Annotated in this window: 49 protein-coding genes, 5 tRNA genes and 1 pseudogene; 7 read left to right on the forward strand and 48 right to left on the reverse strand. The window is 61.8% G+C overall.

Going from position 1 to position 55666, the window contains the following annotated elements; all coding sequences use genetic code 11:
* The 8 genes from rseP to rpsB all read right to left on the reverse strand — a co-directional run.
* Positions 1-884, reverse strand: an 884-nt coding sequence (rseP, locus tag ACIQ3Q_RS11930; RefSeq protein ID WP_396269302.1) for an RIP metalloprotease RseP, incomplete at its 3' end; no start/stop codon positions are given.
* Between the two features lie 20 nt (positions 885-904).
* Positions 905-2098, reverse strand: coding sequence for a 1-deoxy-D-xylulose-5-phosphate reductoisomerase (gene ispC / locus ACIQ3Q_RS11935; protein WP_396269303.1), 1194 nt, complete (start codon positions 2096-2098; stop codon positions 905-907).
* Between the two features lie 7 nt (positions 2099-2105).
* Complete coding sequence (locus ACIQ3Q_RS11940; RefSeq protein ID WP_396269304.1) at positions 2106-2954, reverse strand: phosphatidate cytidylyltransferase; 849 nt, start codon at positions 2952-2954, stop codon at positions 2106-2108.
* A 19-nt stretch (positions 2955-2973) separates the two neighbouring features.
* Positions 2974-3738 (reverse strand): isoprenyl transferase, encoded by a 765-nt coding sequence (locus ACIQ3Q_RS11945; protein ID WP_396269305.1) that lies wholly within the window; start codon positions 3736-3738, stop codon positions 2974-2976.
* Positions 3739-3746: 8 nt separating this feature from the next.
* Complete coding sequence (gene frr / locus ACIQ3Q_RS11950; RefSeq protein ID WP_396269306.1) at positions 3747-4310, reverse strand: ribosome recycling factor; 564 nt, start codon at positions 4308-4310, stop codon at positions 3747-3749.
* 11 nt (positions 4311-4321) lie between these two features.
* On the reverse strand, positions 4322-5032 hold the full coding sequence (pyrH, locus tag ACIQ3Q_RS11955; RefSeq protein WP_396269307.1) for a UMP kinase: 711 nt from the start codon (positions 5030-5032) through the stop codon (positions 4322-4324).
* A gap of 93 nt (positions 5033-5125) precedes the next feature.
* Positions 5126-6022, reverse strand: coding sequence for a translation elongation factor Ts (tsf, locus tag ACIQ3Q_RS11960; RefSeq protein WP_396269308.1), 897 nt, complete (start codon positions 6020-6022; stop codon positions 5126-5128).
* 120 nt (positions 6023-6142) lie between these two features.
* Entirely contained in the window at positions 6143-6889 is a 747-nt protein-coding gene (gene rpsB / locus ACIQ3Q_RS11965; RefSeq protein WP_396269309.1) for a 30S ribosomal protein S2, read from the reverse strand.
* Positions 6890-7421: 532 nt separating this feature from the next.
* Here rpsB and ACIQ3Q_RS11970 point away from each other — a divergent pair.
* Together ACIQ3Q_RS11970 and ACIQ3Q_RS11975 are read left to right on the forward strand one after the other, a co-directional pair.
* Entirely contained in the window at positions 7422-8732 is a 1311-nt protein-coding gene (locus ACIQ3Q_RS11970) for an FAD-dependent oxidoreductase (RefSeq protein ID WP_396269310.1), read from the forward strand.
* A gap of 63 nt (positions 8733-8795) precedes the next feature.
* Complete coding sequence (locus ACIQ3Q_RS11975) at positions 8796-10394, forward strand: NAD(P)H-hydrate dehydratase (RefSeq protein WP_396269311.1); 1599 nt, start codon at positions 8796-8798, stop codon at positions 10392-10394.
* On the opposite strand, the gene rnr is transcribed toward ACIQ3Q_RS11975, so the two are convergent.
* Positions 10377-12602, reverse strand: coding sequence for a ribonuclease R (gene rnr, locus ACIQ3Q_RS11980; RefSeq protein ID WP_396269348.1), 2226 nt, complete (start codon positions 12600-12602; stop codon positions 10377-10379). The genes ACIQ3Q_RS11975 and rnr overlap by 18 nt on opposite strands.
* A 130-nt stretch (positions 12603-12732) precedes the next feature.
* Here rnr and ACIQ3Q_RS11985 point away from each other — a divergent pair.
* Positions 12733-12817 (forward strand) — tRNA-Leu (locus ACIQ3Q_RS11985).
* A gap of 221 nt (positions 12818-13038) precedes the next feature.
* On the opposite strand, the gene ACIQ3Q_RS11990 is transcribed toward ACIQ3Q_RS11985, so the two are convergent.
* From ACIQ3Q_RS11990 to ACIQ3Q_RS12090, 21 genes and pseudogenes are all read right to left on the reverse strand, one after another.
* Entirely contained in the window at positions 13039-13560 is a 522-nt protein-coding gene (locus ACIQ3Q_RS11990; protein WP_210807303.1) for a phosphoribosyltransferase, read from the reverse strand.
* A 51-nt stretch (positions 13561-13611) separates the two neighbouring features.
* Positions 13612-15012 (reverse strand): adenylosuccinate synthase, encoded by a 1401-nt coding sequence (locus tag ACIQ3Q_RS11995; RefSeq protein ID WP_396269312.1) that lies wholly within the window; start codon positions 15010-15012, stop codon positions 13612-13614.
* Between the two features lie 51 nt (positions 15013-15063).
* Complete coding sequence (locus tag ACIQ3Q_RS12000) at positions 15064-16227, reverse strand: ATP phosphoribosyltransferase regulatory subunit (protein ID WP_396269313.1); 1164 nt, start codon at positions 16225-16227, stop codon at positions 15064-15066.
* A gap of 94 nt (positions 16228-16321) precedes the next feature.
* Positions 16322-16510, reverse strand: a complete 189-nt coding sequence (locus tag ACIQ3Q_RS12005; protein WP_396269314.1) for a DUF2065 domain-containing protein — start codon at positions 16508-16510, stop codon at positions 16322-16324.
* A gap of 22 nt (positions 16511-16532) precedes the next feature.
* Positions 16533-17435, reverse strand: coding sequence for a protease modulator HflC (gene hflC, locus ACIQ3Q_RS12010; protein WP_396269315.1), 903 nt, complete (start codon positions 17433-17435; stop codon positions 16533-16535).
* 27 nt (positions 17436-17462) lie between these two features.
* Positions 17463-18713, reverse strand: coding sequence for an FtsH protease activity modulator HflK (gene hflK / locus ACIQ3Q_RS12015; RefSeq protein ID WP_396269316.1), 1251 nt, complete (start codon positions 18711-18713; stop codon positions 17463-17465).
* A 93-nt stretch (positions 18714-18806) separates the two neighbouring features.
* Positions 18807-19994: a GTPase HflX gene (gene hflX / locus ACIQ3Q_RS12020; protein WP_396269349.1), complete on the reverse strand. Its 1188-nt coding sequence runs from the start codon at positions 19992-19994 to the stop codon at positions 18807-18809.
* Positions 19995-20085: 91 nt separating this feature from the next.
* A complete protein-coding gene (gene hfq / locus ACIQ3Q_RS12025) occupies positions 20086-20328 on the reverse strand; it encodes an RNA chaperone Hfq (protein ID WP_210807314.1) in 243 nt (80 codons plus the stop codon).
* Positions 20329-20415: 87 nt separating this feature from the next.
* On the reverse strand, positions 20416-21747 hold the full coding sequence (gene der, locus ACIQ3Q_RS12030; RefSeq protein ID WP_396269317.1) for a ribosome biogenesis GTPase Der: 1332 nt from the start codon (positions 21745-21747) through the stop codon (positions 20416-20418).
* 19 nt (positions 21748-21766) lie between these two features.
* Complete coding sequence (gene bamB, locus ACIQ3Q_RS12035) at positions 21767-22891, reverse strand: outer membrane protein assembly factor BamB (protein WP_396269318.1); 1125 nt, start codon at positions 22889-22891, stop codon at positions 21767-21769.
* Positions 22888-23556: a YfgM family protein gene (locus ACIQ3Q_RS12040; RefSeq protein ID WP_396269319.1), complete on the reverse strand. Its 669-nt coding sequence runs from the start codon at positions 23554-23556 to the stop codon at positions 22888-22890. The genes bamB and ACIQ3Q_RS12040 overlap by 4 nt, the downstream gene beginning before the upstream one ends.
* A gap of 72 nt (positions 23557-23628) precedes the next feature.
* Positions 23629-24948 (reverse strand): histidine--tRNA ligase, encoded by a 1320-nt coding sequence (gene hisS / locus ACIQ3Q_RS12045; RefSeq protein WP_396269320.1) that lies wholly within the window; start codon positions 24946-24948, stop codon positions 23629-23631.
* Positions 24949-24998: 50 nt separating this feature from the next.
* Entirely contained in the window at positions 24999-26279 is a 1281-nt protein-coding gene (gene ispG / locus ACIQ3Q_RS12050; RefSeq protein WP_396269321.1) for a flavodoxin-dependent (E)-4-hydroxy-3-methylbut-2-enyl-diphosphate synthase, read from the reverse strand.
* An 8-nt stretch (positions 26280-26287) separates the two neighbouring features.
* Complete coding sequence (locus tag ACIQ3Q_RS12055; RefSeq protein WP_396269322.1) at positions 26288-26650, reverse strand: DUF4115 domain-containing protein; 363 nt, start codon at positions 26648-26650, stop codon at positions 26288-26290.
* A 350-nt stretch (positions 26651-27000) separates the two neighbouring features.
* Positions 27001-27225 (reverse strand): annotated as a pseudogene (locus tag ACIQ3Q_RS12060) (helix-turn-helix domain-containing protein); the annotation flags it as partial.
* Positions 27218-28057: a type IV pilus biogenesis/stability protein PilW gene (gene pilW / locus ACIQ3Q_RS12065; protein WP_396269323.1), complete on the reverse strand. Its 840-nt coding sequence runs from the start codon at positions 28055-28057 to the stop codon at positions 27218-27220. The pseudogene ACIQ3Q_RS12060 and the gene pilW, both read right to left, overlap by 8 nt.
* A gap of 26 nt (positions 28058-28083) precedes the next feature.
* Positions 28084-29238 (reverse strand): 23S rRNA (adenine(2503)-C(2))-methyltransferase RlmN, encoded by a 1155-nt coding sequence (gene rlmN / locus ACIQ3Q_RS12070; protein ID WP_396269350.1) that lies wholly within the window; start codon positions 29236-29238, stop codon positions 28084-28086.
* A 36-nt stretch (positions 29239-29274) separates the two neighbouring features.
* Entirely contained in the window at positions 29275-29700 is a 426-nt protein-coding gene (gene ndk, locus ACIQ3Q_RS12075) for a nucleoside-diphosphate kinase (protein ID WP_396269324.1), read from the reverse strand.
* Positions 29701-29849: 149 nt separating this feature from the next.
* On the reverse strand, positions 29850-31916 hold the full coding sequence (locus ACIQ3Q_RS12080; protein WP_396269325.1) for a pseudouridine synthase: 2067 nt from the start codon (positions 31914-31916) through the stop codon (positions 29850-29852).
* Positions 31906-32709, reverse strand: a complete 804-nt coding sequence (scpB, locus tag ACIQ3Q_RS12085) for an SMC-Scp complex subunit ScpB (protein WP_396269326.1) — start codon at positions 32707-32709, stop codon at positions 31906-31908. Before scpB ends, ACIQ3Q_RS12080 begins: the two co-directional genes overlap by 11 nt.
* 293 nt (positions 32710-33002) lie before the next feature.
* Positions 33003-33971 carry an RluA family pseudouridine synthase gene (locus ACIQ3Q_RS12090; RefSeq protein ID WP_396269327.1) on the reverse strand — a complete coding sequence of 323 codons (969 nt, stop codon included), beginning with the start codon at positions 33969-33971 and terminating at the stop codon, positions 33003-33005.
* A gap of 68 nt (positions 33972-34039) precedes the next feature.
* On the opposite strand from ACIQ3Q_RS12090, the gene ACIQ3Q_RS12095 reads away from it, so the two are divergent.
* Positions 34040-34849 carry an outer membrane protein assembly factor BamD gene (locus ACIQ3Q_RS12095; protein ID WP_396269328.1) on the forward strand — a complete coding sequence of 270 codons (810 nt, stop codon included), beginning with the start codon at positions 34040-34042 and terminating at the stop codon, positions 34847-34849.
* A gap of 63 nt (positions 34850-34912) precedes the next feature.
* Here the strand turns inward: ACIQ3Q_RS12095 and ACIQ3Q_RS12100 are convergent, their stop codons facing one another.
* Together ACIQ3Q_RS12100 and ACIQ3Q_RS12105 are read right to left on the reverse strand one after the other, a co-directional pair.
* Entirely contained in the window at positions 34913-36895 is a 1983-nt protein-coding gene (locus ACIQ3Q_RS12100) for an ATP-dependent DNA helicase (protein WP_396269329.1), read from the reverse strand.
* Positions 36895-37098, reverse strand: a complete 204-nt coding sequence (locus ACIQ3Q_RS12105; protein WP_396269330.1) for a YdcH family protein — start codon at positions 37096-37098, stop codon at positions 36895-36897. The genes ACIQ3Q_RS12100 and ACIQ3Q_RS12105 overlap by 1 nt, the downstream gene beginning before the upstream one ends.
* Positions 37099-37142: 44 nt before the next feature.
* Here ACIQ3Q_RS12105 and ACIQ3Q_RS12110 point away from each other — a divergent pair, with 44 nt between their 5' ends.
* On the forward strand, positions 37143-37919 hold the full coding sequence (locus tag ACIQ3Q_RS12110) for a PP2C family protein-serine/threonine phosphatase (protein WP_396269332.1): 777 nt from the start codon (positions 37143-37145) through the stop codon (positions 37917-37919).
* Between the two features lie 84 nt (positions 37920-38003).
* Here ACIQ3Q_RS12110 and zapE read toward each other — a convergent pair whose 3' ends face one another.
* From zapE to ACIQ3Q_RS12145, 7 genes are all read right to left on the reverse strand, one after another.
* Positions 38004-39104 (reverse strand): cell division protein ZapE, encoded by a 1101-nt coding sequence (gene zapE / locus ACIQ3Q_RS12115; protein WP_396269333.1) that lies wholly within the window; start codon positions 39102-39104, stop codon positions 38004-38006.
* The gene (locus tag ACIQ3Q_RS12120; protein WP_396269334.1) at positions 39101-41545 is read right to left on the reverse strand and encodes an ATP-binding protein; all 2445 of its coding nucleotides are present in this window, start codon (positions 41543-41545) and stop codon (positions 39101-39103) included. The genes zapE and ACIQ3Q_RS12120 overlap by 4 nt, the downstream gene beginning before the upstream one ends.
* 109 nt (positions 41546-41654) lie before the next feature.
* Entirely contained in the window at positions 41655-41873 is a 219-nt protein-coding gene (locus ACIQ3Q_RS12125) for a type II toxin-antitoxin system Phd/YefM family antitoxin (RefSeq protein WP_396269335.1), read from the reverse strand.
* Entirely contained in the window at positions 41870-42262 is a 393-nt protein-coding gene (locus ACIQ3Q_RS12130; RefSeq protein WP_396269336.1) for a type II toxin-antitoxin system VapC family toxin, read from the reverse strand. The genes ACIQ3Q_RS12125 and ACIQ3Q_RS12130 overlap by 4 nt, the downstream gene beginning before the upstream one ends.
* A gap of 93 nt (positions 42263-42355) precedes the next feature.
* Positions 42356-43783 carry a dihydrolipoyl dehydrogenase gene (lpdA, locus tag ACIQ3Q_RS12135; protein ID WP_396269337.1) on the reverse strand — a complete coding sequence of 476 codons (1428 nt, stop codon included), beginning with the start codon at positions 43781-43783 and terminating at the stop codon, positions 42356-42358.
* A 147-nt stretch (positions 43784-43930) separates the two neighbouring features.
* The gene (odhB, locus tag ACIQ3Q_RS12140; RefSeq protein WP_396269338.1) at positions 43931-45181 is read right to left on the reverse strand and encodes a 2-oxoglutarate dehydrogenase complex dihydrolipoyllysine-residue succinyltransferase; all 1251 of its coding nucleotides are present in this window, start codon (positions 45179-45181) and stop codon (positions 43931-43933) included.
* Between the two features lie 109 nt (positions 45182-45290).
* Positions 45291-48146, reverse strand: a complete 2856-nt coding sequence (locus ACIQ3Q_RS12145; protein ID WP_396269339.1) for a 2-oxoglutarate dehydrogenase E1 component — start codon at positions 48144-48146, stop codon at positions 45291-45293.
* A gap of 258 nt (positions 48147-48404) precedes the next feature.
* On the opposite strand from ACIQ3Q_RS12145, the gene ACIQ3Q_RS12150 reads away from it, so the two are divergent.
* The gene (locus ACIQ3Q_RS12150) at positions 48405-48767 is read left to right on the forward strand and encodes a hypothetical protein (RefSeq protein ID WP_396269340.1); all 363 of its coding nucleotides are present in this window, start codon (positions 48405-48407) and stop codon (positions 48765-48767) included.
* A gap of 6 nt (positions 48768-48773) precedes the next feature.
* Here the strand turns inward: ACIQ3Q_RS12150 and ACIQ3Q_RS12155 are convergent, their stop codons facing one another.
* From ACIQ3Q_RS12155 to ACIQ3Q_RS12170, 4 genes are all read right to left on the reverse strand, one after another.
* Positions 48774-49724, reverse strand: a complete 951-nt coding sequence (locus ACIQ3Q_RS12155; protein WP_396269341.1) for an NAD(P)H-dependent flavin oxidoreductase — start codon at positions 49722-49724, stop codon at positions 48774-48776.
* Entirely contained in the window at positions 49724-51514 is a 1791-nt protein-coding gene (locus tag ACIQ3Q_RS12160; protein WP_396269343.1) for an acyl-CoA dehydrogenase, read from the reverse strand. The genes ACIQ3Q_RS12155 and ACIQ3Q_RS12160 overlap by 1 nt, the downstream gene beginning before the upstream one ends.
* 88 nt (positions 51515-51602) lie before the next feature.
* The gene (locus ACIQ3Q_RS12165) at positions 51603-52532 is read right to left on the reverse strand and encodes an electron transfer flavoprotein subunit alpha/FixB family protein (RefSeq protein ID WP_396269344.1); all 930 of its coding nucleotides are present in this window, start codon (positions 52530-52532) and stop codon (positions 51603-51605) included.
* A 2-nt stretch (positions 52533-52534) separates the two neighbouring features.
* Positions 52535-53284, reverse strand: a complete 750-nt coding sequence (locus tag ACIQ3Q_RS12170) for an electron transfer flavoprotein subunit beta/FixA family protein (protein WP_396269345.1) — start codon at positions 53282-53284, stop codon at positions 52535-52537.
* Positions 53285-53530: 246 nt separating this feature from the next.
* On the opposite strand from ACIQ3Q_RS12170, the gene murI reads away from it, so the two are divergent.
* The gene (gene murI / locus ACIQ3Q_RS12175; RefSeq protein ID WP_396269346.1) at positions 53531-54358 is read left to right on the forward strand and encodes a glutamate racemase; all 828 of its coding nucleotides are present in this window, start codon (positions 53531-53533) and stop codon (positions 54356-54358) included.
* 33 nt (positions 54359-54391) lie between these two features.
* Here the strand turns inward: murI and ACIQ3Q_RS12180 are convergent.
* The 5 genes from ACIQ3Q_RS12180 to ACIQ3Q_RS12200 all read right to left on the reverse strand — a co-directional run.
* Positions 54392-54480 (reverse strand) — tRNA-Leu (locus tag ACIQ3Q_RS12180).
* Between the two features lie 111 nt (positions 54481-54591).
* Positions 54592-54667: transfer RNA gene (locus ACIQ3Q_RS12185), tRNA-Gly, on the reverse strand.
* A 5-nt stretch (positions 54668-54672) separates the two neighbouring features.
* Positions 54673-54746 (reverse strand) — tRNA-Cys (locus tag ACIQ3Q_RS12190).
* Between the two features lie 67 nt (positions 54747-54813).
* Positions 54814-54889 (reverse strand) — tRNA-Gly (locus ACIQ3Q_RS12195).
* 112 nt (positions 54890-55001) lie between these two features.
* A partial coding sequence (locus tag ACIQ3Q_RS12200) for a S16 family serine protease (RefSeq protein ID WP_396269347.1) occupies positions 55002-55666 on the reverse strand: 665 nt, incomplete at its 5' end.

Below are 55666 nucleotides of genomic sequence, written 5' to 3' on the forward strand. Positions count from 1 at the left end.
ACCACCAGCCGTTGACCGGCACGCTCGATCGTCCAGCGCATCGGGGCGGGGGCGTCAACATGAGCACGAATGCGATCTCTCAACCATGCAGCGTCGAGTACCATCTGATCGTCCACCAAGAGAACACGATCACCTTTTTGCAAACCTGCGGCGTGTGCTGCGCCGCCGTCCTTAACATCACCCATCACCGGCTCAGCATAGCCGCCACGCAATCCGATTCGGGTGATGGTCTTCAAGTCGAGTTGGGCACCCTCACCCAGGTGGGACAACTCCAGCAACACTTCTTGGCCTTGGCGACCATCTTCTTTACTCACGAGCAGGTGTAAAGACTGCCCTTGCAGAGCCGCTTGTCCCAAGGTTTGGAACAGATCCGCAAAAGAGGCTACATCGCGCCAGTCTTCTGTGTCAGCAGAACGGCTGGCCTTCACCTTATCACCAGCCTTCAGGCCTGCTTCCGCCGCCAAGCTGGCTTGCGGTGGCGTGGCAAGCACCGCCTCAGGCTCTTTCTTGCCACTCCAGGCCACAACCGAATAAAGCAGGACCGCCAGCAGCAAGTTCAGCAGGGGCCCGGCGGCCACAATGGCTGCCCGCTTGCGCAAGGGTTGGGCATCAAAGGTAGAGGCGCGCTCGGATGGCAGCACCACACTTTCCCGGCTGTCCAAAAAGCGCACATAGCCGCCCAGTGGCAAGGCCGACAAGGTGAATTCAGTAGCACCGGCATGGCGCTGGCGGCGCCAGAGCACCGTGCCAAAACCTAACGAAAAGCGCAACACACGGACCCCACACCAGCGCGCCACTTGGTAGTGGCCCCACTCGTGCACGATGACCAGCAGGCCCAGCGTGATGATGAAGCCGAAGGTGCTGAAAAAAAAGGTATTGAGCATGGTGGAGAGACTTCAGCCTCTCAGGGTTTGGGCAAGGTCGCCATGATGACCTTGGCCGCTTGCCGGGCACGCTGATCCAGGCTCAACAAGCCGTCAATGCTCTGTGACTCCTCGGACTGAGGCAACACCGCCGCAAGCACATCAGCATTGACCCGATGAATCGCATCAAAGCGAATCTGGCGATCCAAGAAGGCAGCTACGGCCTCTTCATTGGCCGCATTCAGCACCGTGGTGCTGCCCTCAGGCCCGCGCAGGGCGTCCCAGGCCAAAAAGAAACCGGGGAAGCGCGCGCGCTCCGGCGCCTCGAAGGTCAATGTCTTGAGACTAAGAAAATCCAAGGTGCTGGCGCCGGATTCGATGCGCTCAGGAAAGGACAAGCCGTAAGCAATGGGCACGCGCATATCAGGCGTCCCCAATTGTGCTAGCACCGAGTTGTCTTTGCAGACCACCATGGAGTGGATGATGCTCTGCGGATGGATGACAACCTTGATCTGCTCAGGTGTAAGGCCGAACAGCCAGCGCGCTTCAATGACCTCCAGCGCCTTGTTCATCATGGTGGCGGAATCCACCGAGATCTTTCGGCCCATCACCCAATTCGGGTGGGCACAAGCTTGCTCCGGCGTGATGTCGGACAGAGTGGCCGGATCACGTTGGCGGAAGGGGCCGCCGGAGGCCGTCAGCACGATGTGGTCGATCCGATCAACCCAGGTATGGCGATCCTCGGGCAAGCACTGGAAGATGGCGGAGTGTTCGCTGTCGATGGGCAGCAGGGTCGCGCCGCCCTCTTCGACCGCCCGCATGAACAGTGCACCGCCAACCACCAGGGCCTCTTTGTTGGCCAGCAGCAAGCGCTTGCCCGCCCGAGCCGCAGCGATGCAAGGTGCCAAACCCGCCGCACCAACGATGGACGCCATGACGGTGGTCACCTCGGAATGAGCCGCCAAGTCATTCAGGGCCTGTTCGCCGGACAGCACTTCGGTGGGGCAACCCTCCGCCTTGAGTCGCTGCGCTAAGGCCAAAGCAGCTTCTGGCTGCACCATCGCGGCATAGCGTGGGCGCCACTGCAGGCACTGCAGGGCCAGTTCCTCCACACGCTGGGCGCCAGTCAGGGCGAAGACCTCATAGCGGTCTGGGTGGCGCGTCACCACATCCAGCGTGTTCGAGCCCACGGAGCCCGTTGAGCCCAGGATGCACAAAGATTGCCGTTTGCTCATCGTCACCTCAAGAAGCGGCCGCCAGCGAGGCTAAGGCCATCACAGCAGGCAAGACGGGCAACAGCGCGTCCACTCGGTCGAGCACGCCGCCGTGCCCGGGCAAAAGTGCGCTGGAGTCTTTGGCGCCCACCGCTCGCTTGACTAAGGACTCCACCAGGTCGCCCATCACGCTGAGCATGCACAAGAAGGCAAGCGAGACCAGCAAGCCCATCGGCCCCAAGCGGCTCCATAGCAGAGCGAACACGCTGGTGCTATCACCGAAGACAGCCACTTCGACATTGAGCCACACCAAGGCCAGCAGCATCACGCCTGCCACACCGCCCATCACACCTTCCCAACTCTTGCCGGGGCTAATGGCGGGGGCCAGCTTGCGGCGCCCAAACAGCCGCCCGGCTGCGTAGGCAGCAATGTCCGCCATCCAGACCAAGCACAGCGCCGACAAAATGAAATCCAGGCCACGCAACTTGGCGCTGGCCAGTGCCAACCAAGCCACCACCAAGATGAAGGTGCCCAGCAGCAAGCGCAAAGCCTGAGACAGACGCGGCCAGCCTTGCGGCCCGGCCTTGAGAGCCAAAGCACCACCCAGAACCCAGCAGCCTGTGGTCAACCACCACAGCCAGGCCGGCACTTTGCCCACCCAACCTAGATCCCACAGCATCACGCAGGCCAAAAAGACCACGCCGCCTACAGCGAGCGCAGACACCAGCGACAGGCCGTTCAATCGCCCCCACTCCCAGCCCGCTGCGGCAATCATGACCAAGGTGATGGCCAAAAAGGGCATGGCATTGCCCGTGATGAGGGCCGGCAGCAGTGCTGCCAACAACACCAGCGCCGTCAAAATTCGAGGCAAAAGCATGTGGGGGACCTGTGTAAGGTCAAGCCGCTGGCCCGGAAGCCTCGGTTTTGACACCACCAAAACGCCGATCGCGGCGCGCAAAGGCCGTCAGGGCCTTATCCATCTCAGCCGCATCGAAATCGGGCCAGAGACAATCTGTAAAGTGAAACTCAGAATAGGCGATCTGCCACAACAAGAAGTTGCTGATGCGAATCTCGCCGCCCGTCCGAATGAAAAGGTCGGGGTCCGGTGCATGGCTCGATGCCATGCGGGCAGACAGCGCCTCTTCGGTGATCTGCTCAGGTGCTAGGCCATCGGACATGGCCTGGCGGCAGGCCTGGACCACGTCCCAGCGGCCACCATAGTTGAAGGCCACGGTTAAGGTCAGACCGGTGTTGTTGGCAGTGACGCGCTCCGCCTCGTTCCAGGCCTCGCGAACCTTGGGAGAGACCGCAGAGCGCTCGCCCATGACCTTGATGCGGACACCTTGCTCGGCCAAGCGCATCAGGTACTTGGAGACGCCCACCAGAACCAGGTTCATGAGACCAGAGACTTCTTCCTCCGGCCGCTTCCAGTTCTCGGATGAGAACGCGTAGAGCGTGAGAAAGCCGATGCCGCGGCGCTGGCAGTCGGCGATGACACTCATCACCGTCTCCATGCCCGCTTTATGGCCGAAAACCCGAGGCATAAAGCGCTTGCGGGCCCAGCGGCCATTGCCGTCCATCACGATAGCCACATGGCGTGGCACTTCTGCCCCTTCAGAAGCAGGCGCAGCAGGAGCGGGACTGCTGGAAAAGAAAGCCATACGAGGCGTCAGACCGCCAGGATCTCGGCTTCTTTACCCGACACCAGCCTGTCGATCTCGCCAATGACGCGATCAGTTAGCTTTTGAACGTCGTCGTGGGTGCGACGCTCATCGTCTTCGGTGGCCAGCTTGTCCTTGACCAGTTTCTTGACGTGTTCATTGGCGTCACGACGCAGGTTGCGCACGGCCACCTTAGCGTCTTCACCGGCATTGCGAACCACTTTGGTCAGCTCTTTGCGGCGCTCTTCGGTCAGCGCAGGCATGGGCACGCGCAGCAGATCGCCTTGGGCTGAGGGGTTCAAGCCCAGATCGGACTCGCGAATGGCCTTTTCAATCTTGGCACCCATGCCCTTTTCCCAGGGCTGAACGCTGATGGTGCGCGCGTCCATCAAGGTGACGTTGGCCACCTGGCTGATGGGCACCATGGAGCCGTAGTACTCCACCTGCACCTGGTCAAGGATGCCAGGGTGGGCACGGCCAGTGCGAATCTTGTGCAGTTCGTTCTTAAAGGCCTCGATGGACTTGGCCATCTTGGCTTCAGCGTTGTTCTTGATGTCAGCAGTCGTCGTCATGCATCAGCTCCTCAGACATGCACCAAGGTGCCTTCGTCTTCACCCATCACCACGCGCTTGAGCGCGCCGGGCTTGAAGATTGAGAACACTTTGATGGGCAACTTTTGGTCGCGGCACAAGGCAAAGGCGGTGGCGTCCAGCACCTGCAGGTTCTTTGCGATGGCCTCATCAAACGAGATGTTGGTGTAGCGCGTCGCGGTCGGATCCTTCTTAGGGTCCGCCGAGTAGACGCCGTCCACTTTGGTGGCCTTCAAGACCACCTGTGCACCGATTTCAGCCCCGCGTAATGCGGCGGCGGTGTCGGTGGTGAAGAAGGGGTTGCCCGTGCCCGCCGCAAAGACCACGACCTTGCCCTCTTCGAGGTACTGCAAGGCCTTGGGACGCACATAGGGCTCGACCACTTGGTCAATGGCAATGGCGGACATCACACGGGCCGTCATGCCTTCTTGGCGCATGGTGTCTGCCAAAGCCAGGGAGTTCATCACCGTGGCCAGCATGCCCATGTAGTCGGCCGTCGCGCGGTCCATGCCGACGGAGCCGCCAGCGACACCGCGGAAGATGTTGCCGCCGCCAATCACCACCGCCACTTCACAACCCAGCTGAGTCACTTCCTGCACTTCGCGCACCATGCGCACGATGGTGGCTCGGTTGATGCCGTAGGCATCTTCGCCCATCAGGGCTTCACCGGACAATTTCAGGAGGATGCGCTTGTACGCTGGCATGCGGTGGACCTTTGCGAAGTGGGATCTTGCGAATCAAATGCAGTGTACGCGTGGCACCCGGCTTGCAGGCACCAACGCGTACAGCGCGAGGGCTTATTGGCCCTTGGCAGCAGCGACCTGAGCGGCCACTTCAGCGGCGAAGTCGTCCACCTTCTTCTCAATGCCTTCGCCCACCACGTAAAGGGTGAAACCCTTGACGACGGTGTTGGCGGCCTTGAGCATCTGCTCCACGGTTTGCTTGCCGTCAGCGGCCTTCACAAACACTTGGTTGGACAGCGAGACTTCCTTCAGGTACTTCTGAACCGAGCCTTCGACCATCTTGGCGACGATGTCGGCAGGCTTGCCAGACTCAGCAGCCTTCTCAGCGGCGATCTTGCGCTCTTTTTCGACCAGGTCTGCGGGCACGTCGGATTGCGACAGCGACACAGGCTTCATGGCCGCCACGTGCATGGCCACGTCCTTAGCGGCCACATCAGAGCCGGTGTACTCCACAACCACGCCGATGCGGGTGCCGTGCAGGTAGCTGGCCAAGTTGCCGCCGTTGGTCCAGCGCTGGAAGCGACGGACAGACATGTTCTCGCCGATCTTGCCGATCAGGCCCTTGCGCACGTCTTCCACGGTGGGGCCGAAGCCGTCTTGGCTCAGCGGCAGTGCCGACAGTGCAGCGACATCGGCCGGGCCGTGCGCAGCCACCAACTCAGCGCAAGCCTTGGAGAAGGCCAGGAAGGAGTCGTTCTTGGTGACGAAGTCAGTTTCGCAATTGACTTCGATCATGGCGCCGGTGGTGCCCGACACGGAGGCGGCGATCACGCCTTCTGCGGTCACGCGCGAGGCGGCCTTGCCGGCCTTGGAGCCCAGCTTAACGCGCAGGATTTCTTCAGCGCGGGCCATGTCGCCCTCAGCTTCCGTCAAAGCCTTCTTGCACTCCATCATCGGGGCGTCGGTCTTGGCGCGCAGTTCTGCGACCATGCTGGCGGTAATCGCTGCCATGTGTATTCTCCGGTTCTATCGAGCCCGTGCATCACGGCTCGGATTGATGAATGAACTTCTCAAAGTTGTGAAAAAGGGGCCTTGAAGCCCCTCATTCACTGGCGCTCAAGCGCGCGAAACTCAGGCTTGCTCGTTGACTTCAACGAACTCGTCGCCTTCAGCGGCAACGGCTTGCACCAACTCGGTGGTGGCGTTGGCCTTGCCTTCGAGGACGGCGTCCGCAACAGCCTTGGCGTACAACGCGACAGCCTTGGCCGAGTCGTCGTTGCCAGGGATGATGTAGTCCACGCCTTCGGGCGAGTGGTTGGTATCGACCACGCCGATGACGGGAATGCCCAGCTTGCGAGCTTCAGCCACAGCAATCTTGTGGTAACCCACGTCGATCACGAACAGCGCGTCAGGCAGTGCAGCCATGTCTTGGATGCCGCCGATGTCTTTTTCCAGCTTGGCCAATTCGCGGTCGAACAGCAGGGCTTCCTTCTTGATACGCAGCTCAGCGCCGGTATCTTTCTGGGCTTGCATGTCCTTGAGCTTCTTCAGCGAACCCTTGACGGTCTTGAAGTTGGTCAGCATGCCGCCGAGCCAACGCTGGTCGACGTAAGGCATGCCGGCGCGCTGGGCTTCCAGGGCGATGAAATCGCGTGCTTGACGCTTGGTGCCCACCATCAGGATGGAGCCGCGCTTGGCCGACAGCTGGCGCACGAACTTCAGGGCTTCTTCAAACTTGGGGAGTGTCTTCTCCAAGTTGATGATGTGGATCTTGTTGCGATGGCCGTAGATGTACGGGGCCATCTTGGGGTTCCAGAAGCGAGTTTGGTGACCAAAGTGGACACCGGCTTCCAGCATTTCGCGCATTGAAACGGACATAATTTCTCCGAAGGTTGGGTCTAGAACTCCGGCCTTCATCGCCTTGTGCGCTGGATATCCAAACGCGCAAAGCAACACCTTGTAAGCCGGGTTCGCGAGTGAGATGCGCTTGAACCACTCGCTCTGTCACCAGAGCGCCAGTGCCAAGCTGCACCATTTGTTTTGCCGCGCGCTTGCCCCGTGGAGGGCCAAGTTCATTCAGCAAAGCCTGCGGATTGTAGCAGTAAGTTGCCCCCTCTTTGACACCGCTCCAGCGAGTCACCCGAGGCACCAGGGTGGCGCGGGGGCGACAATTCTGCAAAAGAGCCCCCCCTCGCTTCCAGCAAATAGGCGCACAAGCACCTATGATCGACGCCCACGCCGCCCCTCCCCCACTCTTTGTGAAGCGCCCCTGCGCGCATTTGTGTCGCTGTGCCCCTTCGAATTGTCGCTGCTTGCCTGAGCGCCCACCCTGTTGCCACACCGGCTCATCACTGCCTGACCGCGGCGCCTTGGGCGCGCTCGACGGCACTGCCCCCGCGAGACTGACGCCATGCGAATTGCAGTGATTGGCGCCGGTATCGTCGGCGTGGCGAGCGCACATGCCCTGGCGCGCGCCGGGCATGAAGTGACCGTGATTGAGCGCCGCGGCAGCGTGGCCACCGAAGGCAGCTTTGCGAATGCAGGTCTGCTCTCTCCCTCACTGGTGGCCGGCTGGGGCGCTGATGTCTTGCTGGAGCCCCAACGTGGCCGGGCAGGCCAAACCTTCAACACCCTGGCCCGCAGCCTTCGCCACCCGAGCATGACGGGCTGGTGGTGGCGGTCTTGGCTGGCGCAGCGGCCACATCTGGAGGCGGCGCGCCGCCCGCATGTCAAGGCCTTGGCCTTGCAGACCCTGGAAGAGCTCCAGGGCTTGAGCCTGAGCTTGGACCTTGGGCACGAACAGCGCCAAGGCTGCATGGTGCTGCTGCGCAGCAAGCGCGAGGCCGCCGCCGCCAAACTGGTGTGTGACCGCTTGACAGAAGCCGGCGACGCGGCGCGCTGGCTCTCTCCGGACGAAGCGCTAGAGATAGAGCCTGGCCTCAACCCGAAAGCAGGGCTGCAAGCGGCCGTGCATTTGCCCAGCGACGCGGTTGCCAACAGCCGACAAGTGGCGCATTTGCTCAAGGCCGATGCCCAGCGCATGGGCGCCGTCTTCCGCTTCGAGCACACCGTGGTCGACATCCAAAGCGGCCCACCGCTCACCGTGCTGCTACGCGATGAAGGCCAAGCACCCCAGTTGGGCAAAGAGTTGCCGACTGAGTCATCCCATTCTGTGACCGACACACTGAAAGCGGACGCCGTGGTGCTGTGTACCGGTCTGGGCTCGCCAAAGCTGCTGCAGTCACTCGGGCTGAATCTGCCCCTGCTGCCCATTCACGGCCACTCCGTCACCGCCCCCTTACCTCTGTTCGAAGCCATGCCCGACCCAGGCCCCCGCGCTGCTTTGGTGGACTTGGCGCAGCAGGTCTCCATCAGCCGCCTGGGCGACCGTATCCGCGTCAGCGGCGGCTTGCGACGCGGCGGCCAACTCCAGCAAGCCGAGGCCAGTGAGCTCAAGCGCCTTTACCGCGCGTTGGACCTCTGGTTTGAAGGCGTGGCGCGCACGTCCAAAGCGCAAGAATGGCATGGCGCACGGCCGTGCTTGCCGGACAGCCTGCCGGTGATTGGCCCCAGCGCCAAACCGGGTATCTGGCTGAATCTGGGCCACGGCAATTTAGGCTGGACATTGGGACTGGGCGGGGCCAAGATGCTGGCAGCCCAGATCTCGGGCCAAAGTGTGGCGCCTGAGGCGGCCGCATTCTCTACCGATCGATTCCGCTGATGGAGGGTGAAGGCCACCAAGTCGTGGCCTTACCTGATCACAGCCCAGCTCCATCGCCCTCTTATGCCCTCTTTGCGTCTGGTGCCGTTTTCTGAGATGACACCCGCAGGGGCGCTTTGGCTGCACGACACAGCGGCCTCGCGTGCCCTGGAGGCGCAAGCGCTGGCCGCTCACCCGCCCTATACCCTGATGGCCCGCGCCGGTTTGGCCGTGGCGCGCTGGACGCGCGCCCTCGCACCGCATGCCCGACAGGTCTGGGTGGCCGTAGGCCCTGGCAACAACGGCGGCGACGGCCTGGCTGCTGCCGCCCACTGGGCCGCCGCAGGCTGTCAGGTCACTGCATTCTTGTGGGGCCTGGCCAAGGAACTGCCGGCCGATGCGCAAAAGGCCTTGACCCTGGCCTGCCAAGCAGGCGTTCAGATCCGAGAAGCTGCGGCCCACTTTCCTAGGCCAGATGCCACCGACGTCAAACCCGATGTAGTGGTCGATGCGCTGCTGGGCTTGGGCCACAACCGTCCGCCAGACGAGCGCCTGCTCGGCTGGATCACTGCGCTTAACGCGTGGCGCACCCACTGCCCGCTCTTGGCCATTGATGTGCCGACCGGCCTGAGCAGCGACCACGGCACGCTCCTCGGTGCGCAAGCAGTAGAGGCGCATGCCACATTGAGCCTGCTCACACTCAAGCCGGGCTTGTTCACCCACAGCGGCCGCCAGCACAGCGGAGAGATTTGGTTCGATGGCTTAACTGCCCATGACCAGCCGCTACCCCCAGCCACCGGCGCGAGTGCCAGACTGACCAGCCCCGCACTCGCACGCAGCCTGCAAGCCTCGCGCCCCCACCAAAGCCACAAAGGCAGCTTTGGCGATGTATGGGTGGTGGGCGGCGCCACAGGCATGGAGGGCGCCGCCACGCTGGCGGCCAGCGCCGCCCTGCAGGCCGGTGCCGGCCGCGTGCTGGTGGCCCCACTGTCCGGCCAGCGTGAGTGGTCCGCGCGCCCAGAGTTGATGTGGCGGAACATGAGTGAATTGCTCAGCCCCGATGTATTGGAGCGCGCCACCGTGGTGTGTGGCTGCGGTGGCGGGAACGCGGTGGCCAGCGTCCTGCCCGAGCTGCTGCTGCGCGCGCAACGCTTGGTGTTGGATGCCGACGCACTCAATGCCATCGGCGCGGACCGCGCCTTGCGCCAGGCGCTGTCACATCGCGCCGAGCGACAACAACGCACCATCCTGACGCCCCACCCCCTGGAGGCCGCACGCCTGGCCCATGGCGACACTGCGCAAATCCAAAATCAAAGGCTGCACAGCGCCCAACGCCTCGCTGCCCAAACCCAAGCCTGTGTGGTGCTGAAAGGTTCGGGCACCGTGGTCGCACAGGTCGACCACCTGCCGTGGATCAACAGCACCGGTAATGCGCGCCTGTCCACGCCCGGCAGTGGCGATGTGCTCGCAGGGTGGCTGGGCGGGCTGTGGTCTCAATGGCCCCACCTACTGCGTGACGAGCTGTGCGACTTGGCGGCCTCGGTGGTGTGGCTGCACGGGTGCGCTGCGGAGTTGGCAGAGGACGCTTCGGAAAGCGGTGCGTCTGCCCTGCCCTTGCTGGCGAGCCAACTGCCCGGCGCGATGACCAGGGCGGTCGACGCCCTCTCAGCGGCGCGACCGTGAACCCGCCTTAGGCGCGCCCTTGGCATCGCGGCCACTCTTCTTGGCCGCAGAGGTGGAGCGTGACGCACCACCCGAACTGGACTTGCCACCGGCGCGCCCAGCCTTCGCCAGCACTTTGGTCGAACGCTTCATGGCGCGGTCTGCGTCCTCCACCGCGGCCAAAGACTCCACGGCCGAGGCGGGCTTCTTGCCTGACACCGTCGCGGGCCGCCCCTTGGAAAGCAAGCGCTCCGCATCGCCCTCTCGAACCAAGCGGAAGTCAATGCGTCGGCCATCGAGATCGACTCGGCTGACCTGCACACGGACCTTGGTGCCAACGACATAGCGCATGCCGGAGCGCTCTCCGCGCAGCTCTTGCCGCAACTCGTCGAAATGGTAGTACTCGCCGCCCAACTCGGTGATGTGGATCAGGCCTTCCACAAACAGGCTCTCCAAGGTCACGAACAAACCGAAGCTGGTGACGGCACTGACGGTGCCGACAAATTCCTCGCCCAAGCGCTCGCGCATATAGCGGCACTTGAGCCAGGCCTCGACATCGCGTGAGGCCTCATCGGCACGCCGCTCATTGGTGCTGCACTGCAGACCGGCAGCTTCCCAATGGCTCACCTCGGTGGCCTGCGATTTGCCTGCGCGCGCCTTACCTTTAGGGGCAGCAGCCAGCTCACCAGTTTCTAGGCGATAGCGCTTGCTCAGCAAGATGGCCTTGATGACCCGATGAACCAAGAGGTCGGGGTAGCGACGAATTGGGCTGGTGAAGTGGGTGTAGGCCGGATAGGCCAAACCAAAGTGACCGCTGTTGATGGGGGTGTAGATGGCCTGCTGCATGGAGCGCAGCAGCATGGTGTGGATCTGTTGATGGTCAGGCCTGTCCTTAGTGGCCTGCGCAATGGCCTGGAACTCTGCCGGCTTGGGATCGTCGCTCAAACTCAAGCCCAGCCCCAAGGCTTTGAGGTAGTTCTGCAGCGTCAAGCGCTTTTCGGGGGTGGGCCCCTCGTGAACGCGGTAGAGGCCCGGGTGCTCCGCCTGGGCGATGAACTCCGCCGCACAGACGTTGGCCGCCAACATGGCCTCTTCGATCAGGCGATGGGCATCATTGCGCATGCGGGGCACGATGCGCTCAATCCGACCGTTATCGTCGCAGATGATCTGGGTCTCTGGGGTGTCGAAGTCGACCGCACCACGCCGACCCCGCGCCTTCAGCAAAGCGCGATAGACCTCATGCAAGTGCAGCAGGTGCGGCAAGATAGCCTGACGCTTGGCCGCCTCAGGTCCGCGGGTGTTGCTGAGGGCCGCCGCCACCTCGGTATAGGTCAGCCGAGCATGCGACGAAATAACGGCTGGGTAGAACTGATAGGCCTGGACCTCCCCCGTGTCGTCCACCAGCATGTCGCACACCAGGGTCAAACGGTCGACCTCGGGATTCAGCGAACACAGGCCGTTAGAGAGCTTCTCCGGCAGCATGGGAATGACACGGCGCGGAAAGTACACCGAGGTGGCGCGCTCGATCGCGTCGTCGTCAATGGCCGAGCCCGGGGTGACATAGTGGCTCACATCGGCAATGGCCACCAGCAAGCGCCAGCCCTTGACGGCGCTGCGGCCACGCCCAGCAGCATAGGGTTCGCAATAGACCGCGTCGTCAAAGTCCCGCGCATCCTCACCATCAATCGTCACCAGCGGCACATCGCGCAAGTCCACTCGCTGCTTCATGTCGGCTGCACGCACCCGATCTGGCAGGGCCTCAGCCTGGGCCAATGTCTCCGTGGAAAACAGATGCGGCACTTCGTACTTACGGACCGCAATCTCGATCTCCATGCCCGGGTCATCGATATCGCCCAAAACCTCTTTGACGCGACCCACGGGCTGGGAGTGCATGGACGGCGCTTCGGTCAACTCGACCACCACCACCTGCCCGGCCTGCGCCTGGGCAATCGCGTTCTTGGGAATGAGGACATCTTGACCGTAACGTCGATCTTCAGGCGCAACCAGCCAGACACCGTTCTCTTGCAGCAAGCGACCAATGATGGGCGCCTTGCGGCGCTCCACGATCTCCAAGATGCGGCATTCGGGCCGACCCTTGCGGTCGTAACGCACGATACGAGCCCGCACCAAGTCCTTGTGCAACACCGCTCGCATCTCGTCAGGCGACACGTAGACATCAGGCTCGCCGTCATCACGTTTCACGAAGCCGTGACCATCCCGGTGGCCCATGACCACGCCTTCAAATTCGCTCAGCAAGGCCAAATTTTTTGGCGCCCCACTTGCACTGTGTTTTGTTTTGATGATATAGTCCTATCTTTCGTTGAGCAGCGCATTAAACAAATGTGCTGCAAGACAAAAAGCCCAGGTGGCGGAATTGGTAGACGCACTAGTTTCAGGTACTAGCGGGTAACTCCGTGGAGGTTCGAGTCCTCTCCTGGGCACCAAATATTGTGACAGGGCCGACGTGAAAACGTCGGCCCTTTTGCATTGCGCCGTCCCTTTGCGTGGCACGCGGGCCAGCAGGTTGAGCGCACCAAAAAAAACGCCGTCTCGTGACGGCGTTTTTTCGTTCGGCACCATGCACTGCCCCGCCGCAAATACGGCCAAAGCGGCAGGCACCAACATGAAGCTCAAGTCTTGAAGACTCACTCAAGCGCTTAGCGTTTCAGACTGCAAACTTCTTGGCCAAGCCATCAGGACGCAGATCGTCGTACTCTTCAAACGGCTGGTGAATCCAAGGGCTGGTGGCCAGCATCTCGACATAGTAGTCAGGGGTGTAGCTCGACACCGCCTTAGACCAGATCACGGCCGAACGCAATTCGCTGATCGAAGGCACCCCACGCAGGCGCTCCACCACCGCCTTCAGGGTCACGCCTGAATCCGCCAGGTCATCCACCAGCAGCACGCGGCCTGCCAGTTCGCCCTTGGGCATGGTGATGTACTTGGCCATGTCCAAACGGCCTTGGATGGTGCCGGCCTCAGCCCTGTAGGAGCTGGTCGACATGATGGCCAGCGGCTTGTCAAAGACACGCGACAGGACATCACCAGGGCGCATACCGCCACGGGCCAAGCACAAGATTTGGTCGAATTCCCAACCCGAGGCGTGCACCTTCAGCGCCAAGCGCTCAATCAGCAGGTGGTACTCGTCCCAGGAGACATAAAGATGCTTGCCGTCGTCAGTGAGCATAGGGGCTCCAGCGGTGGGTGTTGAATGAAGTGAGTAGGAAAGTCGAGTTGATCAAGCCTGGAAGGGATGATGCAACAAGATGGTGTGATCGCGGTCAGGGCTGGTGGAAATCACATGAATGGGCACGCCCGTCACCTGCTCAATGCGGCTCAGATAACGCCGCGCGGCCTCAGGCAGCTTGTCGACCTGGGTCACACCCACGGTACTGTCGCTCCAGCCGGGCAAGGTTTCATAAATGGGCTCACAGCGTGCGATCTCATCTGCACCCATGGGCAAAATGTCGATGGTCTCGCCATCCAAGGTGTAGCCCACGCAGAGCTTCAACTCGCTCAAGCCATCCAGCACATCGAGCTTGGTCAGGCACAGGCCCGACAAACCGTTGACCTGGGCTGAGCGTTTGAGCAGCGCGGCATCAAACCAGCCACAACGGCGCGAGCGACCGGTGGTCACGCCCTTTTCGGCGCCCACGGTGCTCATGTGGTAGCCCGGCGTGCCCGGCACTTCCCAATCCAACTCGGTGGGGAACGGGCCGCCGCCCACCCGCGTGCAGTAAGCCTTGGTGATGCCCAGCACATAGTGCAGCAAACCCGGACCCACGCCCGCGCCTGCTGCGGCATTGCCGGCCACGCAGTTGCTGGAGGTCACGTAAGGGTAGGTGCCGTGGTCCACATCCAGCAAAGTGCCTTGAGCACCTTCAAACAAGAGGTTCGCCCCAGCGGCGTGGGCTTCATTGAGCTCACGCGAGACATCGGCCATCATGGGTGTCAGCAGCTTGGCGTGGCGCATGGCTTCGTCATAGACGGCGTCGAACTGCACTTCACCGTTGACGATGTAGGGCTTGAGCGCGTCTCCAAAGGTGAAGTTGCGCGAGCCCAAGAAGGTGGTCAGCACGTGGTTGTGCAGGGCCAGCAGTTCGCGCAGCTTGCCGGCGAAGCGTTCTGGGTAGCGCAGGTCTTGCACACGCAGGGCGCGGCGTGCAATCTTGTCTTCATAGGCCGGGCCAATGCCGCGCCCTGTCGTGCCGATCTTTTCAGTGCCGCCTTGTTCACGGGCCGCTTCGCGGGCCACATCAAGTGCTGCATGGAAGGGCAAGATCAAGGGGCAGGCCTCGCTGATGCGCAGGCGCGAGCGCACCTCGACACCGGCCTTCTCCAAGCCCTCGATTTCTTCGAACAGCTTGGCGGCAGACAAGACTACGCCGTTGCCGATATAGCACTTGACGCCAGGGCGCATGATGCCGCTGGGGATCAGGTGCAGCGCCGTCTTGACGCCATTGATGACCAGGGTGTGCCCCGCGTTGTGGCCGCCTTGGAAACGGACAACGCCTTGGGCGCTCTCCGTCAGCCAATCCACCAACTTGCCTTTGCCTTCGTCACCCCATTGGGTGCCGACGACGACGACGTTGCGGCCGCGCAGAGTAGAAGGAGCAGCAGAAGTAAGGCCTTGTTGCATGGCTTGGAGGGGATGAACGAAAAGAGTTATCGGAAGAACTGGCGGCTCGCCTTAGCGCGAGCGCAGCAACCACTGACCATTGACCTCGACCAACTCGCGGTCGCAGTCGAATTCTTGGGCCTCGTGCTCATGGCCCGGCAGGATGCACAGAACAGTTTCGCCCCGTGCACGCAGTTCGCGCACGGCGGCACGCAGGCCTGCGGCCTCGCCCCAAGGTGCGGTGATGGCCGCACGCGCAGGTGGCACGGCGGCGGAAGATCCCAGGTCTTTGAGGTCCAGGCTGAAGCCGACCGCTGGGCGGTTGCGACCAAAAATGGCGCCTACTTCGTCATAGCGCCCACCGCGCGCCAGGGCGTTGGCTGCCCCTTGGGCATAGACCGCAAACCGCACGCCACTGTAATAGGCATAGCCGCTCATGTCGGAGAGGTCAAAGCCCAGGCAAACATCGGGATAGGCCTGCGCCACATGGCCGCTGATCCAGCGTAGATCAGCCAGGGCAGCCTTGAGCGCCGGCCGGTCGGGCAACACTCTTGCCGCTTCGTCGAGCACTTCGGCACCACCGTAGAGGTCCAGCAAGGCCAGCAAGGCCTCGCGCGTGGCTGAGGGACAGGCGCTGGAGAGTTCTTTGACCAGGCTCCGGTCTTTGGTGGTCAGGGCCGACACCAATCCGGTTAAGGCCTCCGCATGGAGGGGCAAGCCCGCCAAAACAGCACGCACAATGCGCGCGTCACCCAGGTCAATGGTCAAGGCTTTAGCACCGGCAGCCTGCAAGGCCCCCACAGCCAGTTCTTGAATCTCAAGGTCGGCTTCGAGGCCTGCGTGGCCAAAAATCTCGGCACCAAACTGCAAGGGCTCACGCGTCGCATGAGAGCCCTGAGGCTTGGTGTGTAGAACGGGGCCGCAATAGCAAAGCCGCGTGACGCCCTGGCGATTGAGCAAATGGGCATCAATGCGTGCCACTTGAGGCGTGGTGTCAGCGCGCAAGCCCAGGGTGCGGCCACTGAGTTGATCCACCAGCTTGAAGGTCTTGAGGTCGAGCTCACGGCCTGTGCCAGAGAGCAATGACTCCAAATGCTCCAGCATCGGAGGCATGACCAGCTCAAAACCGTAGGTGCGCGCCAAATCTAAGCATTGACGCCTAAGCTCTTCGATACGCCTCGCCTCAGAGGGCAAGACATCGGCGATGTACTCCGGCAACAGCCAAGCAGAGGACATGAAAATTGGACCGGGTTAAAACCGGCATTGTACTCGTGCCCTGAGCCCGAGATGGCATGAAGTCACAGCAGACTCCCGGGCCGCCAGCCCCCTGTCAGCTTTGCAAGAGCGCAAGCAAGGCCAAGCCGAGCAGCAGGCTGGCCAGCCCGAAGAATCGGAGCTGGCCGTCTGTCAAACTCAGCGCTTTCTCGAAGGCCGCGCGCCAAGCGCCAGGTGCCATCAAGGGCATCAAGCCTTCAAACACCAAGACCAGCGCCAAGGCGCTCCAGAGCACATCGCTCATGGCCTAGAGCAAGCCGACCTCGTCACCGCTTAGGTGCCGCAGCGGCGGCGGGTGCGCCACCTCCCGTGCCGCGCATGGCCTTGAAGAAGTCACCCGTTGGCTCAACCACCATCACATCAGACTTGCTGCGCCAGGTCGAGCGATAGGCTTCCAGGCTGCGATAGAACTGCGCAAACTGGGGGTCACGCCCAAAGGCTGCGGCATAGGTGGCCGAGGCTTCAGCATCGCCCTCACCCATCACCTTCTGGGCGTCACGGTAGGCTTCAGCCACGATCACTTCGCGCTGACGGTCTGCATCGGCACGGATCTTTTCACTCTCGGCTTGACCCTTAGAACGAAGCTCATTAGCCACCTGCTTGCGCTCAGATTCCATGCGTCGATACACCGATTCGGTGATGCTGGCCACGAAGTCGACCCGCTTGATGCGCACATCCAAGATTTCGATACCGAAGGACTTGGCTTCGTCGGCCAAGCGGGCTTGCACGCCCTGCATAACCTTCTCACGCTCAGTCGCCAACACCCCATCCACGGTGCGCTTGGTAACCTCTTCGTTAAAGGCCGCCTGCACCACAGGGCTCAGGCGATTCTCCAGGTTGCGGATGTCGGCACCGTTGTTACGGATGAACTGACGCGGCTCCTTGATGCGCCACTTCACCAGCCAGTCAATCACCAAGCTCTTTTTCTCAGCGGTGAAGATGGGGCGAGTCTCAGGACTGTCCAAGGTCTGGATACGGCGATCCAGAAAGACCACGTTTTGGAAGGGCGGCGGCAGCTTGACCTTCAGGCCAGGCTCGGTGATGACTTCCTTGATTTCACCCAAGGAATACACCACCGCGACTTGGCGCTGGTCCACCACAAACAAGGTGGCAGCCGCCAACATCAACAGGGCCAACAGTGCGCTGGCGAACATTGCAATGCGATTCATGATGTCACTCGTGTGCAACAGGGGGGATCAGCGGCTATCGCGGTCGCGACTACGGAGGCCTTCGCGGCCTTCGCGGGCTCGGGGGTCCGCTGCAGCGGGCTCAGCGTTGCCTGCGGGCGTAGCGGCTGGCGCCGTCGCCGCAGGCGTCACGGGCATAGCGCCCACACCACCCTGTCCCGCTTGTTGCATGATCTTGTCGAGGGGAAGATACAGGAGATTGGAGCCGCTACGGCTATACACCATCACCTTGGTCACGTTGTTGTAGATCTCGCGCATGGTGTCAATGTAGAGGCGGTCTCGCATCACACCCGGCGCCTTTTGGTACTCGGCATACACGGACAAGAAGCGCTGTGCATCACCTTCTGCGCGTGCCACGACACGAGACTTGTAGCCCTGCGCCTCTTCGGCCAAACGCGAAGCAGTACCCTGGGCTTTAGGGATCACATCGCTGGCGTAAGCCTGACCTTCGTTCTTGTAGCGATCGCGATCCGCACCGGCCTTAAAGGCATCATCAAATGCGGCCTGGACTTGCTCCGGCACTTCCACGTTCTTCAGGTTGACGTTCTTGATCGTCACGCCCGCGTTCAGCTTGTCGAGCTGGGCTTGGATCGACTTGACCAAATCTGCGGCAATGGCATCTCGGCGCTCGTAGAGCACGGAATCCACCTTGCTGCGGCCCACAATCTCGCGCACCGCCGACTCACTGGCCTGCGTGACCGCCTCATCCGTGCCTCGATTCTCAAACAAGAAAGCGCGGGCATCCTTCAGGGTGTACTGAACGGTGAAGCGAATATCGACAATGTTCTCGTCTTGGGTCAGCATGGACGAATCACGCAGACCCGTGGAGGCCGCCACCGATTGGCGGCCGACATCGACCGAGCGCAACTGGGTGACTTTGACGGTTTCATGCTGCTGGATCGGGTAAGGCAGGCGCCATTGCAGGCCAGCGTCCACCGTGCGGCTGTAGCTGCCGAAGGTGGTGATGACCGACTGCTCGCCTTCCTGCACGATGAATACACCGCTTCCGGCCCAGATCAGGGCCACAACACCAGCGATGAGGCCCACACCGACTCCCGCGCTTTTCATGTCGGGCTCGAAATTTGGGCTACCACCGCCGGAAGGCTGGTTGCCACCACCCCCACCGCCGCCGCCAAAGATGCCGCCCAGCTTGCGCCGGAAATCGCGCCAGAGCTCATCGAGGTCTGGAGGTCCGTCTTGCCGGCCGTTGTTCAGCATCCGCCACCCTGCACGGCTGCCTCGCTGAAAGGCACGGGTCATGGCTTGAGACAAAGCACTGAGGCGTGCCGTCCCGGAGGTGGTTGTCGTGGAATCGCGCATAGGTGATGCCGATGGTCTTTAGAAAAGGGTTGATCAGGCCGGATCTACAGGCGTCGAGTGCTCGCACTCTACCGCGCTGCCATCAGGCAAGATGGTGACAGTGTCTTGGGAATTCAAGTCCGCGGCACGCGCAACGTGCTGAGAAATCAACTGGCGAAGGGCATCCAATCCGTCGCCGTCTCGGGCACTGACGAACACCCGTGAAACCCGACCGGCTGCGCCGCGATCGACTTCATCCACGGCCTGACGAGGCCGCTGGGTTTCGTCCAATTGGTCCACCTTGTTGCAGACCCAAACTTGAGGAATATCCTGGGCGCCAATTTCAGCCAGCACGCGGTCCACCTCCTCGCACTGCTCTTGCAAATTGGGGCTCGATGCATCCATCACATGCAAGAGCAAATCTGCGTCGCAGGCTTCTTGCAAGGTGGCCTGAAAAGCCTCGACCAATTTGTGCGGCAAATCGCGAATAAAGCCGACGGTGTCAGAGAGCGACACAGAGCGGCCGACTTCGCCCAGGTAGAGCGAGCGTGTGGTCGTGTCTAGGGTCGCAAAAAGCTGATCAGCGGCATACGCCTTGGCCTTGACAAGCGTATTGAACAAGGTGGATTTGCCGGCATTGGTATAGCCGACGATAGACACCCTGAAGGTTCCGCTGCGTTCGCGAGCGCGTCGCTGGGTATTGCGCTGGCGTTTCACCTTGTGCAGACGCTCTTTGACCGACTTGATGCGATCGCCGATCATGCGTCGGTCCAGCTCAATCTGCGCCTCACCCGGACCACCACGGTGGCCCACGCCCCCACGCTGACGCTCTAGGTGGCTCCAGCGTCTGACCAAGCGGGTTGAAAGGTATTGCAGACGAGCCAGCTCGACCTGCAGCTTGCCCTCATGGCTTTGGGCCCGTGCCGCGAAGATCTCCAAGATCAATGCGGTGCGGTCCGCCACAGGCACGCCCAGATGACGCTCCAGGTTGCGCTGCTGCGCTGGGCTCAAAGCTTGATCAAAGATCACGCCATGCGCGCCATGCGCCTGAACCAAGAACTTGATCTCGTCAGCCTTGCCCGAGCCCACAAAGAGCGCAGGATCGGGCGACTTGCGTTTGGCGGTAATGCGTGCGACAGCCACATCGCCTGCGGACTCGGCCAACAAGGCCAACTCGTCGAGGCTGGGGTCGAAAGACGAACCCGGGCCGAAATCGACACCGACCAACACCGCTTTCGCGATGTCGGAATCGGACGCCGTGGCCTGCGTGGAAGATGCACTCAAGATGCAGCAGGCCTCTTCAGCCCGGTCCGTACGAGAGAGCGGGGGGCGCTCAGGGGGCGTCGCCCGGTTCAGCGGTGTGGAAGCTCACGGCACGGCCGGGCACCACGGTAGAGATAGCGTGCTTGTACACCATTTGGGTCACGGTGTTGCGCAGCAGGACGACATATTGGTCGAAAGACTCGATGTGCCCTTGAAGCTTGATGCCGTTGACGAGGTAAATCGACACCGGGACATGCTCCTTGCGCAGCAGGTTGAGGAACGGGTCTTGCAGGAGTTGTCCTTTGTTGCTCACGATATGCTCCGTGTTGGAAGAGAGTGTGGAAATCTCACGTTAACACAGGCCGCTCAGTTTCAAGCGACCAAGGTCATCGATAAAGGGTCAACCATCCACAAATGGGTTGTGGGAGCTCTTAAACTCGATGCGCAAAGGCGTGCCCACCAGCTTGAAATACTCGCGAAAGCGGCCTTCCAGATAGCGCTTGTAGGTATCGGCCACGTGCTCCAGCGAGTTGCCGTGGATGATGATGATGGGAGGGTTCATGCCCCCTTGGTGGGCATAACGCATCTTGGGCCGGAAGGCCCCTGAGCGCTTAGGCGCCAAGTGTTGCACCGCCTCCAGCAGCAGCCGAGTCAGGACTGGCGTTGGCATTTTGCGGCTGGCCGACGCATGGGCATCGATGATGGCCTGCCACAGCGGCCCCAAACCCTGGCGCTTGAGCGCCGAGATATGGACGATGGGCGCAAACTTGAGGAAAGCCAAGCGCTGCTCAATCGAGCGCTCCAGCATTTGGCGCTGGTAGCTGTCGATGGCATCCCACTTGTTGATGGCGATCACTACAGCACGACCAGAATCGAGGACATAGCCCGCGATGTGCGCATCTTGGTCGCTGACACCCTGGGTCGCATCGACCATCAACACCACCACATTGGCGTCGGCAATAGCCTGAAGCGTCTTGACCACCGAGAACTTCTCGATGGCCTCGAAGACTTTGCCCTTGCGGCGCAGGCCTGCAGTGTCGATCAGCTCAAATCGTTGGCCATTGCGCTCCAGCGGCACCTTGATGGCGTCTCGCGTGGTACCTGGCATGTCAAAGGCAATCAGCCGCTCTTCACCCAACCAGGTGTTGATGAGCGTGGACTTGCCCACATTGGGCCGGCCGGCAACAGCCAAGCGAATAGGAGCGTCGGGGTCTTCTCCACCGTCGTCTTCTTCGTCCTCGGGAAAATCGGCCAAAGCAGCTTCCAAGAGGCTGCGAATGCCCTGCCCGTGGGCCGCCGAGATGGGATGAGGCTCGCCCATGCCCAACTCATGAAACTCTGCCAGCAAGGGCGAGTCCACCATGCCTTCGGCCTTGTTGACGGTGAGCAGCACACGCTTATTGGCCTGCCGCAGGTAGCGCGCAATGTCCTGATCCTGCCCCGACAAGCCGGTTCGGACGTCCGTCACGAAGATGACGACATCGGCCTCAGCCACGGCCTGCCGGGTCTGCTTGGCCATTTCCTTGACGATGCCGGTCGTGCTGTCAGGCTCAAAACCGCCGGTATCCACCACGATGAATTCGCGCTGACCCAAGCGGCCGTCTCCATAGTGACGGTCACGTGTCAAACCCGCATAGTCCGCAACGATGGCGTCGCGGCTCTTGGTCATACGGTTAAAAAGGGTGGACTTGCCCACATTGGGGCGTCCTACCAGCGCGATGACGGGTTTCAAGCGAGATCAACCAAGTTATTCATTCCGGACGGAAGGCATAGATGCCCCCGTTACGAGTCACGGCCATCAGCGTGTTATCCCAGAGTGCCGGCGCAGCAACAATCGGGGAGCCGTCAGTGGGCAGGCGCAGCACCATCTCGCCGCTGTCGCGGGCTAAGAAGTGCATCCAACCTTCGCTGTCGCCAAAGACCACCGTCTTGCCCATGGCCGCGGGGGCAGAAAGGCCACGATGCAGCAAGGCCTCACTCGTCCACGCGGCTTCACCGCCTGCACGTTTGCGGGCCGTGATGCGGTCGCTGCCATCGGCACTGAATACAAAATCAGCATCGCCGGCCACGGCCGCAATGCCACCACCGTTTTGGCTCCAGCGCAGCGCGCCGCGCTCAGCGTCTACACAGCCGACAGCCGCCTGGAAGGCTCGCACGCAAAAGTTGCTGCCCTCACGTGCGGCTGGGCCGACCAAATCTGCCAAGCGCTCGACCTCATTGGTGCCGCGGGGGGTGGTCACAGCAACCTCCCAACGGACCGAGCCCTTCAGCGGGTCGACACCGAGAAGACGAGGACCCTGCCCTACTAACAATGTGTCCCGATAGACGGACAGCACACCGGCTTGCGACAAGGTCAACGAGTCGCCGGGGCGCTTCAGCACCCACAGGCGTCGACCGTCCAAGGCATCAAAGGCATGCACCACGCGGTCGACACCCACCACAAAGACTCGCTCACCAGCCACCAAAGGTGGCGTCGCCACCCGAGCGGGTACGCTGGCCCGCCAGAGCACGTTGCCACCTTCCATCACTACAACTTCATTGTCGCGAGTGACCACGGCGGCAAATCGGCCATCACTGCCCACACCAGCCGACAAGCGAGCACCGGCATTGCCCTGCCAGACCAAGGCGCCAGTTTGAGCGTCAAGCGCCTGAACGATGCCATCACTTCCTGCCACGTGGGCGCGGCCTGCCCGCACACTGATGCCCAAGGGGAAGTCCACCCCGTTGACCTTGGCCGACCAGACTTGGCGGCCTGCAATCTTGGGGCTCAACTCCACCAGGGGCGTGGGCTTGGGCTTGTCGCCACCAGCGCAGCCCGCCAGAACGGCAAGAGCGAGGCCCCCCAGCAGCACAGCGGACCGTCGGGCAATCGTCATGGTTTGGCTCCTGAAGCCGCCGCGGCCACGGGGGCTGCTCCGGCAGAGGTCAACTTAGCTTCCACAATGCGGCGGTACTCTGAGGTGTCGTCTAGCTTGTCCCATGCTGCACGCCAGGCCGTGATGGCTTCCGCCGTCTTACCTTGTGCCTTGAGGACATCGCCGCGACGGTCCTGGCTCAGCGCTTCGAACTCCGGCGACTTAACGCCTTCAAGCTGCTTAAGCGCCTCGTCATAGGCCTTCTTGTCCAGATGGACGGAGGCCAGATGCAAGCGGGCCAAGGCGGCATGCTCGTCATTGCCCTTCTCAGCCACCCAATTCAAGGACGTGATGGCAGCGTCGATTTGACCTTTGTCGAACTGTGTGCGCGCCGTCAACAAGCCCGCTTGCTGAGTCACCACTGCACCGGCATAGCGCTCTTTCATATCGCCAAACACTTTGGCGGCTTTGTCCGGCTCGCCTGCCTGCACAGCACGATCCAATTCGTCAAACATCAGGGCCGCCTTGGCGCCCTGCTGTCCTTGCCACCAGTTCCAGCCATTCCAGGCCGCAAACCCTGCCAAGACCAAGGTCAGCGTCCAGGTAATGAGGTTGCCCCACTGGTTCCAGAACGCCTTGAATTCGTCCAGCTGTTCTTGTTCCTGCAGATCGAGATTGGTTGCCATGCGTACGGGGCCCGCGGTTGTGCGAGTTGGTTGATGTTCGACCCCACACGCGCGTGTGGGACAAAGCCGGGATTATGCGTCCCTGCCAGCCTGCTTCAGTGTCTCAGCCCATGCCGAAACCTGATCCAAGGGCTGTAAAGTTTGTGGGGCGGCGGCGTCCCGCAGCGGCTTGACAGCCACCTGCCCTGCCGCAAGCTCGTCTGCACCAAACACCAGCGCATAGCGCGAGCCGCTGGCATCAGCCTTCTTGAACTGGGACTTCATGCTGCTTTGGCCGGGGTGCATGAGCACCGAAACGCCCGACGCCCGGAGCTGCTCCAGGGCTACCATCACGCGTGGTAGGCCTTCGGCATCCGGCACGATGGCATACGCATCGGGCACGGGCGCACCTGGGGCCACACCCACTTCTTCAAGCAAGAGCAACATGCGCTCGAAGCCCATGCCAAAGCCGACTGCAGGGGTGGGCTTGCCGCCTAGCTGCTCGATCAGACCGTCATAACGGCCACCGCCGCAGACTGTGCCCTGCGAGCCAAGCCGCTCGGTGATCCACTCAAAGACCGTCAGGTTGTAATAATCCAATCCCCGCACCAGGCGCGGGTTGATGGTGTAGGCCACGCCTGCGGCGTCGAGAATCGCCCGCACCCCGTTGAAGTGAGCCTGCGAAGCCTCACCCAAGAAGTCCAGCAACTTGGGCGCAGCGTTGGCCATCTCTTGCAACGCCGGGTTCTTGGTGTCCAACACACGCAAGGGGTTGGTATACATGCGGCGCTGGCTGTCTTCGTCCAGCATGTCCTTGTGCTGCTCCAGGTAGGCCACCAGCGCTGCGCGGTGAGCTTGCCGCTCGGCGGGCTCACCCAGGCAGTTCAGCTCCAAGCGCACGTGCTCACCGGCCACCAAACCCAGCTCTTGCAGCAGGCGGCTGCCCAGCAAAATCACTTCGGCATCGACATCTGGGCCATGAAAGCCCAGCGCTTCAATGCCCATTTGATGGAACTGCCGATAGCGCCCTTTTTGCGGCTTCTCGCGCCGGAACATCGGCCCAAAGTAGTACAGGCGGCGCCCGCCCTCACGCAAAAAGCTGTGCTCGATCATCGCGCGCACGACGCCGGCCGTCATTTCCGGACGCAGCGCCAAGTGCTCGGCCTGCCCGTGCTTGTCGGCACGGTCCTCAAAGGCGTACATCTCTTTTTCGACGATGTCGGTGACTTCGCCAATGCCCCGCACAAACAAGGCCGTCGGCTCCACGATGGGCGTGCGGATGTTCTGGTAGCCGTAGCGCTGCAGCACGCTGCGCATCTTGGCCTCCAGCCATTCCCAGCGCGCGGCTTCGGGCGGAAGAATGTCGTTCATGCCCTTCACGGCCTGAAGGGCTTGGTTCTTAGTCTCTGTCATGGTGTTGCGGCGTGGGCCCATCGAAAAGTCGAAAGGCCGAAACTCAAAGCTCAGGCATTGCCGCCGTAGCGCTTTTCGATATAGGTTTCAACCAGGGCGTGAAACTCAGCGGCGATGTTGTCGCCGCGCAGCGTAACGGCCTTGGCGCCGTCAATGAAGACCGGCGCCGCTGGGGCCTCACCTGTGCCGGGCAGGCTGATACCAATGTCGGCATGCTTGCTCTCGCCGGGGCCATTGACGATGCAGCCCATCACGGCCACCTTCATCTGCTCAACGCCTGGGTACTTGCCGCGCCAAACCGGCATTTGCGCCCTCAGGAAGTCGTCAATTTGCTTGGCCAGCTCTTGGAAGGTGGTGCTGGTAGTGCGGCCGCAACCCGGGCAAGCCGTGACGCTCGGGTTGAAGCTGCGCAGACCCAAGGACTGCAGAATCTCCAGGGCAACGACCACCTCTTGGGTTCTGGCTTCACCCGGCTGCGGTGTGAGTGAGACGCGGATGGTGTCACCGATACCTTGCTGCAGCAGCACAGCCAAAGCCGTGGCAGATGCCACCGTGCCTTTGGTGCTCATGCCAGCCTCGGTCAGCCCCAGATGCAAAGCGTAGTTACACCGCTCGGCCAGCCCCTGGTAGACCGATATCAGGTCTTGCACACCGCTGACCTTACAGCTGATGATGATCTGGTGAGCGGGCAACCCCAGAGATTGAGCGTCTGCGGCCGATTGCAGCGCCGACTCAATCAGCGCTTGGTACATCACGGGCTTGGCATCCCACGGCACAGCACGCCGGGAATTGGCATCCATCATCGCGGCCAGCAGTTCTTGGTCCAAGCTGCCCCAATTGACGCCGATCCGCACCACTTTGTCGTATCGGCAAGCCGCTTCGATCATTTGGGCAAACTGTTTGTCACCCTTATCGCCCTTACCCACATTGCCGGGGTTGATGCGATATTTGGAAAGCGCCTCCGCGCAGGCGGGGTGCTCGGTCAACAAGCGATGGCCGTTGTAGTGGAAGTCGCCCACCAAGGGCACATCAATGCCCATTTTGTCGAGCTGATCGCGGATGTGCGGCACAGCGGCCGCGGCTTCCGGCGTATTGACGGTGATGCGCACCATTTCCGAGCCCGCAATCGCCAGCTCTTTGACCTGGATGGCCGTCTCAATGACGTCAACCGTGTCGGTGTTGGTCATGGACTGCACGCGCACTGGCGCATCCCCACCCACGGTGACCAAGCGACTGCCCCAACGCACCTGCGCCTGCAGACTGCGGCGCGCCGCTGGTGCTGCGGGCGTGATGGGCTCGTCGTTGGAAGTGAAAACGGGTGCGTCAGTCATGCTGCTATTCATTTGAGTTCGAGGCGAGCCACATTGTCTCGGGTCACTGGTGCCAGATCCACCGCTTGGCCGCGTACGGATAAGGTGGTGCCAGCCGCATTGCCAATCTTGACACGCATCGGGAAAACCCCTTCGAGGCCAGCGATTTCGCCGGCTTCTAGTTGGCGACCAAACACCACCTTGCCCCGAGAGTCTCTGACCTCCACCCAACTGGTCTCTATCGCAGCAATTTGGATGGTCACACTGCTGCCCGGCGGCAATGGCGGCAGCCCGGGCGCTGACGCAGCAGGGGGCTGCGCCAGTGCCACTGCCGAGGCAGGCCCCGCCGGCACGTAGGGAGCCAATACCGGCGTAGAAGGTGCCGCCGACATCGCAGGCGCGGAGGCTGCGGAGGCCGCCGCTTGTGGTGCACAGAGGGCGAAACGCTAACGGCAGACGCAGTCAACTCAGCAGCCGCAACACCGGCCGAAGCTGCTTGCTCAACAGCCGCTGTCGCCGTGGCACGCAGACTGTTCAAGCCAAAACCCGGAGGAGCCAGGAACAATATCAAAGCCCCCAGCACCAAGGCCGACCCTAAGGCCAAGACCCATCGATTTTCAGACACCCACTGGGCGAGCACCCGATTGCCACCACGCTCCTTAAAGGGCGCGTTCAAACCGCCTGAGACCTGCTCCAAGGTACTGGATTCATGCCGCGGAAGCCTCGCTAACACTGGCACAGGGTCGATCTTCAGCACCCGACAAGCGGCCTGGGCCAAGGCACGCACAAAGGTCGGCCCTTGCAACTCTTCGAGTTGGTCATTCTCAAGCGCCTCTAACTTGCGAGGCGCGATCTTCAGTTGGGTCGCCAAGCTGACCAGTTGAATGCCTTGGGCCTGCCGCGCTGCCTTGAGCATGCCCCCGGCAGTGAACTGGGGTTCGGTGTCCCGTGGCGCTTGCTCACTCATCGATACGGCCCTTCGCGAGCAACTTGGCTTCTGGAGAGTCAGCCCAGCGTTGGCGGATCTGATCGCCCAACGCCTGCACCTGTGCAGTCTGACCCAAACGATTCTCGATGCGCAAAGCAAGCCAGAGGGTTTGAGCGTTGGCTAAACCCTCCTGCGCATTGACACGGCGAATGTAGAAGCGTGCACGCTCATAGTCACCGCGCTTATAGAGCACCTCTGAGAGATTGACCGCTACGGCGGGGTTCGACGGGTCCAGCTCATAGGCCTGCCCCAACGTCCGCTCGGCCAAGTCCAGCCGCCCAGAACGTGCTTGGCAAATACCTTGCGCCATCATGGTGCGCAGGGCTTCTCGGTAGGTGGGTTGAGCGACTGCCGCTTGGAACTGCGTATCGGACTCCACAAACCTGCGCTGCTGGCACAAGAACCAGCCGAAGTTGTGCATGGCATCAGCATCGCGCGGGTTGATCTGCAAAGATTGCTTGAAGCTTTGCTCGGCCAAAGCGGCCTCGTCCATGCTGGCGTAAATCAAGCCCCGCAGATTGAACGCTTCCCCAAGATTGGGGTCCGTGGCCAAGGCTTGCTTGACCTCGTCCAAGGCCGTCGTATTCTGACCGCGCCCGAAATAAGCGGCCGCCAGCTCCAGCCGAACCCGCGCACGGCGCTCGACCTCATTCTGGTTGGCGGTGGCTCGCGACTCGCGCTGCTCTCGGGTCGGCCCCCCCACACAACCCGCCAGCAGGGCCGCCAAACCCAGCACCAGCAGCGACTTGCGCCAAACGGAGTGGGCCAAGGAGACCGGGATAGCCGAAGCAGCGAAGCGAGAGGTCGTCATGCGATCCACTTTCAAGTGCAGGCGGGTCAGTGCTCGTGGGGCCTGGGCGCTGCCGCACCCAAAGCCACCACAGGAATGGGAAGGCGCTTCATGCGCTCTGCCGCGCGGGTGCGGTCTTGGACCTCACCGGCCAATTGGCCGCAGGCAGCATCAATGTCGTCGCCACGCGTCTTGCGGATGGTGGTGACCACACCAGCATCTTGCAAGACTTTGCCAAAGGCCGTGACACGGTCTCTGGGCGAGCAGGTCAGGCCAGACGCGGGGAAAGGATTGAAGGGAATCAGATTGAGCTTGCACGGCACGCGAGGCCCACGGCGCCCATCAATCAGCGCCAGCAATTCGCCAGCCTGTGCAACGCTGTCATTGACGCCGTCGAGCATGCAGTACTCAAAGGTGATGAAGTCGCGCGGCGCGGCGTCGAGATACCGCAAGCAAGCCGCCATCAACTCGTCCAGCGGGTACTTGCGGTTCAGCGGCACCAGTTCATTACGCAGTGGGTCCGTCGGCGCATGCAGCGACACCGCCAGCGCCACCGGGCAATCCACACGCAGCCGGTCCATCATGGGCACCACGCCCGAGGTCGACACGGTGACTCGGCGGCGCGAGAGCCCGTAGCCGAGGTCGTCGAGCATGGTGCGCAGGGCCGGCACCAAAGCGTCGTAGTTTTGCAGGGGCTCACCCATGCCCATCATCACCACATTGGTGATCACGCGCTCCCCTGCCGGCGTCTTCAGACGCACCCGCAAGGCATGTTCGGCCTGCCAAAGCTGGGCCAGGATCTCACCCGTGGTCAGGTTGCGCGAAAAGCCTTGATGGCCGGTCGAGCAAAAGCGGCAACCGACAGCACACCCGGCCTGCGAGGACACACACAAAGTGCCTCGGTCGTCTTCGGGGATGAAGACCGTCTCGACCGCATTGCCGGCGCCCACATCAAACAGCCATTTGATGGTGCCGTCGGCAGAAACATGCTCTGAAACCACCGGTAGTGGCCGAATCTCGGCCAGCCCGGTGAGTTTGTCGCGCAGGGACTTGGCGAGATCAGTCATCGCCGAGAAGTCCGCTGCACCTCTTTGGTGGATCCAACGGAAGAGCTGGGTGGCGCGAAAACGCTTCTCCCCCAGCCCTTCGCAGTACGCGGTCAGGCCATCCAGATCGAAATTGAGCAGGTTGACTTTGCTCACGGAGCCTGACACGACGCGATCCACCTTAGGTTGTGATCAACGTGCGTAGACGTTCATGCCAGGGAAGAAGAACGCGATTTCGACGGCAGCGGTTTCAGCAGCGTCAGAACCGTGCACGGCATTGGCGTCGATGCTGTCAGCGAAGTCAGCGCGGATGGTGCCCTTCTCAGCCTTCTTGGGGTCGGTGGCGCCCATCAGTTCACGGTTCTTGGCGATGGCGCCTTCGCCTTCCAAGCACTGGATCATGACCGGGCCGGAGACCATGAAGTCCACCAGATCCTTGAAGAAAGGACGTGCCTTGTGAACAGCGTAGAACTGCTCAGCTTCAGCGCGCGACAGATGCACCAGCTTGGCTGCAGCGATCTTCAGGCCAGCGCCTTCAAAGCGAGCATAGATTTGACCGATGACGTTCTTGGCGACGGCATCGGGCTTGATGATGGAGAGGGTACGTTCGATGGCCATGATGTGATCCAGTTGGTAATGAAGTTCAGCACGCTGCGCCTGACATGAAAGGCCAAGCGCAGAGGGACAAAGCCCTTGATTTTAGCCATGCGGTGTGCATTTAAGCCGCATAACCAGCGGCCAAAGTGGCTCTAGAGGCCACTTCAGCCTTACTTTCTGCGTCCGCCCCGGCCCTGCATCTTGCGGACAAAGGCATCCGCGCCGATGTAGCCCACCGAGGTTTGCATCGGATCGGGTTGACGGGGCGCACCGCCGCCGCCGCCCTTGCTGCCCCCCCGTGAGCCTTGCGGACGCTGGCTCTGGACAAAGCGCTTGTCATAGGTTTGCTGCAGCGGGTTGGGGATGGGGCCGTTCTCGTAGTCCACATCACGCCCACCGCTGCGCTGGCCCTGCATGGCGCGCTTGTCAAACGTCTGTTGCAGCGGGTTGGGAATGCGCGATGGATCGCCCGGCTCACGGAAGTCGCGCGGCAACTCATCACCCTCCCCACCGCGACGGCGCTGGGGGTTAGGGCCACGGTCGTTAGGCCGAGGAGCACCTTGGCCCTGAGGCGGCCGTGGGCCACGCTTGCCTGCGTCACGGCGCGGATCCTGGCGCGGCTCTTGGCGAGAATCAGGACGCGCGCCTTCACGCGGTTCGCGACGCCCCTCTTGCCTGGGGTCTTGACGGCCTTCGGCGCGCGGAGCGCCGCGATCACCTCGGTCGTTGCGATCGCCACGTTCGCGGCGGTTGTCGTCCCGATCATGGCGGGGCTGTGGCTGGCCAGAACCCGTCATGGTGCGCAGCGCCTTGACGTCGTTTTCGCTCAAATCGGCCCACACACCGCGCTTGAGGCCACGGGGCAAGACGACACAGCCATAGCGCACCCGGATCAGGCGGCTGACCGCCAAACCCACGGTCTCGAAGAGCTTGCGCACTTCGCGGTTGCGACCTTCGGTGATGACGACTCGGTACCAACGGTTCACCCCTTCGCCACCACCGTCTTCGATGGACTTGAAGCTGGCGACTTGGCCCTCAATGCTGACGCCATTGAGCAGCTTTTCTTTGGCCTCTTTCTCCAGCGTGCCCAGCACGCGGACCGCGTATTCACGGTCCACGCCAAAGCGCGGGTGCATCAGGCGGTTGGCCAGATCACCCGAGGTGGTGAACAGCAACAAACCTTCGGTATTGATGTCCAGACGGCCCACTGATTGCCACTTGCCTTGAGCCAAGCGCGGCAACTTACGGAACACCGTGGGGCGCTGTTGCGGGTCATCCAAAGTGACCACTTCACCCACGGGCTTGTGATAAGCAATCACGCGGGCCGGGGGCGGTGCGATGCGGACCTTGACGGGCTTGTCATCCAAGGTGACACGGTCGCCAAAGGAGATGCGCATGCCGGTGTGGGCGACTTCGCCATTAACCTTGACGCGGTTGTCTTGGATGGCTTGTTCCATGTCGCGGCGCGACCCAATGCCGGACTGTGCCAACACCTTGTGCAGCTTGGGTGCATCAGGGTCGGGCAGGAGTACGCGCTTGTCGTCGCCGACGGCCTCCTCGCCAACGGCCTCAGGCGCATCCGCTGGGGCGCCTGGCGCCGCAGCCTCAGCTTGCTCGCCAAGCTCGGCCGCCAACTCTGCCTCGGTATCAAACTCACCCGACAGCAGGCTGGCGAACAACTCTCCAGTGTCCACCACAGGCGCAGCGACGACGGGCGCCGGTGCAACAACTTGGCCTTCGCGGCCGTCGCGTTGGCCATCCTCTTGACCCCAACCACCACTGCCACGACGCCCACGGCGACGGTTACGGCTGCGCGCACCGCGCTCCTCATCGCCCTCGACCGGAGCACGTTCTTCGCGAGCCCCTTCCGAGCGCAGGGGTTCAACTCCTTCGCTGGCTCCTGCCTCAGGGTCTGCTGAGCGCGCTTCTGCCGGGCGCGCATCAGGCTCCGCCACCACGGCGGGCGCATCTGTCGCCTCTGAGGCACCCGACTCGGCGGCCTTGGCCACGGGCTTGCGCACCCTGGGTTTACGTGCGGGCTTGGCCGCCGCTTCATCGGCTGAAGCCGACGGCTCGGATGCTGCAGCCGCGTCCGCCTCAGGCTCGGTGGCTTCTGCCGCCGGCTTACGTGTTCGCGTCCGCTTCTTGGGCGCCGCAGCAGCCTCACCAGAAACGGCCGTGTCGGCCGGGCGGTGGTCCTCAGCGGAGGCGTCGGTGTCGGGCAGATCAGTGTTCATGGTGAGATTCAGGAGGAAGGGGAGCCTCAGAGCTCGACGGCTCTGACGGGGATTCAGGGGATTCGGATGGCGCCTGCGCCACGTCCTCATCAGAGGTCAAGACCTGCTGGGGTGGCAGCACCGTGCTTTCTTGGGGGTCATCGGGCTGCACCGCAGGATCTGAAACGTCCGCCGGGACAAGGTCAAGGCCTTCAGACACTGGCACTTCCAGCGCCAGCTCAGACTGGTCCTCCAAAAGTTCGCCCTGCTCGCTGGCCAAACTGGCCAGCACGGCAGCAGAGGGGCCGCTATCCAACAAAGGCAGGCGGTCTAGGCTTGGAATACCTAAGTCATCGAGGAACTGGCGCGAGGTGGCATAGAGCCCAGGGCGCCCCGGCGCATCACGGTGCCCGATGCATTCGATCCAGTTGCGATCTTCAAGCTGCTTGATGATTTGCGAGGACACCACCACGCCACGGATGTCTTCGATATCGCCACGGGTCACGGGCTGGCGGTAGGCAATGATGGCCAGGGTTTCCAACACAGCGCGGGAATACTTGGGCGGCTTTTCAGGGTGTAGCCGGTCTAGATATTCGCGCATTTCAGGGCGGCTTTGAAAGCGCCACCCGGAGGCGACGCTGACCAACTCAACGCCTTTTCCGTCCCACTCCTGAGCCAATTCATCCAGCAGGGTTCGCAAGGTATCGGGGCCTAATTGCTCCGCGAACAGCACGCGCAGCTCGCGCAGCGGCATGGGCTGTGTGGCGCAGATGAGCGCCGTCTCTAGAACGCGCTTGGCATCCTGTGTATTCATCCGGTCTGTGTCTCTGAGCGGCACCGCAGGGCCGCAACAACTCGGGGTAGGCCTTCAAGCTCTGGGGCAAAGCGCAAGGGCTTTTGCATAACGCCAGAAAAACTCGCTGGTGCATTTCACTTCGGGGCCGACCTGCCATCACACCGTTCTTGGCGCCGCATTCGGCAGCCCGTCAGGTTCTTGGAGGTAGCGACGCTGTTACCAACGCGGCTGTCGGGCATGGACTCTCGCCATTCGCCATCAAGTACCCGGCTATTGTAGCCACAGCCCAGGGGCACGCCGAACTGATTTCGTTAATCTGACACCACACTGGCCCATGCCTGGGCTAAATCTTGGGGTGGCTGGGCCTTGAAACTCAGTGGCTCAGTCGTCAAAGGATGGGTAAATGCCAATTCGGCCGCGTGGAGCGCCTGACGCGTCATACCCAGCAAACTGGGCCCACCATAGACCGCGTCCGCCACCAAGGGGTGGCCTCGATGCTGCATGTGCACCCGGATCTGGTGGGTGCGCCCCGTGTGCAATTTGCACCAAACGGCCGAAACCCCCGCGCGATAAGCCACAGGGCTGACATCCGTGCGCGCCTCCTTCCCGCTAGGCACCACGGCCATGCGCACGCGCACCTGCGGGTCGCGGCCGATGGGGGCATCCACACTGAAGGGCTCGCTCCCCACATCGCCCTGCACCAGCGCCATGTATTGGCGATGGACTTCCCGAGCTGCCAATGCACGCACCAAAGCGGTCATGGCCTCGAGGCTGCGGGCCACGACCATCAGTCCAGAAGTGTCTTTATCCAAACGATGCACGATGCCTGCGCGTGGCAGACGCGCCGCTGCCGGGTCTCGCGCCAGCAAACCGTTGAGCAAGGTGCCCGACCAATTGCCCGCCGCCGGATGGACCACCAAGCCCGGAGGCTTGTTGACCACCAGCAAGTGCTCATCTTCAAACACCACGTTCAGGTCCATGGTCTGGGGCGTGAAGGCCATGCTTTCAGCCGGCTGCACCAGGTCCACCAACACCCGCTGGCCTGCTTTGAGCTTGCGCGAGGCCTGCTGCTGCACCACCTCATTCACCTGGACATGCCCTGCCTGGATGAGGTGCTGCAGGTGGCTGCGGGAAAACTCTGGCGCCAGCTGAGTCAGCAGCTTGTCCAAACGCAGACCATGCTCCTGCAGCCCCAACGAGAGGGTGCGGCGCTCAGGGGCTTCCAGCCCTTCTGTGTCATCGGGGGTAAAGCTGCCCACAAGCCCTGGGGGGGCACCCATATAATCATTCATCAAGTTTCAGTACAGCCTGCAGCGTTGGTGGTCATCTGCCAACGTCGGCCCGTCCAATGACCGACAAGACCCATTCTCGCCTGTTCTCCCGTTCTGCCGTGGTGGCGCTTGCCTTGGTGCTGGGCGCTTGCGCCAGCGGGCCCAAGGATGGCGACATCCAAGGCTCGGCCGAGAAGCTCTACGCTGACGCCAAAGACGACATTGCCTCTGGGGCCTGGGATGCCGCAGCCAAGCTGCTAGAACGCGTGGAAGGACGGGCGGGCGGCACACTGCTGGCTCAGCAATCACAGCTTGATTTGGCCTATGTCTACTGGCGTGCGGGTGAGAAAGCCCAGGCGCTGTCGACGCTTGATCGATTCATCAAGCTCAATCCCTCCAGCCCCGGCTTGGATTACGCGCTTTACCTGCGTGGCCTAGTGAACTTCAACGACAACCTGGGGCTCTTGGGCTTCTTGTCTGGGCAAACCCTGTCTGAGCGCGACCAGCAAGCCTCGCGTGACGCCTACCAGTCCTTCCGCCAGTTGGCCGAGCAGTTCCCAGAGTCCAAGTACACCCCAGACGCCAAGCTGCGCATGGACTTCATCGTCAATGCGCTGTCTGAGTATGAAGTGCATGTGGCCCGTTACTACTTGCGCAAGGGCGCATTTGTAGCGGCGGCCAACCGTGCCCAACAAGCGCTGACCACTTACCCGCAAACACCCGCCACCGAAGAAGCCCTGTTCATCATGATTCGGGCCTACGACAAGCTGGGCCTCACGCCCTTGCGCGACGATGCGGATCGCTTGCTGCGCTTGAACTTTCCCAACAGCAACTTCTTGGCTGAAGGCAAAGCCGCCGACGGCAAGCCGTGGTGGAAGTTCTGGTGAACCACCGCTGATGCGCGGCAAAAAGGGGGCTCGATGCCCCCTTTTGCTTTTGGGCAACTCCCCTTAGGCCAACTCGCGCAGCCACGCCAAAGCCTGCTCACCCGACTTGAGGGGCGCCATCGGCGGCAAGGCTTGTAGCAGCCGCGCCCCATAGCGAGCGTGCAGCAGCCGGGTGTCGCAAATCACCAGCAGGCCTTTGTCTGACTCCGTGCGGATCAGTCGCCCCGCGCCCTGCTTCAGGGCGATAGCGGCCTCGGCCACAAAGTAGTCTGCAAAGGCATCTCGCCCTTGGGCTTTGAGGTGACGCACCCTGGCTTCCACCAAAGGATCGTTGGGCGGCGGAAAGGGTAGCTTGTCGATGATGACGCATTGCAGCGCGTCTCCGGGCACATCAATGCCCTCCCAAAAGCTGTGAGAGCCCAGCAGCACACTGCGGCCTTGGGCAAAGCGGGCCAGCAAGGTGCGCTTGGGCGCTTGGCCTTGCACCAGCAACTCCAAGTCTGCACCCAGGCTGGCCAACTCGGTCTTCATGGCTTCGGCAGCAATGCCCAGCGCTCGCAGGGTGGTGGTCAGCACAAAAGTACGGCCGCCCAAAGCGGCGGCGCAATGCGCGGCGGCACGCCCCACCATCACCAAGTGAGCCGATTCATTGGGCGCAGGAAAGCGTGGCGGCACATACACCCTGGCATTTGCGGGGTAGTCGAAGGGGCTGCCCAAGCGCAGCTTGTCGGCGTCCTCAAGGCCTGCGGCTTCGCAAAACCAACTCAAGCCTTCGTCATCACCCAGAGTGGCCGAGGTGAACACCCAAGCTCTGGAGCCTGCGGCGCGCTGCTCCGTCATCATGGCGCGGATGTCCAGCGGAGACTCGATCAGCCGTGCTTGATGCGGTGTCAGGTCGACCCAGCGCACGCGGTCATCGGCGGCTCGCATTTGAAAGCGTGCGGCCTGCGCCGCCAGTTCCATCGCGCGGCCTTGCAGGCGGCTGAAATCGGGCGCCGCACCCAGGTGGTCTTGCAACACGGTGGCCGCTTGCTTGAGCGCCGCCGCCAACTCCTCCAAGGGCGCTTGCAGCGCACCGTCAGCAACCACCTCTTCCCAGCGCCGCTTGATGATGGCACGCACGTCCCCTGCCCCTTCAGCGGCACTTAGACGCAGCTGGCGCGCCGCCAAGTCACAGGTGCCCGCCAAGTCGGCCCAAGGCGCCATGCCCCGCGCATGCTGCAAACCCGCGGCCAGCAGGTCCCGGGAGAAATCCAAGACCTGCCCGGTGCCCAGGTTTTGGCCCAAAAACTGAACGCCGGCCTCTACCATTTGGTGGGCCTCGTCGAACACTGCAATGTCCACGGTGGGCAGCAACTCGGCCACGCCACTGTCCTTGAGCGACAGGTCGGCAAAGAACAGGTGGTGATTGACCACCACGATGTCGGCGGCCATGGCCTCGCGCCGGGCCTTCATCACATGGCAGTTGTGATACTCCGGGCACTCACTGCCCAGGCAGTTCTCACGGGTGGAGGTCACCAGGGGGATGATCTCCGAGCGTTCATCCAGGCCTTCAAGCTCGCCCATGTCGCCGCTGGTGGTGGCCTGCCCCCACTGCTCAATGCGGGCCAGCGCGCGAACCGCCATGCGATCGCTCAGCAGCGCGCCCTCACGGGCTTGGCCCAGGCGGTGGCGGCACAAGTAACTGGCTCGGCCCTTGAGCAGCGCGATGCTGGCGGGCAAGGCCAAAGCGTCTCGCAGGCGCGGCAAATCTCGAAAGAAGAGCTGATCTTGCAGGTTCTTGGTGGCGGTGCTGACCAAGGCCCGCCGGCCAGAGAGCAAAACGGGCACCAAGTAGGCGAAGGTCTTGCCGACCCCGGTGCCCGCCTCCACCACCAGGGCTTTGCGGCCTTCAATGGCCTGCGAGACGCCTTCTGCCATCTCCAATTGGGGTAAGCGGGCCGAAAACCCGGCATCCGCACGCGCCAGCGGCCCGGCCGACGAGAACGCAGCCGCCACCGCCTCGGCCAAGCCGCTCAGATCATCATCAGGCAAGGCGCTGCTCATCAAGCAGGCTCAGGCGGCTCTAAAGAGGCTTCCAGCCGGGAAATCTGGTCCTTGAGGGCGAGACGCCGCTTTTTGAGGCGCCGAAGCGCCAGTTCGTCCAGCGCCACTTTGGGCTCGGCTTGGTCGATCAGGCTGTCAAGGTCAGCGTGTTCAATCCGCAACTCGATCAAACGTCGATGGGGAGAATGTAAATTGTTGGACATGGAGAGAGCGGCGGGCAGGGCTGCGACAGTTTATATTGCGCACCATGAACAGCGCGTCCCATGGTTTCCGAATTTCCGCCGCCACAGGCCTGCACAAGGGCGACCGCGCGTATCAGCAGGACCAGGTGGAAATCTTCACGCACCCCCGAGTATCGGGCTGCGCGCTGGCCGTGGTGGCCGACGGCATGGGCGGCAAGAGCGGCGGCAGAACGGCCGCAGACCAGGTGGTGATGACCGCCAAACAAGTGTTTGACCGCTTCAATCCGTCCATCGAAAACCCTGAAGTCATGTTGCGCCAACTGGTGGTGGAGGCGCACTTGATGATCAAGCTGACCGCCATCACCGCCGACGAAGAGCCCCACAGCACCATTGCAGCCTTCATGCTCTTGCCCAACCGCACCGCCTACACGGTGCATGCGGGGGACTCTCGGGTCTATCACTTCCGGGGCGCAGACATGCTGCGCCGCACCACGGATCACTCCTACGTGCAACGCCTGATCGACGAGGGCAAGATCACCGAAGCACAGGCCAATGCCCATCCACAGTCCAATTTGTTGACGGGCTGCCTGGGCACACAGCAAGACCCGCCTGTCGAAGTCATGGCCATTGAACATGTGGCCGTGGGCGACGCGCTGGTGGCCTGCTCTGACGGCCTGTGGCACTACCTCAGCCCCAAAGAGCTGGGTGCGATCACCAACGCCCTGAGCCCGCGAGAGGCCAGCGAAATGCTGATCAGCAAGGCCCGCCAGCGCGCCCGCGGAACGGGCGACAACCTGTGCATGGCCATCATGCGCGTAGAAGCACTGGCCCCTGGGCACTGAGCGGTCTAGGCAAGACAGCTCAGCCCCTCCCCTGGGCTGCAACGCGAAGGTCGGCTTGACCGCTCTGCGGTCTTGGGGCTGGACTCAGGTCAGACTGGTGTCCACCGTGCGGCGCTCCAGCGCCAAAAACTCCGCCGACTGCATCTCATTCAAGCGCGAGACCGTGCGCGGAAACTCATGCGACATCGGGCCTTCGGTATAGAGCTGCTCAGGAGGCACCTCGGCCGACAGGATGAGCTTGACCCGACGGTCATACAGCACGTCCACCAGCCAGGTAAAGCGCCTTGCTTCTGAGGCCAATCGCACCGGCATCATGGGCACGTTGGACAGCAGCAGCGTATGGAATTGGCTGGCCAACTCCAGATAGTCGTTCTGCGAACGGGGGCCGCCACACAGGGTGTCAAAGTCAAACCACACCACGCCACCCGCTCGGCGGCGCGCACGCAATTCGCGGTGCTCAATGCGCAAGATCGGGGACTCTTCCTTGGCCTCCGCCAAGTCTTGAAAGGCCTGAGTCATGGCCGAGTCAGCCTTGTCGCCCAAGGGAGTGTGATACAGCTCCACATGCTCCAGTGTGCGCTGGCGGTAGTCGGTGCCGTTGTCCACGTTGATCACTTCGAGCTTGTCTTTCAGCAGCTCAATGGCGGGCAAGATGCGGTCGCGGTGCAGCCCGTTCGGGTAGAGCCCATCGGGGTGAAAGTTGGACGTGGTGACGATGGAGACGCGGTTGTTGAACAGCGACTCCAGCAAGCGATGAAGAATCATCGCGTCGGTGACATCCGCCACATGAAACTCATCAAAGCAAATCAGGCGAAAACGCCGTGCGATGCGCTTGCCGAGCTCGTCCAGCGGGTTTTGCAAACCCTTCAAGTCTTGCAACTCGCGGTGCACCTCGCGCATGAACTCATGAAAGTGCAGCCGCGTTTTGCGGGTCAGGGGCACAGCCTGAAAAAACGCGTCCATCAAAAAGCTCTTGCCCCGCCCGACACCGCCATACATGTACACACCGCGCGGAATGGGCGGGCGCACCAGTATCTTGGTGATCGCATTGCTGCGTCTGGCCTTGTAGTCGGCCCACTCATCTTGGCAGCGCTGCAAAGCCGCCACGGCCCGTAGTTGGGCCGGGTCGCTGCGGTAGCCGCGCTCGGTGAGGAGTTGCTGGTAAAGCTCGGTGACGGTGGTCATGGCGAGACCACCTGCTGCGCTTGAAATTCAGTCCGGCGCGCGATCCAACATTCACGCCAAACCTGCTGCCCATCACATACACCTACCATCGCATCACCTTTCCTCCACTCAACGTCGCCGCCCCACACCTCCGAAACAATACTCCAAATAATATTCTTTAGAGAGCCGTCGAAATCGGCATTTTCAATCATCGCAATCCAACTTGGCAGGGGATATCTCTCTAGACAAAGCAACAATGGTTCAGGCCGAAAACTTCTCTGTTGACTTGTAGAAAAATCAATATTCAAATCAATACTTCCATAATGAACCACCAACTCCTTGTTTGACCTCATTATTTCAGCCAGTTCAGCGTTTTTAACATCACCGCCATTCATTGACCCTAAAATCAAACAATCATCCTTCCTGCCAAAGGCTGCCAACATTGCGGAATTTTTGATGTCCAATTCATGCCGTCGCAATAATTCATTTTTATAAGCCTCAGCCCAACACCTTATATCTTGCCAATCAACGTCAGGTATGGCATTTTTTCGAGTCAAATCTGATTGATCACGGCAGAACACGATGCCACTCAGACCACTCACCAATCCAGCACGCAATCCTTGAACTACTCCAACGCATACAGCCGATTCCAAAAAATTGAGGCCTCCCGATATATAAAACCCTCCCTCTCTCGCAACTCTACCAGCAACGACTGCAGATGAGGATTTGAGTATTTTGACAAAAGGGAAATCGAAGGCTTGTCCATAAATCCTACTACTGAGCTGTTCGCTAGAAAGTCCCGTCCAATCACCAGCCTTAACAACGACACGCCTACTATGGCTAGCCTCACGATAATACATATCAATATCAATAGCAGGAGCCAGCCACGCAAGCAATGAACTTAAATCTATCGACGCACAACATGGCATCCTCTCAAATTTATCTTTACTGACAAGAACTGAAACACGGGTGCCATGCTTCAATAATTTTTCCTCTGGGTGCGGGCTGCGCAATACTGGTCGAGCTCGGACACCGTCGGAGAACTCCAGCACATATTGATTTGACTCCCCGTCTATTTGCTCACATCGCCGTGTGGTCACTTTTACTTGTTGACCCAGCATGAACACCGAGAAGAATCCAATACCAAACTGACCGATGGCCTCAAACTTGGAGGCGGCGAGCCCTTGCCATTCCGCGCTGAGTTCAGGGCTGCGCCATAAAGATCGCCCAAAGTCCAGTAGCACCTGAGTCAATACATAGCGGCTCATGCCGATGCCGGTGTCGGTCACGTGCAACCAGCACTGGTCTTCATCAGCAGGAGCAGGCTCCAGCGCCACTTCAATCTCACCTTCCAAGCCTTCAACGCCAGCCACTTTGCGCCAGGCGTGTACAGCATCTAGCGCGTTTTGAAGCAACTCGCGCAACGCCCAATGTGGTTCGTCACCGTAGAGCTTGGCACCTCCAAAACTTTCCACCAAGCGGTGAACTTGGCTGATACGAACTTCCGTGTCTACGGGCAACCAGCCCTGTGCCGGCACAAGGTTGGCAAAGGCATGGGGGCTGCGGACACCCGCCACTTCACGCACGGCGAATGGAGGCAGGCCCTTTTCCCGCAGCAAGAGCCAGGCAGCGTCCAGCTCTCGATCTGCCAAGCGTGCAGCGTCGTAGGCCAGCCACCAGGCTTGCTGTTCTTCGGCCTTAAAAGGAGACCCCGTGATCTTGACCTCTTGCCGCGCCTCGTCCCGCTTCACCATGTTCAGTTTGGACTGGAACGTCCAATGCTCGGCGGAGACTCTGCTTTGAGGTGGCGATATCTGCATCAAGAACCGGGGCGCGCGCTTCGCGTCCATGTGCAGAGCGTCCGCCGTGCGAAGTATCAGTGCCAGCTTGAGTGGATTCACCTCCCAAGAGCAGGGCGATAGGCAAACCGGCGCGGTAATGCTCTGGGCGGCAAAGGGCTCCAACTCGTGGGGGCTTTGCCAGTGGCTTCTGGCAACTTGGCCGATGACATGGCCATAGGCATCGCGCAGTTCGTCATGTGGCAGCAATTGCAGTGTGTCGCCCGGCTGGTCGCCCCACGCAGCAAAGGGCAGATCCTCCGCCTTGAGCGGATGCAAAACCCTGAGTGCGTCAAACAAAACTCGCTGAAACTGTGGGTCGGTTTCAGACAAGGTTTGTCCATCGCAGCCCGCCAGGGCTGCCGCGTCCTGCCATTGAGGAGTCTGCCGGATTTCTTCAAGCCCCCCTTTGAAGAACGCCGCACGGCAATGGGCGGCGTCATGCAGCAGGAAGGCCCCGCCCAGCACAAAGGCCTCTGCGGGGTTGATGGGATAGTCGTCGCCAATGACTTCCGATGCCACACGCCACAGGGCATCCACATGGGTGATGTCATGCAGCGTCAGATCGGGGAGTTCCGTTTTGATGTGCGCGATTAGCAGGGCGACGCGATCACGGAAAGCCAAGAAGGCCTGCCTCAGTTTCTCGCGCTGAGGTTCCTCAGCGTCGTCTCGCCGTGCCAGTGTCCGCTGCCAGAGCGTGGTGCTTTCAAACTCGTGCATGACGCCCACCCCCTCAAACCCTTCGGCTCTCATGCAGGGCTTGCAACAGCTCTGCACGGTCCACACCGAGGTCAATGCCCCTAATGTCCAAGGGCGAGTGCTGGGTCTTGACCGGCATCAGCACAAACGCCCGCCCGTCGCGGTGGGTGATCTTCACTTGTCCTTCTTGCTCGGCGCACTCCAAGACGCTGGCAAACTGCTGACGGGCTTGTGAGAATGAATAGACTTTCATGTGTCGTCTCCTGGGGTGAGTATCCCCATCTCGCGGGCGGCTCGGTTCAGGGCCGCATCCAAGGTGAGCAGCGGTGACCTCGTGGCCTCGGCACAGGCCAGCAAGTAGGCGTCATAGGCATACATGTTCAAGCGGCCGGCCAACACCAAGGCTTTGTCCAGCGACACCTCTTGCCAACGAATGGGGATGCCTTGATAGGCCGAGATGCAGGCCTGGGCTTGCTCGGGTTGGATCCTCTGACGCTTGAGCATGGCGGAGAGCGCGTTACCGATTTCCCAATGCACGGACGGTGGCGCAATCAGGTTCGCTCCGATGGTCATGCTGACCAAGCGGGGTTTGCTGGGCTCGTTCATGCAGACAGCCAACAAGGCTGAGGCATCAATCGTCATGATCATTGTTCAATTGTACAAGTCCGCCTCGGAAATGGCGACAAGGCGCAAAAAAGGGGCCATCGGCCCCTTGCTGTGATCAAGCGATGGCGATCAGAAGTTCAATGTGCGCTTGTCAACGGCCAAGGCCGCTTCCTTGGTCGACTCGGACAGCGACGGGTGCGCGTGGCAGATCCGGGCGATGTCTTCGGCCGAGGCCTTGAACTCCATGGCCATCACGGCTTCGGCGATCAGCTCCGAGGCCATCGGGCCAATGATGTGGACGCCCAGGATCTCGTCGCTCTTAGCATCGGCCAAGATTTTGACGAAGCCGGTGGTGTCACCCAGGGCCCGTGCGCGGCCATTGGCCAAGAAGGGGAACTGGCCCGCCTTGTAGGCCACGCCGTCGGCCTTGAGCTGCTGCTCGGTGCGACCCACCCAAGCGATCTCGGGGCTGGTGTAGATGACCCAAGGAATGGTGTTGAAGTTGACGTGCCCGTGCTGGCCAGCGATACGCTCGGCCACGGCCACACCCTCTTCTTCCGCCTTGTGGGCCAGCATGGGGCCACGCACCACATCGCCCACCGCCCAGACATTGGGCAGGTTGGTCTTGCAGTCGCCGTCCACCACGATGGCACCGCGTTCGTCCAGGGCCAAGCCCACGGCTTCGACGTTCAGGCCAATGGTGTTGGGCACGCGGCCGATCGAGACGATCAGCTTGTCCACAGCCAGCTCTTGGGCTTCGCCCTTGGCATTGGCATAGGCCACCGTCACGCCCTTCTTGCCGGTCTTGACCTCGGAGATCTTCACGCCCAGCTCGATCTTCAGACCTTGCTTGGTGAATTGCTTGAGGGCTTCCTTGGCCACGCCGTCGTCGACAGCACTCAGGAAGGCGGGCATGCCTTCCAGCACGGTCACTTCAGCACCCAGGCGGCGCCACACCGAGCCCATTTCCAGGCCGATCACGCCAGAGCCGATCACGCCCAATTTCTTAGGCACTGCACCGATGCGCAAGGCACCGTCGTTGGAGAGGATGTTCTCTTCGTCAAAGGCGGCACCCGGCAGTTGACGGGCGTTGGAGCCTGTGGCGACGATCACGTGCTTGGCACTGATGACCTCTTCAGCGGCACCCGCCACCTTGACTTCATACAGGCCATCTTTGGCGGCCACGAAGGAGCCACGGCCGTGGAAGAAGCTGACCTTGTTCTTCTTGAACAGGTAGAGGATGCCGTCGTTGTTTTGCTTCACAACGGTGTCTTTGCGGCCCACCATCTTGGCCACATCGATGCTCACCTTGCCGGTGGAGATGCCGTGGTCAGCAAAATGGTGGTTGGCATGCTCGAAGTGCTCAGACGACTGCAGCAGCGCCTTGGAGGGAATGCAGCCCACGTTGGTGCAGGTGCCGCCCGGGGCTGGGCCACCGGCCGCGTTCTTCCACTCGTCGATACAGGCCGTGTTGAAGCCCAATTGGGCTGCACGGATGGCAGCGATATAGCCGCCGGGGCCGCCGCCGATGACGACGACATCAAATTGCTTACTCATGGAGGGGTTCTTTCCTGAGGGGAAAGAAGTGGTGCAGCCGCCGTAGCGAGCGGCCCGAGCTTGCGTTGAGCACCGCAGCCGTACACCCGTACGGCGAGGAGCGCAGGCGCGAGATCGGGTCGCGCAGTAGGCGGATGCGCCGCTTCTTTAGATGTCGAACAAGAGACGAGCCGGGTCTTCCAGCGCTTCCTTCATGGCCACCAAGCCCAGCACAGCTTCGCGACCGTCGATGATGCGGTGGTCGTAAGACATGGCCAGGTAGTTGATGGGGCGCACCACCACTTGACCGTTCTCAACCACGGCACGGTCCTTAGTAGCGTGAACGCCCAGGATGGCCGACTGAGGCGGGTTGATGATGGGGGTCGACAGCATGGAGCCGAAGGTACCGCCGTTGGAGATGGAGAAGGTACCGCCGGTCAGCTCTTCAATGCCCAGCTTGCCAGCCGCCGCCTTTTGGCCGAACTCGGCAATCTTCTTTTCGATCTCAGCGAAGGTGAGCTGGTCCGCATTGCGGATGATGGGCACCACCAAGCCACGGGGCGAGCCCACGGCAATACCGATGTCGAAGTAGCCGTGGTAGACGATGTCATTGCCATCGACCGACGCGTTCAGCACAGGGAACTTCTTCAAGGCATGCACAGCAGCCTTGACGAAGAAGCTCATGAAGCCCAGCTTGACGCCGTGTTCCTTCTCGAACTTGTCTTGGAACTTCTTGCGCATCTCCATCACCGGCGCCATGTTCACTTCATTGAACGTGGTCAGGATGGCATTGGTCGATTGCGACTGCACCAGACGCTCGGCCACGCGAGCACGCAGGCGCGACATGGGCACGCGCTGCTCAGCCCGGTCACCCAGGTTCTGTGCGGCAGGCGCAGCCACGGCCGGCAGGGGCTTGGCCACAGCGGCATTGACCGGTGCAGCGACAGGCGCGGCAGGCTTGGCGGCGCCAGCGGCCACAGCACCCAGCACGTCACCCTTGGTGACGCGACCGTCTTTGCCGGTGCCAGCCACAGTGCCAGCAGCCAGGCCGTTGTCGGCCATCAGCTTGGCAGCAGCGGGCATGGCCACGCCAGACTTGTCAGCGGCGGCGGCCGCCGGTGCAGCGGCAGGCGCGGCAGCAGGAGCGGCTGCGGCAGGTGCAGCCGCACCGGCCTTGGCTTCGGTGTCGATTTGAGCGATCAATTGCTCAGCCACCACGGTGCCGCCGTCAGCGACCACCAAGGCCACCAAGACGCCAGCAGCCGGGGCCGGCACTTCCAGAACGACCTTGTCGGTTTCGACTTCGATCAAGATTTCATCAATTGCCACGGCGTCGCCGGGCTTCTTCTTCCACTGCAGCAGCGTGGCTTCGGCCACGGACTCGGAGAGCTGGGGAACTTTGACTTCAACAATTGCCATGATGTGACTCGTATTCGGTGAGGTGGCGCCTGGGGCCGCCTGTCTGGGCTGTGCTCAACGGGGAACATTCAGCCCGACAAGGCGGCCGCCAGAGGCGCCCGCCTGGGTCTTACTTGGAGAGGACGAAGCCCTTGAGCTTGGCGAAGGCCTGATCCAGCAAGGCCTTTTGCTGCTCTTGGTGCAGGTGCGCATAGCCGCAAGCCGGAGAGGCAGAGGCCGGACGACCGGCATACCCCAGCTTTTGGCCTTCGACCATGTTCTCGTGGATCTGGTGTTGGATGAAGAACCAAGCACCTTGGTTCTGCGGTTCATCCTGGCACCACACGATATCGGTCGCGTTCGGGTACTTCTTCATCTCCGCGCCGAAGGCTTTGTGCGGGAAGGGATAGAGCTGCTCTGCACGAACGATGGCGACGTCGCTGGCGCCCTTCTCTTCGCGCTTCTTGACCAGATCGTAATAGACCTTGCCCGAGCAGACGACCACGCGCTTGACCTTGTCGGCCTGGATGCTGGCGTCGACCTCACCGATGATGGTCTTGAACTCACCCTTGGTGAAATCGCTCAGCGGCGAGGTCGCGTCCTTGGCACGCAGCAAGCTCTTGGGCGTCATGATGACCATGGGCTTGCGGAACATGCGCAGCATCTGACGACGCAACACGTGGAAGATCTGGCTGGCCGAGGTCGGCTGCACGATCTGCATGTTGTTGTCAGCAGCCAGCTGCATGAAGCGCTCGAGGCGGGCCGAGCTGTGCTCTGGGCCTTGGCCTTCGTAGCCGTGCGGCAGCATCAGGGTCAGGCCGTTGGAGCGGCCCCACTTCACTTCACCCGAGGCAATGAACTGGTCGATCACCACTTGTGCGCCGTTGGCGAAGTCGCCGAACTGGGCTTCCCAGATGGTCAGCGTGTTGGGCTCAGCAGCGGCATAGCCGTATTCGAAGCCCAGCACTGCTTCTTCAGACAACACCGAGTCGATGACCACAAACGGAGCCTGGTTGTCGGCCACGTTCTGCAGGGGGATGTAAGTGCCTTCATCCCAGTTGCTGCGGTTCTGGTCATGGATCACCGCATGGCGGTGCGTGAAAGTGCCGCGGCCGCAGTCTTCGCCCGACAGGCGAATGGCATAGCCGGACGCCACCAGCGAAGCAAACGCCATGTGCTCGCCCATGCCCCAGTCCACATTGATCTCGCCCCGGCCCATGGCCGCGCGGTCGGCGATCAATTTTTGCACCAGGTTGTGCGCGGTGAAGTTGGCCGGCAGTGTGGTCACACGCTCGGACAAACGCTTCCACTCGGCCAGAGGCACCGCGGTGTCACAGCTGTCCGTCCACTTCTTGCCCAAGTAAGGCGACCAGTCGGTCGCGTACTTGCTCTTGAAGCTGGTCAGCACCGGATCCACCGTGTGACGGCCTTCGTCCATGGCGGCACGATAGGCCTTGATCATGTTGTCGGGCTCGTCAGCCGCCAGCGCGTTTTGCGCCACCAGCTTATCGGCGTACACCTTGCGAGTGCCGGGGTGAGCGGCAATCTTCTTGTACATCAGGGGCTGGGTCAGCGCCGGGGTGTCCTGCTCGTTGTGGCCGAGTTTGCGGAAACAAACGATGTCGACCACCACGTCCTTCTTGAACTGCTGACGGTAGTCCATGGCCAACTGGGTGGCCCAGACCACGGCTTCAGCGTCGTCGCCATTGACGTGCAGCACCGGGGCTTCGATCATCTTGACGACGTCGGAGCAGTAGTGCGTGGAGCGCAGGTCACGCGGGTCGCTGGTGGTGAAACCGATCTGGTTGTTGATGACGAGGTGCACCGTGCCGCCCGTGCGGTAACCACGGGTCTGCGCCATGCACAGCGTTTCTTGCACCACGCCTTGGCCGCCGAAAGCAGCGTCACCGTGCACCAGCACGGGCAGCACTTGGCCGCCGGTGGTGTCGCCACGGCGGTCTTGACGAGCGCGCACGCTGCCTTCGACCACAGGGTTGACGATTTCCAGGTGCGAGGGGTTGAAGGCCAAGCTCAAGTGCACCGGGCCGCCAGCGGTGGAGATATCGCTGGAAAAGCCTTGGTGGTACTTCACGTCACCGGCGGGCAGGTCGTGAGCACCCTTGTGCTCGAATTCGGCGAACAGGTCGGCCGGCATCTTGCCCAGAGTGTTGACCAGCACGTTCAAGCGGCCGCGGTGGGCCATGCCGATGACAATTTCTTGCACGCCATTGGCACCAGCACGCTGGATCAGCTCGTCCATGGAGGCGATGAAGCTCTCGCCGCCTTCCAGGGAGAAGCGCTTCTGGCCCACATACTTGGTGTGCAGATAGCGCTCAAGGCCTTCGGCAGCCGTCAGGCGGTCGAGAATATGCTTGCGCTTTTCAGCGGTGAAGGCGGGCTTGGAGCGCACGCTCTCCAGGCGCTCTTGCCACCAGCGCTTTTCGGTCGGGTCAGAGCCGTGCATGAACTCGGCACCGATGGAGCCGCAATAGGTTTCACGCAGGGCCTGCACGATCTGGCGCAGGCTCATGGTCTCGCCACCAAAATAGGTGTTGGCGGCCGAGAACGAGATGTCCATGTCGGACTCGCTCAGGTCGTAAAACGCCGGATCGAGTTCGGGAATCTTGGGACGCTCAGCACGCTTGAGTGGGTCCAGGTCGGCCCAACGATTGCCCAGGAAGCGGTAGGCGGCAATCAGGGACTGCACATGCACCTGCTTGCGAGCCACAGCCAAGTCAGCCGAGCTGGCCTTGACGGCAAAGGCGTTGGACTTGGCACGCTGCGCGAAGGACTCGATCACCGGGGCGTGAGCCACGTCGCGGCTGTCGGACCCATCGGTCGCGGGAACGTGTTGAAGCGCGTCGAAGTAGGCGCGCCAGTTGTCGGGCACGGAGCCCGGGTTGTCGAGGTAGGCCTCGTACATCTCTTCGACGTAGGGCGCATTGCCACCGAACAGGTACGAGTTCGACCTGTATTGCTGCATCATTTCTCGCTCACCTTATACCCCGGTTTCCAGGGCGTGGATGGGTTGATCAACCTTCCGCGGCCCGGCTCTACCGGTTGGCGGATCGCGACCCGCCTTGCTGATTTGTCTCAATACCCAGCAAGGGGACACAGAAGGACCTGTTTGTCACAGTCAGCACTGTATCACTGCTGTAACTCGTTTTAGTAGGCAGTATTACAGGCCGGGAACCCTATTACTTTCCTGACAAAAAACTGCGTCAGATCAAAAAATGGCCGGTTCATGCGCCAAACGCCCCCTTCCATCACCCGGCGCCAGCGAGACGCCCGAGTCATCTTGTTGCGGCAAGAGGCCCCGGCGCAGCCGTCGCTAGGCCAGCCCTGCAATGGCTGCGGCGTGTGCTGCGCCGCCGAGCCCTGCCCTTTGGGCATCTTGGTCAGCAAGCGGCGACAAGGGCGCTGCCGAGCGCTGCGGTGGGACGCGGCATTGAGCCTCTACCGCTGCGGCATGGTCAGCCACCCGCAGCGGCTGTGGCCTTGGCTGCCCACCTGGGCCCGAGCCACAGTGTCGCGCTGGGCCCGGCGGTGGATCTCCTCAGCGTCGGGCTGTGACGCCACCTTGGTGGGAAGCCCAGCACAGCGCTGAAGACGATCAAGCAAGCAGACGAGCGCGCGCTGCCAGGTACTCGCGCTTGAGTTGGGCCACCAACTCAGCCGCGGGTTGAATCTTGTGGATGGCACCAATGCCCTGGCCGCAGCCCCAGATGTCCTTCCAGGCTTTTTTGGCGTCGCCGCCAAAGTTCATCTTGGAGGGGTCGCTCTCGGGCAGTGCGTCTGGGTCGAGGCCCGCCGCACGGATGGACGGCTTCAGGTAGTTGCCATGCACGCCCGTGAAGAGATTGCTGTAGACGATGTCGTCGCTGTTGCTCTCCACAATGCAGCGCTTGTACTCCTCGGCGGCACGGGCTTCGTCGGTAGCAATGAAGGCCGAGCCGATGTAGGCGAAGTCTGCACCCATGGCTTGTGCTGCCAACACCGCGCCACCGCTGGCGATGGAGCCCGACAGCGCCAAGGGGCCGTCGAACCACTGTCGAATCTCTTGGATCAGCGCAAACGGGCTCTTGGTGCCCGCATGACCGCCAGCCCCCGCCGCCACGGCGATCAGGCCATCGGCGCCCTTCTCAATGGCTTTGTGAGCAAAGGCGTTGTTGATGATGTCGTGCATCACCACGCCGCCCCAGGCGTGGACCGCATCGTTCACATCCGTGCGCGCGCCCAGCGAGGTGATGATCAGCGGCACCTTGTACTTGGCGCAGACCTCCAGGTCGTGCTCCAGGCGGTCATTGCTCTTGTGCACGATCTGGTTGATCGCGAAGGGCGCGGCTGGGGCTTCGGGGTGAGCCGCATTGTGAGCCGCCAGGCTCTCCGTGATCTCGGCCAGCCACTCATCCAACTGCGCGGCCGGGCGAGCATTGAGCGCGGGCATGGACCCGACCACCCCCGCCTTGCACTGGGCAATGACCAGCTTGGGGTTGGAGATGATGAACAGCGGCGAGCCGATGATGGGCAGCGGCAGATTCGCCAAAACGGTGGGCAGTGCCATCAGAAAGCCTCCAGCGCCATATCGGTCACGCCAGCAGCACCGTCGACGATGCTGTCGCGCAGGCCCGGCACGCGGGTCAGAATGTGGTCGCCATAGAAGCGCGCCGTGGTGATCTTGGCCTGCATGAAAGCCGCGTCCTCACCATCAGCCAAGCGGTCTTCTGCCACCAGCAAGGCACGGCCCATTTGCCACCCCGCCACCAGGTTGCCCGCCAGCATCAGGTAGTTGACGCCGCCTGCAAACACGGCATTCGGGCTGGCCTTGGTCTGCCCAGCCACGAACTCAACCACGTCGATGAAGGCCTGACGCGCGGCGCCAAGGCGGCGCGCAAAGGCTTTGGCAGCTTCGCTGCTGCGGGCGGCCAAGGCCTGCTCGGTGGCCTCGATCTGGGCGGCAATGGCTTTGGCCGTCTGCCCGCCGTCACGGGCCGTTTTGCGGCCGATCAGGTCATTGGCCTGGATGGCCGTGGTGCCTTCGTAAATGGTCAGGATCTTGGCATCGCGGTAATGCTGGGCGGCCCCCGTTTCCTCGATGAAGCCCATGCCACCGTGGACTTGCACCCCCAGCGAGGTGACCTCCAAGCTCATCTCGGTACTGTAGCCCTTAATCAGGGGCACCAAGAACTCATAGAAGGTTTGATTTTGCTTGCGGACCTCGGCATCCGGGTGGTGGTGAGCCGCATCAAAAGCAGACCCACCCACCAAAGCCATGGCCCGGCAGCCTTCGGTGAAGGCCCGCATGGTCATCAGCATGCGGCGGACATCGGGGTGGTGAATGATGGGCGCTGCCGCAGGCAGAGAGCCGTCGACCGGGCGAGACTGCACGCGGTCCCGTGCGTAAGCCACTGCGCGTTGGTAAGCGCGGTCGGCAATCGCCAGGCCTTGAACGCCCACGCCGTAGCGAGCGGCATTCATCATCACGAACATGTATTCGAGGCCGCGGTTCTCTTGCCCCACCAAGGTGCCAATGGCACCACCGTTGTCCCCGTACTGCAGCACGGCCGTCGGGCTGGCCTTGATGCCCATCTTGTGCTCGATGCTGACGCAGTGCACGTCGTTGCGCTCACCCAGCGAGCCGTCGGCATTGACCATGAATTTGGGCACGATGAACAGCGAAATGCCCTTCACGCCCTCGGGTGCGCCCACCACGCGGGCCAGCACCAGATGGACGAGGTTCTCGGCCATGTCGTGCTCACCCCAGGTGATGAAAATTTTGGTGCCGAAAATCTTGTACGTGCCATCGGGCTGGGGTTCAGCGCGGGTGCGCACAGCCGCCAAGTCCGAGCCCGCTTGAGGCTCGGTGAGGTTCATGGTGCCGGTCCAGGTGCCGTCGATCATCTTCGGGATATAGGCCGCTTTCTGCTCTTCGGAGCCTGCCGTCAACAGCGCCTCAATGGCACCGTCGGTCAGCAGCGGGCACAGCGCAAAACTCATGTTGGCGGCATTGACCATTTCTTGGCAGGCAGCGTGGATGAGCTTGGGCAGGCCTTGGCCGCCAAAATCGGTGGGGTGGTGCAGGCCTTGCCAGCCGCCTTGGGTGTACTGAGTGAACGCTTCTTTGAAGCCCGGTGTGGCCGTGACCTTGCCGTCCTTGAAGAAGGAGGGGTTGATGTCGCCGTCCCAATTCAAGGGCGCGACTACGTCTTCATTGAGCTTGGCGCACTCTTCGAGCACCGCCTGAGCGGTGTCCAGGCCAGCATCTTCAAAGCCGGGCAACTGGGCCACAGCGTCGATGTTGGCCAACTCCTTCATCGCGAACAGCATGTCCTTGACGGGGGCGCGGTAGGTCATGGGGGTCTCCAAAAGTCAAAAAAAGGGCGCCCTCTTCAGGCGCCCTTGTCAGTTCGATGGCCGGCTGAGAGCCGGCCCAAAAGGCGCATCAAAGCTGGCTGATCAGCTCAGGCACAGCGGTGAACAGGTCGGCCTCCAGGCCGTAATCTGCCACGCTGAAGATCGGGGCTTCCGGGTCCTTGTTGATCGCAACAATCACCTTGGAGTCCTTCATGCCAGCCAAGTGCTGGATGGCACCGCTGATGCCGCAAGCCACGTAGAGGCTTGGCGCAACGATCTTGCCGGTCTGGCCCACTTGCCAGTCGTTGGGTGCATAGCCTGCATCCACCGCCGCACGGCTGGCGCCCAGGGCGGCACCCAGCTTGTCCGCCAGCGGGGTCAGCACTTCATTGAACTTCTCGCTGGAGCCCAAAGCGCGGCCACCCGAGACAATGATCTTGGCAGCCGTCAACTCAGGGCGATCGCTCTTGGTGACTTCGCGGCCGACAAAGCTGGCTTTGCCATGGGCAGCCACTGCCGCCACCGATTCCACCGCTGCAGCGCCACCCTGGCCTGCGGCATCAAAGCCGGTCGTCCGCACAGTGATGACCTTCACCACATCCGCGCTCTGCACTGTGGCCACGGCGTTGCCCGCATAGATGGGGCGCTCGAACGTGTCGGCAGCCACGACCTTGGTGATGTCGCTGAGCTGCGCCACGTCCAACTTGGCCGCCACACGGGGGGCCACGTTCTTGCCACTCGCCGTTGAGGGGAACAAGATGTGGCTGTACGAGCCCGCAATGGCGAGCACTTGCGCCGCCACGTTTTCAGCCAGGCCTTCCGCCAGATGCGCTGCATCCGCATGCAGCACCTTGGCCACGCCGGCCACTTGGGCCGCCGCCGCCGCAGCAGCGCCTGCGTTGTGACCCGCCACCAGCACATGGACATCGCCACCGCATTGGGCCGCAGCCGTCACGGTGTTCAGGGTCGCGCCCTTGAGGCTGGCGTTGTCGTGTTCAGCAATAACGAGGATGGTCATGGTCAGATCACCTTGGCTTCATTCTTGAGCTTGGACACCAGGGCGGCCACATCGGCCACCTTCACGCCGGCGCCACGCTTGGGCGGCTCGCTGACCTTCAAGGTCTTGATCCGGGGGGCAACATCGACGCCCAGATCAGCGGGCTTGATGACTTCCAGCGGCTTCTTCTTGGCCTTCATGATGTTGGGCAGCGTCACATAACGCGGCTCATTCAGGCGCAGGTCGGTGGTGACCACCGCAGGCAGGCTCAGCTTCAGGGTCTCCAGGCCGCCGTCCACCTCACGGGTGACGGTGGCGCCGCCGTCGGCGATCTCCACCTTGGAGGCGAAGGTCGCTTGCGGCAAATCGGCCAAGGCCGCCAGCATCTGGCCGGTTTGGTTGCAGTCATCATCAATGGCCTGCTTGCCCAAGACCACCAAGCCCGGTTGCTCCTTGTCCACCAAGGCCTTTAGCAACTTGGCCACCGCCAGTGGCTGCAACTCAGCATCGGTTTCGACCAAGATGGCACGGTCCGCGCCGATGGCCATGGCCGTGCGCAGCGTTTCCTGGCACTGCGTGACGCCGCAAGAAACGGCGATCACCTCGGTGACGGCACCCTTTTCCTTGAGACGAACCGCTTCTTCGACGGCGATCTCGTCAAAGGGGTTCATGCTCATCTTGACGTTGGCAATGTCTACCCCCGTGCCGTCAGACTTCACGCGAACTTTCACGTTGTAGTCGACGACGCGTTTGACGGCTACCAGTACCTTCATGTCGCGTTGCTCCTGTCGGATCAGTGGTTTGAATTGACGTTTACGTAAACTGCCGATGATTCTAGTGGCAGCCAGCGCACTGCGGTGCGCCACTGTCGCCATTGGGGCCTCATGGAAGACCCGTATTTAGCCCTGGGCCACAGTGCTCGCAGGATAAATCGAACGGTCGTGCTATTTTAGAGCCAACGCCTCAGTTTGCACAAGCCCGCAGACGCAGCAAGGTCAGGAGGTAGACTGCGCGCCGCAATGAGCACGCTTGAGCACCGCCCCCCGTTGATAGGTATTTTCGATTCCGGCGTGGGCGGCCTCTCAGTCGTCAAAGCGCTGCAGGGCCGGTGCCCCAACGCGCCCCTGCTCTACGTGGCCGACTGCGGTCATGCGCCCTATGGTGAGCGGGACATTGCCCACGTCATCGACCGCTCGCTGCGCATCACCAACTTCCTGCTCGCCCAAGGTGCAGCGCTGATTGTGGTGGCCTGCAATACCGCCACCGCCGCCGCCATTGAGGCCATGCGCCATCAACACCCCGACCTGCCTTTGGTGGGTGTAGAGCCTGGCGTCAAACCGGCCGCGCAGCGCAGCCTCAGCAAACGCGTCGGTGTGATGGCCACCACCAGCACCCTGCAAAGCCCGCGGTTTCAGTCTTTGGTGCAACGCTTCGCCAACGACTGCTTCGTGCTGCCAGTGGCTTGCGCTGGTCTGGCGGCAGCCATTGAGCAAGGCGATGCCAACCACTCGACGGTGAGCCACTTGTTGGATCAATACTGCGGCGCGCTGAAAGACGCTGCTGTGGACACCGTGGTGCTGGGCTGCACCCACTATCCCTTTGTCGCTGACGCCATTGCTGAACGCCTTGGCCCCGGCGTGACCCTCTTGGATACCGCAGACGCGGTCGCACAGCAGGCGGCTCGCCTCTATGAAGGGTTGGGGCAGCCCGATCCAAGCCCCGAATCTTCCAGACTACTCAAAAGCCGCCGCATGACCATGATGTCGACGGGCGAAGTTGAAGTGCTAGAGAGGATCGCACGCGAGCGCTTGGGCTGGGATCAGCAGGCTCTGCGTATCGACATTTAGTGGGTGAACGCGCCACCGACCTGACATTCGGTGTGGTGCCCGGAACCGGGATCGAACCGGTACGCCCTGTTATGGGCGGCAGATTTTAAGTCTGCTGCGTCTGCCTATTTCGCCATCCGGGCAGGATGGAATTCACCACGACTTGCGCGCATTATCGCCATCGGAATGTCTCCTGAGGACAATCCCCGGCGCTAACGAAAAAGGGGAAGCCCAAAAGCTTCCCCTTTCGGGCCTGGAGCGGGAAACGAGGCTCGAACTCGCGACCTCAACCTTGGCAAGGTTGCGCTCTACCAACTGAGCTATTCCCGCAATGGTGGAGGCGCGTTCCAGAGTCGAACTGGACTAACCCGATTTGCAATCCGGGGCATAACCGCTTTGCTATCGCGCCGTCTTAACCTAAAGAGCGTTGCCGGTGAACCGACAAAAAAGGAAGCAGAAGCTTCCACAATCAAACCTGGAGCGGGAAACGAGGCTCGAACTCGCGACCTCAACCTTGGCAAGGTTGCGCTCTACCAACTGAGCTATTCCCGCATATCGCTGAGCGCTGCTTTGTTGGCGTTTGGTGCGCCACCGCGTTCAGTGAAGCTTTGCATTATAGGAAGAAAATCGGCGGTCCCGCAAGACCGCCGATTTTTTTGCACGCTCAGTGCGTGATGGCGTCCGTCGTCCCTGCCACCGGTGCGGCGGCAGGTGCCTCGGCCTTGACGGCGGCCGGGTCTTCATCGGGCAAAGCCACGGGCATGGCTTCGAGCGCCACTTCCAAGACCTTGTCGATCCAGCGCACCGGCACGATCTCCAACTCACTCTTAACGTTGTCGGGGATGTCTTGCAGGTCCTTGACGTTGTCTTCCGGAATCATCACCAGCTTGATGCCGCCACGGGCAGCCGCCAGCAGCTTTTCCTTCAAGCCGCCAATGGCCGTGACTTCACCGCGCAAGGTGATCTCGCCAGTCATCGCCACATGAGCCTTGACCGGAATGCCCGTGAGCGCCGACACAAAGGCCGTGGTCATGGCGGCACCAGCGCTCGGGCCATCCTTGGGCGTGGCGCCATCGGGCACGTGAATGTGCACGTCGCGCTTCTCGAAGAGTTCGTCCTTGATGCCCAAGCGGCGGGCGCGGCTGCGCACCACCGTGCGTGCAGCTTCGACCGACTCTTTCATCACATCGCCCAGCGAGCCGGTGCGAATGATGTTGCCCTTGCCGGGCATGGCGGTGGCCTCGATGGTCAGCAGATCGCCGCCCACTTCCGTCCAGGCCAAGCCGACCACCTGGCCGACCTGGTTGGTCTTCTCGGCACGGCCAAAGT

It is taken from the genome of Ideonella sp., from assembly GCF_044358605.1.
GTDB lineage: Bacteria > Pseudomonadota > Gammaproteobacteria > Burkholderiales > Burkholderiaceae_C > Ideonella.

Bases quoted from the DNA above. Each gene is read 5' to 3' on its own strand.
- ACIQ3Q_RS12000 (WP_396269313.1), bottom strand. From the start codon at position 16,227: ATGTCCTCTGCTTGGCTGTTGCCGGAGTACATCGCCGATGTCTTGCCC.
- ACIQ3Q_RS12130 (WP_396269336.1), bottom strand. From the start codon at position 42,262: ATGACGATTGATGCCTCAGCCTTGTTGGCTGTCTGCATGAACGAGCCC.
- ACIQ3Q_RS12095 (WP_396269328.1), top strand. From the start codon at position 34,040: ATGACCGACAAGACCCATTCTCGCCTGTTCTCCCGTTCTGCCGTGGTG.
- lpdA (WP_396269337.1), bottom strand. From the start codon at position 43,783: ATGAGTAAGCAATTTGATGTCGTCGTCATCGGCGGCGGCCCCGGCGGC.
- ACIQ3Q_RS12005 (WP_396269314.1), bottom strand. From the start codon at position 16,510: ATGAGCGATGTGCTCTGGAGCGCCTTGGCGCTGGTCTTGGTGTTTGAA.
- hflK (WP_396269316.1), bottom strand. From the start codon at position 18,713: ATGACCCGTGCCTTTCAGCGAGGCAGCCGTGCAGGGTGGCGGATGCTG.
- frr (WP_396269306.1), bottom strand. From the start codon at position 4,310: ATGACGACGACTGCTGACATCAAGAACAACGCTGAAGCCAAGATGGCC.
- tsf (WP_396269308.1), bottom strand. From the start codon at position 6,022: ATGGCAGCGATTACCGCCAGCATGGTCGCAGAACTGCGCGCCAAGACC.
- odhB (WP_396269338.1), bottom strand. From the start codon at position 45,181: ATGGCAATTGTTGAAGTCAAAGTTCCCCAGCTCTCCGAGTCCGTGGCC.
- ACIQ3Q_RS11970 (WP_396269310.1), top strand. From the start codon at position 7,422: ATGCGAATTGCAGTGATTGGCGCCGGTATCGTCGGCGTGGCGAGCGCA.
- ACIQ3Q_RS12080 (WP_396269325.1), bottom strand. From the start codon at position 31,916: ATGAACACTGATCTGCCCGACACCGACGCCTCCGCTGAGGACCACCGC.
- ACIQ3Q_RS12125 (WP_396269335.1), bottom strand. From the start codon at position 41,873: ATGAAAGTCTATTCATTCTCACAAGCCCGTCAGCAGTTTGCCAGCGTC.
- ispC (WP_396269303.1), bottom strand. From the start codon at position 2,098: ATGAGCAAACGGCAATCTTTGTGCATCCTGGGCTCAACGGGCTCCGTG.
- ACIQ3Q_RS11990 (WP_210807303.1), bottom strand. From the start codon at position 13,560: ATGCTCACTGACGACGGCAAGCATCTTTATGTCTCCTGGGACGAGTAC.
- ispG (WP_396269321.1), bottom strand. From the start codon at position 26,279: ATGACTGACGCACCCGTTTTCACTTCCAACGACGAGCCCATCACGCCC.
- zapE (WP_396269333.1), bottom strand. From the start codon at position 39,104: ATGACCACCGTCACCGAGCTTTACCAGCAACTCCTCACCGAGCGCGGC.
- ACIQ3Q_RS12170 (WP_396269345.1), bottom strand. From the start codon at position 53,284: ATGAAGGTACTGGTAGCCGTCAAACGCGTCGTCGACTACAACGTGAAA.
- ACIQ3Q_RS11940 (WP_396269304.1), bottom strand. From the start codon at position 2,954: ATGCTTTTGCCTCGAATTTTGACGGCGCTGGTGTTGTTGGCAGCACTG.
- ACIQ3Q_RS12100 (WP_396269329.1), bottom strand. From the start codon at position 36,895: ATGAGCAGCGCCTTGCCTGATGATGATCTGAGCGGCTTGGCCGAGGCG.
- pyrH (WP_396269307.1), bottom strand. From the start codon at position 5,032: ATGCCAGCGTACAAGCGCATCCTCCTGAAATTGTCCGGTGAAGCCCTG.
- ACIQ3Q_RS12150 (WP_396269340.1), top strand. From the start codon at position 48,405: ATGCGCCAAACGCCCCCTTCCATCACCCGGCGCCAGCGAGACGCCCGA.
- ACIQ3Q_RS12155 (WP_396269341.1), bottom strand. From the start codon at position 49,724: ATGGCACTGCCCACCGTTTTGGCGAATCTGCCGCTGCCCATCATCGGC.
- ACIQ3Q_RS12055 (WP_396269322.1), bottom strand. From the start codon at position 26,650: ATGTCGGCGGCACCTTCTACGCCGGTATTGGCTCCCTACGTGCCGGCG.
- bamB (WP_396269318.1), bottom strand. From the start codon at position 22,891: ATGACGATTGCCCGACGGTCCGCTGTGCTGCTGGGGGGCCTCGCTCTT.
- hflC (WP_396269315.1), bottom strand. From the start codon at position 17,435: ATGAATCGCATTGCAATGTTCGCCAGCGCACTGTTGGCCCTGTTGATG.
- pilW (WP_396269323.1), bottom strand. From the start codon at position 28,057: ATGACGACCTCTCGCTTCGCTGCTTCGGCTATCCCGGTCTCCTTGGCC.
- hisS (WP_396269320.1), bottom strand. From the start codon at position 24,948: ATGACAGAGACTAAGAACCAAGCCCTTCAGGCCGTGAAGGGCATGAAC.
- rpsB (WP_396269309.1), bottom strand. From the start codon at position 6,889: ATGTCCGTTTCAATGCGCGAAATGCTGGAAGCCGGTGTCCACTTTGGT.
- ACIQ3Q_RS11995 (WP_396269312.1), bottom strand. From the start codon at position 15,012: ATGCAACAAGGCCTTACTTCTGCTGCTCCTTCTACTCTGCGCGGCCGC.
- ndk (WP_396269324.1), bottom strand. From the start codon at position 29,700: ATGGCCATCGAACGTACCCTCTCCATCATCAAGCCCGATGCCGTCGCC.
- scpB (WP_396269326.1), bottom strand. From the start codon at position 32,709: ATGAATACACAGGATGCCAAGCGCGTTCTAGAGACGGCGCTCATCTGC.
- ACIQ3Q_RS12040 (WP_396269319.1), bottom strand. From the start codon at position 23,556: ATGGCAACCAATCTCGATCTGCAGGAACAAGAACAGCTGGACGAATTC.
- ACIQ3Q_RS11945 (WP_396269305.1), bottom strand. From the start codon at position 3,738: ATGGCTTTCTTTTCCAGCAGTCCCGCTCCTGCTGCGCCTGCTTCTGAA.
- ACIQ3Q_RS12160 (WP_396269343.1), bottom strand. From the start codon at position 51,514: ATGACCTACCGCGCCCCCGTCAAGGACATGCTGTTCGCGATGAAGGAG.
- ACIQ3Q_RS12090 (WP_396269327.1), bottom strand. From the start codon at position 33,971: ATGGGTGCCCCCCCAGGGCTTGTGGGCAGCTTTACCCCCGATGACACA.
- rnr (WP_396269348.1), bottom strand. From the start codon at position 12,602: ATGGGCCACCGGGATGGTCACGGCTTCGTGAAACGTGATGACGGCGAG.
- ACIQ3Q_RS12145 (WP_396269339.1), bottom strand. From the start codon at position 48,146: ATGATGCAGCAATACAGGTCGAACTCGTACCTGTTCGGTGGCAATGCG.
- ACIQ3Q_RS12105 (WP_396269330.1), bottom strand. From the start codon at position 37,098: ATGTCCAACAATTTACATTCTCCCCATCGACGTTTGATCGAGTTGCGG.
- murI (WP_396269346.1), top strand. From the start codon at position 53,531: ATGAGCACGCTTGAGCACCGCCCCCCGTTGATAGGTATTTTCGATTCC.
- ACIQ3Q_RS12165 (WP_396269344.1), bottom strand. From the start codon at position 52,532: ATGACCATCCTCGTTATTGCTGAACACGACAACGCCAGCCTCAAGGGC.
- ACIQ3Q_RS12110 (WP_396269332.1), top strand. From the start codon at position 37,143: ATGAACAGCGCGTCCCATGGTTTCCGAATTTCCGCCGCCACAGGCCTG.
- ACIQ3Q_RS11975 (WP_396269311.1), top strand. From the start codon at position 8,796: ATGCCCTCTTTGCGTCTGGTGCCGTTTTCTGAGATGACACCCGCAGGG.